Genomic DNA, 57,671 nt, shown 5'->3' on the forward strand with positions numbered 1-57,671 from the left:
ACAACCCCTGTCCCGACCAGTTTCGTTGTAAGCGGTGTAAACTTAATGATTAAGTTTGCAATGATACAAAGGATGAGCCCGTACTGCAAAAAGAACATCCAATAGCTGCCGAGCACCGAAAGTGGCGTTAACAGTGGATGAAGCTTTCCTATAAAATAACCGTATGATATGAGAAACAGCACTGTCCAATAAACAATCGGCCAGCGAAACTGCTGAATCGACAACAGCCATGCTCTAAAATTCCATCCAAGATAAAATGTAAGACCACTATATATCGCTAATGCTGCTATGCCTAAAAGTATACGCATTGTAATGTCGCTCCTAACTTATTTTGTCAACTGCAATGTTGCTATTTTACTATATTTTGTGTATATGGCGTTAGTCAATAAGCTTTTTAAATGTGGGGAGAGGGGCTTCGTTTGCCGTTTTCTAATAAAATCGTTTTTTTCTAATATGGCGTTCACTTGTTCTAATATAAACGGGACCTTCTAATATTCTCGCCCGTTTTTCTAATATGTAGGTGAACTTTTCAAATAATCGTTCGGAATCTTCAAATACCGCACCTACTTCTTCTAATAAAAACCTTTTTCTTCTAATAATCCCCGCCTGACACTCACGCGCCACCAAAACAAAAAACTACAGCAAGGCACACTCCCCCTCGCTGTAGTTTACTCATTAATTATCTATTGGAATACTAACCGTCACTTTAAACAGATCCCCATCAACTGCGATTTCCAATTGGCCGTCATGCAAATCAACAATTGACTGCGCAATCGCTAGCCCTAGCCCTGAGCCTTCTGTATGACGTGATGTATCAGCACGTTTGAAACGCTCTATTAATTGGGATGCTTCCTCGTTCAGCTCGTATTTCGCTACATTTTTTACAGTCAATTCCGCATTGCCTTCATGCGACTTCAAATTGACGTAAACACGTGTGCCTTCCAATGAATATTTCCGTGCGTTAATAATTAAGTTATCAATTACACGCCACCACTTTTGCCCGTCCACCCTAGCATAAATCGGCTGATCCGCAATATTGATACGTAAATCCAAATTGGCTGCTGCAAAGTCTTCTCCATGCTCACCGACCGCCTGCTGCAACAGTTGTGCTAAGTCGATGCGCTGTTTCGTAATTTCTACATTGCCGCTTGCCATTTTCGATACTTCAAATAAATCTTCAATTAATGTTTTTAAACGATTCGATTTCGCATCTAAAATTTCGATATATTTTTTTCGCTCTTCCTCTGTGATCGATGGATTTTTCAATAAATCCGTATACGTAATAATCGATGTGAGCGGTGTACGCAAATCATGGCTGACATTCGTAATCAGCTCTGTTTTCATCTGTTCACTTTTTGCCTGTTCATTCATGCTATTGCGAACACCTTCACGAAGCCCATTTAAATTTTCGGCATGTCTCGCTAACGGAGATTTCCCCTTCACTTTTAAATCCTTTGTAAGACGGCCATGCGCCATGTTCTCAGTATGCTGCATAATACGGTTCAGGTAGCCCATACGACGCATAAAAATGTAAAGTACCGGAATGAAGAACACTACAAATAAAAACATATAAAACAGGAAAACACCGAAACTGCCTGCTGTCATAACAACGGCAAATCCAAAGCCCCCAAGGAAAACAACAAAAAGCAATATTAGTGACTGCATCCCGATTGAACGATTTTCAAACATTGAGATGGCACCATCTACAAACTTCGCCGTAAATGTCTCCGGCCAGATTTTCTCCACATCACGTTGCCCTTTTAAACTTACCCATATCGAAACAACCATAAAGACGATTGCAACAATAAGCGCAAAACTGATAACGCCTGTCACGATAAAATCCGTAAGAAAACCCGAACGATTATCCGTATAGTGATAAATTAGCGTCTGGATGGATCTTGTAAAAGAACCATTAAATAAAAATACAAAGTATGTTGCAATAAGAGTTGCTACGATTCGAATATCAATAGGGAAACGTTCAAATAGTTCACGTAGCTGAAACTTACGATTGAATTGCTCAAGCGTTGGTTTTAAAGAAGTCATCAATAAAACGAAACTGATTATCCCCCCAAGAATAATGCCGTAATATACATATTTCGTAATGATAAACGCACTTTTTTCATTGCTTATATGAGTGTTTGCGATCCAACTAACCGGCACTGTTACAACACCCGAAATATCCGATAAATCCTGCTCAAGTGTATAGCTATCTTGCAGAACCCCCATGTTATCATACTCATAATAATTAAGCGGATAGATACCTGAGAGGTTTTTTCCTACATTGTTAACTGTTTTTTTAAAGACACTCTTTTCACTAATATCGCCATTACGGTAAACTTCTCCGGTTTTTTCATCTTTAAATTCATAAGCAAAGTGATTGTATTTGCTCAAAACTTCTTTCTTTTCTCTTTCAATTTCTTTTAGCTTCTGCTGAATTGCTTTTTCCTTAATTACTAGTATTTTTTCTTTTACATACTCATCATCTTCAAAGTTTTTCTTAATGTCGGCAATTTTGGCATCACGTTCTTGTTCAATTGCCTCGATTACTTCCTGATCTTGTGTTGCATTTATTTCGCTTGAATACTGCTCTTTAATATTTTGAATTTGCTCAGCAAGGGAGCCGTAATATGTACGGTAACCGTCCATTTCCTCATCCGATACTGTTAAAGCCCCTTTAAATTCCTCTTCCGTCGGCGTGTTAAACACATATTGCGAGAACTCGTATACTAAGTTCTCTGCCTCGTTGTTATAGTTTTGCGAATCATAAAAAGTTTTTCCTAAATAACGACCGCCATTAGTAAAAATTAAACTGACTGCAGTTGCTACCATAAATATAAGAAAAAGCTGGAGGTATAATTTATTATTTTTCATTTTTCTTCCTCCTCACTTAATTATAAAAAATATAGAAATTGCTTTACTAAAGGTACAAAACGCCCTGTCAAATAGTCGATAAAATATGTCCCGAGAAAATAAAAACCGAATGCCGCGCCGAGTGCTCCAACCCAAGAGAGAATTTTACTTTTCAATTTTATAACCCAATCCCCAAACTACTTTTAAATAACGGGGATTTTTCGGATCTGCTTCAATTTTTTCTCGGATTTTACGAATATGCACGGCAACAATATTTTCGGCATTATAAGCGGGTTCATTCCATACGAGTTCATAAATATCGCTGATCGAATAGACGCGCCCCGCATTCTTTAATAGAAGTTCGGTTATTTTATACTCAGTCGGTGTCAGTTTGACAGGCTCTCCGTCCACACGGATTTCCCGTGCCGCAGCATCAAGCTCAAGTCCTTCAACAAGCGGAGCGGATTCCCCTACCGTGCCGAGGTTCACATAGCGTCTTAGCTGTGACTTTACGCGTGCCATCAGTTCAAGCGGGTGGAACGGCTTTGTAATATAATCGTCCGCCCCTACTGAAAGCCCGTGGATCTTATCGGTTTGTTCCGCCTTTGCACTGAGCATAATGATCGGGATATTGCGTTCTGCACGAATTTTGAATGTGGCGGTAATCCCGTCCATATTCGGCATCATAATGTCTAAAATAATGCAGTGTACTTCGTTTTGTTCAAGCAGTTTGATTGCCTCAAGCCCGTCTGCTGCTTTTAACACCCGGTAGCCTTCGTTTTTCAAATAAATTTCTATGCCGTCCCGGATGTCCTGATCGTCATCTGTTACGAGCACCGTCAGCTGATTCATCTTGCTCACCTCACAACTTTTTCTTATAAGTTTATAATAAAGCCCATTTCTTAACATCTCACTACTGTAAATCTGAAGAAATTCTTAAGATTTCTTTTTTAAATTAAAAGAAATTCCACTTTATATACGATTTTTTCTACTTTCCCTGCGTTAGATTCTACTTTTCATTTAAAAAGTTCAACTTCTCACACAGAACTTTCAACTTTATGGACAGTTTGTTCCACTTTCACCGTGTACTTATGCCAATAAAAAAACTGCCTCCTATGAAGCAGCTTTCTTTGTGCCGAATGTTAGCACAACTATTCCACCTAATAGTAAACTAACACCGAGCCATGCAACAAATGTTAAATGTTCTCCTACTAAAAACACTCCGAGTAATGCCGCTGTTAAAGGTTCGGCTAAGCTCAATGTCACTGCGGCTGACGAACTGATTTTCTTTAAGCCGCCTAAAAATAATATGTATGCCAAACTTGTAGCGGCAAGTGCCATAAAAAGAATCGGCCAAATATTTACGCCTTCTGTCAGCCACCCAAAACCATCTTTTGCTGCGAGCGGCAGCAAAAACAATGCGCAGATGGAAAAGGTCATTGCTACAGCAGGCAATGTTTCTTCCCTTTTCATCAACTGCTTACTCACATTCGTATAAAGCGCAAACATGGAACCTGCAGCCAATGCTAGCCCAATACCGAGCGGGTTAATCGCCGTCTCACCTTGATTCATAAACAACAGCAGGCAGCCGACAATGGCGAGCACTGTCGCTATTAACCATACGAGGGTTGGCCGGACTTTCCAAAAGATCCACTCTATGAATCCCGCAAATACTGGCGCACTTCCTATTGTCACAACCGTCCCTACAGCAACTCCTGTAAAGCGGACAGATGTGAAAAACAGACTTTGGAATAAAGCAATTGCGATTGCCGCTAAAATGGTCCACTTCCATGACCAGTTACGGAATGAAATTTTCCGCATTAAAAGAACTGCCAGCAGCAACACCCCGCCGCCAATACCCGACCTTACACCCGCTACCGCAAAAGAAGAAATCCCTTCCGATAAAAAGGTTTGTGTTGTTCCAACCGTCCCCCAAAGCATTGCGGCCAGCAGCACAAACAGATACGGTAAAATATTCACATCCCACACCCCATTTAATTATATTAATTATGCTATCATACGTTGTAAGTCTATTCGAGATGAAGTTTTATTAAAATCGTTTTATAATAAGGTTAACTAAAACTAAAAAGGAGGCATCATGATGTATAAAACGGTAGAACAAACTGCAGCAGATATAGGCATGCCTGAACATCAGGTTTTACAGTACATTTATGCTGGTCGCATTAAAGCAGTGCATGATGGTGAACACTTTTTAATTAATAGTGCGCAATTTGATACGTACCATCAGCAACTCGAACGAATTAAAGAAGAGATCGAAATCTGGAAGAACACACCGATTCCCGAAGATGTCGATATAAAGGATGAAGACTAAAAGAAAAGAAGCGAATTCGTTCATCGAGTTCGCTTCTTTTTTAATCTCTTCTTATTATATAGTGACTGTAAATCCCGCACGTTTACCGATAATTTCAGCGTAATCCTCTACCATTACACTTGCAGTCGGATACATCCCCGCTCCAGGCCCAATTACTGATAAAGTTCCGATGTAGTTTGTCTCCATCGTCACTGCATTGAACACATCGTCTACCGGATAAAGCGGATGTTCATTGTTCACTAGTAGTGGTGCCACTTTTGCCTGAATTGTACCGTCTTCGAGTTTTTCCACTTCCGCCACATGACGATAGCGAAGACCTTGTGCTGTTGCTTCCGCTACTTGCTCTGATGAGATTGTATCGATGCCGATCACTTCAACATCTGCCCAATTTGGCTGTTCTCCAAATGCAAGGCTCGATAAAATCATAAGCTTTTTAAATGCGTCCTGACCCGATACATCATTAAATGGATCTGCTTCAGCATAGCCTAATTGCTGCGCTTCTTTTAACGCTTGTTCAAAGCTCCAGCCTTCCGCACGCATCTTTGTTAAAATATAGTTTGTCGTTCCATTTAAAATTCCTTGAACACAGCTTACTTCGTTGACAAGGAGAATATTTTTCATTGTTTTAATAATCGGCACGCCACCTGCTACCGTTGCCTCGAAGCCTACGAAAACACCATTTACTTTAGCCAATGCTTCGAGCTCCTCGCCACGTTTTGCAAGCATTACTTTATTCGCTGTTATGACATGGCATTTTGCCTCAATAGCGCGCTTTAAGTAAGTGAATGCCGGCTCTTCATTTACAATCGCTTCAAATACAACTTGCAGATTACTTTCCGCCAGTACGTCATCAATTGATTCCGTCATTAAATGTTTTGTGCCCGGTACACGCTCACGGCTTGCATCGGTTACTAAAATCTTCGCGACCTCCAGTTCAACACCTAGCTTTTCGCGAAGCTCCTGCCTCTTTTCATTTAAAATATGGTAAATTCCCTGACCTACTGTGCCAAATCCTAAGATCGCTGCCTTGATTGTTGCCATTGCCTTTCTCCTCCAAATTCTTAACACACATATATTAACGAATAATTCAAAAAATTTATCTTAAAGAAAATTCTATCCTATATAATACATGAAAACAAGGGAAATCTCGCCTAGAAGGACATTTGTTTACTGTAAACGGTCAATATTCATCCAAATTTTATTTTTTAAGAGCTAATTTAGGGACCGTGGCTTAAATATTTCCAGTCACTTCTTGTTTTTTGGGGTTATTTAGTGAGAGAGTTTTGTTATTTTCTAATATATTCGGAAATCATCTAATATATTTTAAAATGTTCTAATAAAATTGCGATCTTCTAATATAACCGTTCAATGTTCTAAAATGGGGCCGGAATGTGCTAATATCTTGGCTCAATTTTCTAATATCACTTACACTTCTTCTAATATTACACATCATTGTTCTAATAAAAACGTCAACACCAGTTTCGCACACGTTTCTTGCTTGAAAAGAATCGTACCCAAACCCTAAGTTCACCCAAATTCTAATAACATCACCATTTCTTCTAATATCCCCAAAACTTGCTCTAATAACCGTCTTCATTCTTTTCTAATAAAACGCCATACTCCGTACAAGAAGTCGTCAAAAAATAAAAAAACACTAGCAAGGGGGCTCGCTAGTGTTCCGGAATTATTTTATACTGCCACGCTAATATCATTATATGTCCGTAAACGATAGGCAGTTAAAATCTTGGTCATGACGATTTCCTCTTTTGCGGAGTAGTCAGGGATCGCATATGGGCGCTCCACTAACTGAAATTCACCATATTTTAAGAACCACTCTCTGGCTGGCGATAAAATATGGGCTGTACCATGAATCTTGTATTCCTCGGCAACTTCTTTTACAACATAACCCGCTGTGGCAAGATCGTGAGCTTGTTCTGAGAAAGCACTGTGTCCAAAAACATACTGCCACATAGTATTTACATCTGCCAAAATTCGCTGGATAGCGCAAGCGTTCACAAATTCCTTTACGTCATTTAGTTCATAAATAATATAGGCTGCAACGTTCTGTGCACTGTATACTTTCCCCATGTTGAACAACTCCTTTTCTTCCAATGATGCTGCAACATCACTTCTAAATTTTTCCGGTTGGTAATTTTATTATCCCAATTGTATTACTTGGTATTTAATTTGTCAATAAAACTTATAAAAATAGTAGGGATTAATTTTCTGAAAATTGCTTAGCTTCTCGAATGGGAAAAGCTAAGCCTTTTTTATAGTTTTTTATGCGTTCGTTTCTACGCCTACTTCAGCCGCAACTTTCGCTAATGCCTGTTCTAAATCCGCGATAATATCTTCTGCTGCTTCTAACCCGATCGATAAGCGAATGAGCTCTTCCGATACGCCGGCAGTTTTTAATTCTTCAGCAGATAACTGTTGGTGCGTTGTGCTCGCAGGATGGATAATCAATGAACGGGCATCCCCAACGTTGGCTACATGCGAGAATAATTCCACGTTATCAATTACTTGGCGCCCTGCTTCACGTCCCCCTTTAATACCGAACGTAATGATTGATCCGAAGCCGTTTTTCAAATATTTTTTCGCTAAATCATGTGTCTCAAAATCTTCAAAGCCGTTGTAATTTACGTATTCCACAAATGGGTGGTTTCTTAAATACTCGGCAACTTTTTGTGTGTTTTCATTGTGACGGACAATACGCAAATGAAGCGTTTCAAGTCCTTGCAGGAAGTTAAATGCAGCGTCAGCAGATAATGTTGGACCAAAATCTCGCAATAGTTGAACACGAAGCTTTGTCGCAAATGCAGCGCCTGCTGTGTCAATTCCGTAGCGTAGACCATGGTAAGAAGTATCCGGTTCCGTAAATCCTGGATGTCTTCCTTGTGTCCAGTCGAACTTCCCGGCATCAACGACAATCCCGCCGATTGTCGTTCCATGACCGCCAATCCACTTTGTTGCAGAATGAATGACAACATCCGCGCCGAATTCAATCGGATTACTTCCGTATGGGGAAGCAAATGTGCTGTCTATTAATAAAGGAAGACCATTGTCATGAGCGATGTTCGCTACCGCTTCAATATCGAGTACTTTCAAGCTTGGATTTCCGATTATTTCTGCGAAGATCGCCTTCGTTTTATCAGTGATTGCCGCTTGGAAGTTTGCAGGATCTGATTCATCCACAAACTTTACTGTAATGCCGTAGCGAGGCAATGTAGTTGCGAATAAATTGTATGTCCCTCCGTAAAGAGAACCTGCCGCAACAATCTCATCTCCTGCACCGGCAACGTTTAAAATAGAAAATGCTACTGCTGCTGCGCCAGATGAAAGCCCTACTGCAGCAGTACCCCCTTCTAATAAAGCAACCCGTTCTTCAAATGCCCCGACTGTCGGGTTCATAATACGAGAATAAATATTGCCTGTTTCCTGTAATGCAAAAAGACGTTGCGCATGAGCTGTGTCGTTAAATGCATAGGCCGTTGTACGGTAAACCGGGACTGCGATTGCTCCTGTTTCCGGGTCTGGCTTTTGACCCCCGTGTAATAATAGTGTTTCAGGTCTTAAATTTGTCATTTTATTACCCCCAAAAATTTAATCGATGGTGAAATCGGTGTTTTTTGAGGAGGATTTTTTAAATGAAAAAAACCCTCTTCAGTTAAGAAGAGGGTTGCGCATGAGCAAGTTTGCCTCCTCTTATCTTTCAAAATGATTGTCCATTTTGTAGGATTTAGCACCTTAGTCAGTTCATCACTTACTGGTTGCCGGGCATCTCAGGGCCTATTCCCTCCGCCGCTCTTGATAAGAGTTATGTGATTTGTGTTCCATCGTTGAGTCTCAGTATAAAACATACTAATCCGATATGTCAACACAAAAAAATTAAAATTTTCAGATTTATATTCTGATTACTCTTATCTGTATATAACGATATGCAAAAATCCCCTTCCTATGAATTTGAACAGACGCTAATAATCGACTTCAAGTAAAATATTGGCTAAAATAAGTTTGAAGGATAAACAATTAAGTTTTTATTACATAAAAGGGAGATGTTCACGTGAATACTAAAGAATTATTACGCAGTCATACATCTGTTCGTAAATATACAGGTGAGGAAATTTCAAAAGAAACTGTCATCGATTTAATCGAAACAGCACAAATGGCGGCAAGTTCGCATTTTGTTCAGGCATACAGTGTCATTTGGGTAACGGATGAAGAAAAGAAATCGAAGCTTGGTGAACTGTCTAAAAACGAATTTCAGTTTAAAACAGCGGGTGCCTCTTTCTTGTTTTGCGTAGATTTTAAACGTTTGCTGGTAGCTGGTCAAAAGCACGGGGTTGATATTTCTGCTGACACAGCTGAAAACGTGCTTGTAGGGGTAGCAGATGTTGCGTTATTTGCCCAAAACTTCGTTATTGCAGCTGAATCAATGGGTTACGGCATTTGCTATATCGGTGGTGCCCGTACAAATCCTAAGGAAATCAGCGAGCTGTTTAATTTACCGGAGTACGTTTTCCCGTTATTTGCCATGACAATTGGTACACCGACAAAACGCAATGAAACAAAACCACGTTTACCGGTAGCTGCAGTATTGCATGAAAATGGTTATGACGTTGATAAATACGAGACGCTTCTAGATGAGTACGATGGAATTATGGAAGACTATTACAGCAGCCGTTCTTCGAATCAGAAGACTGCAACATGGACGAAACAAATGGCTGATTACTTGGTTGAACAAAACCGTCCGCATATTAAAGACTTCCTCGCTTCACAGGGCTTTACTTGGAAGTAAGGTAATAAACCAAAAAAGCTATTTTTCTCTGTGAGAAAAATAGCTTTTTTTGCTGTGCGGTAAAAATTGATTTCCATTCCGGGACGCTTTCCGCGGGCACGGCCTGAGCCTGTAGTCTCAGGCGTCGTGCTTTTCCCGCTGGAGTCGCCCTACATTCCAATCAATTTTACAAAGTATCCGTTTCTTAATAAGGGTTTGCCTCTTATCCAACGGTACTTCTACTTCTGCCCAAATTTCTTTATTTGTTTATTTCAATCCTTCAATCTGCAATGCTTTTACAGGCTGGAAATCTTCTCCTGTTTTCGCATACGTAATCGTCGCCTGGTCACCTTCCTGCAAGTAGATCGCAAACGGTGCAACTTCTGTAGAAACGATAAAGTTTTCACCTGTGTTCGCAAGGAATGAAACGATTGTGAAATCACCTACACGCTCTTTATAAACACGCACTACTTTTACCGTCGCCTTAGCCTCTTCGGCATTCGAAGTACCGTCTACTGTACTTCCGCCACGGCTTAGCGCTGTTTTATAAAGCCTTAGCGCTTCATTTGGTGTTGTACCAAATGCCGAAATTTCGGGGTTTGCTGCAGACACGATGAAGTAATTTTGCAGGAATCCGTTCGCATCAAGCACAGCCGACAGCCAACTCGCTTCACCATAGAAGTTGTATAGGATCGGCATTTCGCCTTCCCATTCTTTTTCAATGAATTTTTTCTCGATAATTTCAAGAGCCCCTTGCGAATCCATATAAGACTCTTCCAGATTTCCGGTATAGTACGTTGCTTCACCAGTACGTGCATGTGTTAATGCATAACCAAGCATCGAGTCAACGCCCTCTTTTGGACTTGTAAAATCAGTGAAATAATACATTTCCCCGTCTTCCATAAAGATCGGGCTTACATTTGCTTCCGTCCCTTCATCACTCGGCAACTTAACATCCTTTTTGCCGACAAGACTATTCCAGAAACCGTGTACATAGTTACCGTAATAACTGTTTTGCAGACTTACTGCTTCCGGTGATACAGCACCGTCAATAAATGCCGGTACATCTGCAATCGCAATTTTCTCTGTTGCACCTGTCTCCGCGTCTACAAGCACAACCCCTTTTACATCAAAGCCGTTACGTGCCGAAATAAATTCACCGTAAGAACGGATGTAATATGGCTTTCCGTCTTCATCAATTTCCAGCTGTGGATCTCCATAGAAAATTAATGATGGATTTTGAAGACGAATATGACGCTCCAGATTTTTATTTAAATAAGCAGATGGAACATAGCTCATTTCAGCTTTTACAAACTTCGGATTATCGCTAGAGTCTGTCGCACTCATCGTGAAATAACCAGGTGTTGTTTTTCCGTTAAACCACTTAAAGAATCCTGAAAACTCTACAGGTGCAATGTAAACATACTGATCATTTACTTTTTGTATTTGCAGGTTTCCTAATTCATAGTAGCTCGTGTTGGGCACCTGTCCAAACGCTTTTTTCATTTTATTTTTAGCGAATTTAGGCGGTACACTTGCCGGTGTTTTCGTCTCATCGAACGGCGAAATTTCCGTCTTTTCCTTCATCTCTGAAGACTTGTATTTTTCATCTGCATTTAAAAATGGCGCACTTACTAAATAACCGATTCCAATAATGCTTACAAGCACAATGGCCGATTTAATTTTTTGCTCCTTGCCAACAGCAAATATTGCCCCAATAATCGCTACAACAGGTATTACGTATAAGAAAATCGTCCAGCTTAGATCGATTTTAGAAATATATACAGTTAAAAATACAGAAATAAAACTTACTATAAATGTTGTAATAAATAAGCTTGTAAATGTTTTTGATGAAAGCTCCTTATTGCGAACCTTTTTTGATAACGGCATTAATAATAATGTGATCAAAAGTGATCCAATTGCCGTTATTAGCAATAATTGTCCCATAACAATCACCCTCTCTTACTTACTATGTACGAATAACCTTTCAAAAAGATTCATAAACAAGTAAAACTGCATAATTTCTGGCATAATAGAGCATATATTGCATTTTTATAAAATCATAGTTTGGTTATTTGGTAATTATATATAAACATTTTTACTTAGGGGGTTAATAGATGGCACGTAAAGTTCTGATTTTACTGTTCTTCGGGCTGGGTTTGTACTATGTATTCTTTTTTGAAACGATCGATAGTTCGTTAAAAATGGTCTTTAAACTTTTGCCAATGATTTTGCTTATAGCACTTGCATTTTTATCGAAAGTACATGTGAAATCTCCGTATTATTGGCTTATCTCCATTGGTTTAATTTTCTGTGCGGTTGGCGACTATACATTGCAGTGGTTCATCGTTGGACTGATCTTTTTCCTGATCGGTCATATTTTCTATATTTTTGCTTTCCGTTCAACAAATCAGCAGAATACACCACTGTATGTAAAAATTATTTTAGCTTTATACGGTACGCTTATGATGTTCTGGATTGCGGGAAGCCTGCAGCAAAAAGGAGACACTGTACTTGCTATTGCAGTGACCGCTTATATTTTCGTTATTTTAACGATGGGATGGACATCTTTCCGAACAGGCAGTAAGTTTGCTGTAATCGGCGCCATCCTCTTTATCATGTCGGATTCGGTATTGGCTATTAACCGCTTTATGTTTGATGTTCCCTATTCCCATATCCTGATCATGTTCACGTATTACGGCGCACAGTTTTTCCTCATGCTGAGTATATTTGATTATGACAAAATTAGTTCAAAAACCGAAATAAAAAGTGTAGAATAAAAGCAATAAGTATTAGGAGGTCTTTTTCGTATGAAAGAGAAAGTAATTGAACGTTTAGTACGCTATGCAAAAATTGATACACAATCAGATTTCAACTCTGACACAACCCCTTCAACAATGAAGCAATTCGATTTATTACATGTATTAAAAGATGAATTGGCAGAAATCGGTTTAACAGATATTACGCTGGACGAAAACGGCTACCTTTTTGCAACAATTGAATCAAATACAGACAAAGACGTACCGACACTTGGCTTTTTGGCGCATGTTGATACGACATCTGATTACACAGGAACAAATGTACAGCCTCAGCGTATCGATAACTATGACGGTGAAGCGATTACATTAAAAAATGGTTTAGTAATGGCTCCGGATTACTTCCCGAACTTAAAAAACTATGTTGGCCAAACGTTAATTACGACAGACGGCAATACATTGCTTGGTGCGGATGATAAAGCCGGCATCGCTGAAATTATGACGGCGATGGAATACTTAGTTAACAATCCGGAAATCAAGCACGGAAAAATCCGTGTAGCATTTACACCGGACGAAGAAATCGGGCGCGGTCCGCACAAGTTTGATGTCGAGAAATTCGGTGCGGATTATGCGTACACAATGGATGGCGGTCCGCTTGGCGAGTTACAATTTGAAAGCTTTAATGCAGCTGGCGTAAAAGTAACGACACGCGGCACGAACATCCACCCGGGTTCTGCAAAAAATAAAATGGTGAACTCGATTACAATGGCAATTGAATTCCAAAACGAAATGCCTAAAGAAGCGGTTCCTGAAAAAACGGACGGCTATGAAGGCTTTATTCACTTAATGCATTTCAACGGTGGAATTGAAGAAACAACAATGTCATACATTATTCGTGACCATGACCGCGCTAAATTCGAAGAGAAAAAAGCGTATATGGCAAAGGTCGGCAAAGAGTTACAGGCAAAATACGGTGAAGAAGCAATTACTGTAGCGATCGAGGATCAATATTACAATATGGGCGAAAAAATCGAGCCTGTTATGGAAATCGTCGATATCGTAAAAGAAGCGTTTGCCAAGTTTAACATTACACCGATTGTAGAGCCAATCCGCGGCGGTACTGACGGTTCCCAGCTTTCATATATGGGCTTGCCGACACCGAATATTTTTGCGGGCGGCGAAAATATGCATGGTAAATATGAATTTGTATCAGCTGAAACGATGGAAAAAGCGACGGAAGTCATTATCGAAATGGTTCAGTTGTTTGAAAAACGTTAATACAAAACGGAAAATTTTGAATGGGGCGATTACTTTCGCTCCATTTTTTTGTATACTTAATAGACAGAAAATTCAATACAATCAAGTGAGGTGTGTGATGAAGGAAATACTGATTGGCATTTTAGCGGCCTTATTTTTTGCGGTTACATTTGTATTGAACCATTCAATGGAATTGGAAGGCGGCAGCTGGCTATGGAGTTCTTCCCTCCGCTACTTCTTTATGCTCCCCTTTCTCATTGCCATTGTCGCCATTCGAGGAAAAGGCGGATTTCGTATTTTAACGAATGAAATGAAAGATCATCCAGGTGCATGGCTCGTTTGGAGCTTTGTCGGGTTCGTATTATTTTATGCGCCGCTTACATTTGCTGCGGCATTCGGTCCAGGCTGGCTCGTATCAGGTACATGGCAGTTTACAATTGTAGCAGGTGTTTTGTTAGCTCCGCTATTTATTACGACTGTCTCTGGAAAAGACATCAGGGCAAAAATCCCGCTTATTTCACTTGGTATCTCGGGCATTATCTTATTCGGGATTTTGCTTATTCAAATCCCGCAGGCACAGTCAGTTTCTATGAAAAGCCTGCTTTTCGGCATACTGCCAGTGATCATTGCGGCATTTGCCTACCCGCTCGGCAATCGGAAAATGATGGAATTATGCAAGGGAAGGGTCGACCCGTTTCAACGTGTTCTAGGCATGACAATCGCTTCCTTGCCGGCATGGATCTTACTCGCAACCTATGCAATGTTTACTGTCGGCCTGCCGTCTGCGAGCCAAGTGTACCAATCACTGCTTGTTGCTGTTTCTTCCGGTGTCATTGCGACAATACTTTTCTTTATCGCAACAGACCGTGTGCGCCATGATCAAGGAAAGCTGGCAGCCGTTGAAGCAACACAATCTACAGAAGTTCTTTTTGCGATGGTCGGTGAAATGATTTTACTAAGTGTACCGCTCCCGCAGCCGATCGCTTTAATCGGACTGACGGTCATTATTATCGGCATGCTGCTACATAGCTATCACACAGTACTAATGAATAAAAGATTACAAGCAGCAAATGAAAAAGGGTAGCGACATTTTGTCACTACCCTTTTTGCTACATTCCCCACTGCCAAATGCCAGTCGGATCTTTATACATTTTAAACACATATTCACCTACAGCTTCACGGTCATACTGGTAGCGTATTTCCACTTCTGTATCGGATAAATACGTAACATTTCGGTAAGACGCTTCCAAAAACAGCTCGCCTAAACGGTTCGAATGTGTAAATGGAATATCACTTGCTGATAATCTTTCACTAATTGACCCATCTCCAAAAATTTGATCATACAAATAAAGATCAAAATATTGTTCTGGTGTATAGTCATTTTCTAAATCAAAGTAAATTGATGCTGTTGTACTTTGCTCTGCCAATGCTACGACTTCCCCGTAAATTTTATGCACAGCGGTAATTGTACCTGCCTGCATTGTATTTTCTGCCGGGAAATGATTCACCAAAAAGTATTCACGCGCATTTAATAACTGATCGTAGCCTCCTGCAATCGTATTGCCTTTTTCCTCATACAATTCCTTTAAATCCGATCTTACAGGCTTCCCATTTACCGTTAGCTTGCCGTCCTGCAAAACGACACGGTCTCCCGGTACTGCGACTACTTCATAATAGGCGTTTTCGTATATTGGTAAATGACTGCTCGTATTAGTCATCGTTCGTACTACATCGCCAGTTTCGTAAACGGCTTCATCAAATAAATTTTCCTGACGTTCTATCACTGTATGGTAAAGTCCCTTTTTCCCTGCAAGTGTAAAGGTTTCTTTATCTACATATTGTAAATCCGATAACTGTTCCAGCACTGGTAGCTGTGCAAAGGAATCATAATCGATTGCTGATAATTGCTTCTTTTTTTGAAGAGTAGCAATTTCCGCTAAATCATCAAGCGGATCATAAGGGGCACCCCGCCCTTCATTTCCCGAAATTTGCGTAAAAGGAACGGCTGTCATAATTAGAAATACCGCAACTGCTGCAACAGCTGCCGTCACTAATTGAACATGCCATGAACGTTTCTGTTTTCGGGGGGGCGGAGTCAATTCGGATTTCACACGCTGCTTAATACGACTTTCCTGCAAGCTTGTATCACCCATCATTTCATCCAGTTGTTTTTTAAATGGATCCATGCGTCATTCCTCCAATCCCTCTTCGCTAAAAAACTCTTTCAATTGTTGCTTTGCTCGACGCAAACGTGTTTTCACCGTATTTTCATTCAGCTGTAAATACAGTGCAATATCGGCAATGGATTGTTCGTCATAATAAAATAAAATGAGCGGCTCACGATATTTCAGTGGTAGCTGGAATAACTTCTGTTCAAGTGATGCAAGCTGCTCTTTTTGTATAACTTCTTCGTCCGTACCTTTTGTTTGAGCAAAGATCGTTTCAAAAACGACATCCTTTTTATGCTTCCATGAGCGTAAATAATCTTTTGCGCGATTGGCAGTCATTTTTGTTAAATACGTTTTCAATGACGACTCATTGCGAAACTGGTCGCTCTTTTGAAAGTATGTTACAAACACTTCCTGTACGATGTCCTCGGCGGTAGCCCAATTTTTAACGTACAAATAAGCGATGCGTACTAAATAACGCGTGTGCTCATCAACAATTGCATCAAATTCTCTCATGTAACGATTAACACCTTCTTATATCCTTAAGACCAGTCCACCCCCTTTACAAAGGACGTGAACTGTTCAAATGTTTTATTTTCCGTCATGCCGAAACGATTGACCTCATAATTTGATTGCTGCATATTAGCATAGCCTTCATTAGTCGTAAAACCGATTAACAGTCCTACTTCCTTCATCGCTGCAATCATATCTTCGTCGTAATGACCAAATGGATACGCTAAAGAAGTGGCATTTGACAGCATATTAACATTTTGCTGCAAATCCATCGCAATATCAGCAGACGACAGTTCTAATGCGATTCCTGCCCCATTGCTGAACTGATGCAAGTTATGTGTATGCGCTTCGTATTGAAACACATCCGTCACTTGCTGCATCTCTTCGGCTGTGAAAAATTGAAGCGGTCCTTTGGCATCAAAAACTTGTTGACCTTCAGAACGTCCTGTACGAGAAGATATAATATGCTGTACCGCAGAAAATCCATGTTCCTTTAAAATAGGGTAGGCATAGACCTTTGTAGATAACAGACCATCATCAAATGTAATGAGTATTGAATTAACCGGTAAAATTTGGCGACCTTCCAAATAATCATATAGCTGTGTTGTCGAAATTGTTGTAAATTGCTCTTCAGCCAAAAAGGCCATTTGCTGTTCAAATGATTTTACAGAAACCGTACTCGCATTTGTCACCATTTCTTCTTTCGGCAAAATATGATGATACACTAAAACTGGAATTCCTTCATCTATTTCAACTGATGTTTTATGTATATAGCCGGCACGTTCTCCAACTTTGATTACAAACCACTCATCAATTTCCCCCACTATCGGGTAACGAAACCCTTTTGAAAGCTGCAGCAACACACTGCTTGTAAGATCCTTTTCTTCATATACATTTATTTGTTCTGTCGTTTTGATTGAATTCGTTATTTCTGTATTTACTAACGTCTCAAGCGGACGTTTTTCTACAGTGGCACTTCCCTTTTTAATAAAAGCCGAGATTTTCCCGAATCGCAATTCATAATAAAGTTCATCTTCTCCTACGATCGCAAAAGAAGTATTCGGATGTACAGCACCAATCTCCGTGAGTGCATTTCCTTTTATATAAATCGGCTGTTCGTCATTCAGGACTATAACCTTTTCAAATAGATGTGTAGCTTGTTCTATTTGGGTTCCATTTTCTATACCCCCCATATCCTTTTCATTTGCAACTGCACGTTCAATCTTTTCACTTGAACCTCTATATTCAATTGTCAGGAATAGTACGCATACAGCGATAAACCCTACAGCAATTAACTTTTTCATCATTTCCTCCGCCTACATTTTCTATTGAAGCAACGTACAGACGGAGAAATTCAAAATAAGTTTCAAAAAAGTTTTGTAAATTTTTTGCACACAAAAATACCCGTATCTGTAAGCGACACGGGCAATGGGTCTCCCAACAAAGGAAGAAAAACTAGAAGAAAAATATAAAGGGTGAAAAACTCAGTGTCTGACACACAGTCAAACTTACATTCTAAATGAGGGGGTTTAGAACGCTATGGCTGAGCTAACAAACTCCTGGAGAAAAGTTGTTAGCTCAGACTTATTTGTACTGTATTACAAATAAGCTCTTGCTACAGTTATAATGATAATGATTATCACTATCATTGTCAACCTATTTCCAATAATCTTTTTAAGTATTTTTTAATGAACGACGATATTGGTACTGTTTGTATTGGAATACCATAAAGCAGCCGATGCAAAAGCCTAAAATTGCTACAAATGATGCGACCGCCACCATAACCGTAAAGCCGTATGCAACGACCGGCCAATTAAATGCAAAACCTACTATTCCACCTGCCAGACAAAAACTCGCAATCGCAGAATTGAATTTTTGCTGTCCAATATCTTCAGGAATATACGATTTGATGTCTTTCGTTAAAAATATTTTCGCAAAACGCATAATTGGATTAAACCCGGTGAAAATCCCAAGTAAATTTGCTATTAACGGTATCGCTAAAATCCAGTACTGTCCTGTCACCCATGTGATAACGACTGATAAAAATATAACCCACTGATTTACACGAACTAATGGTCTTGGTACAGAAATCGGTTTCGTCATTAAAACCAACCTTTCTTATATGTTTTATTCATTTTAGCCTTTTTCACCTCGTTTGGGAAGAGAGATGGTATAGTTAATATAAATATTTTTTTAGAAAAGGTGATACGTATGCCTGCACTTTCTTATGATCAAGTACGACAATTAAATTCCTACAGCATTTTCACCGAAGAACCTGACCGTCCATTATTTACATTGGCGAATCTACATAAAGACTTCTATTTGACGGATTTCCGCAATTTGATGATGGGCATCACGAATGCTGCTACGGAAGCTGCGGCCATCTCCCACTTCGGACGTCGATACGGCATGTTTGTCGCAATGCAGTTTTATATGCTGACTACGTATGATGAGGTTTGGGACGGCAAGCCCGAAGATTTGCGGTTCGCTATTGTTCAGGAGTTCGGCATTCATACACTCGGGATGTATATAAACCCAAATGATTTCCGCTATGTGGAGGATGATGAGCGCGAACGAGTGATGGCGGATATTTTATACAAAACATCTGTTGTTATTGGCCAGCTACGGAAAACAACGTCCATTTCGCCGCTGACTTTATGGGAAAATATTTTCGGATACATGCTTTGGCACTTCCATACATTACTCGAAAATCCGGCATTGGCGGACCGCGCTTTCGAGGATTTGGACATGCTCGAAGATAAAAATGTTTGGCGTTACTTCTCGGACAAATCGCTGTTTTTAAATTATACAGGCGGAAAAAACCCTTCCGCTCTCATCAATCAGCCTGTTCGCAAAAGCTGCTGTTTTTCTAAAGACATTCCCGGCTTAATGGCTTGCGGATTTTGTCCGATGAAATAATGTTTTGTTTTAAGTGCCGTTTAATAGCGGCACTTTTTTATTTTGCAGGATTTGCTTGGAGGCACGTTTTCTAATATCCGGCCTGCTTTTTCTAATATACCTTGTAAAGTTCTAATAAGTTCCTGATTTTCTAATAAAGTAATCCGATGTTCTAATAAAGGTCGGAGATGTTCAAATATAGATATCCGATCTTCTAATAAATATCACCGTTTTTCTAATATCCGGTTCAACTTTTCTAATATCGCTGCAACCACTCGACGCAAAAAAAACGATGCTACAAACTTCATAGCATCGCCTTATCATCTTATTTCATTGCACTGTTTTTCAATGTTGTTGCCACTACTTTGGCGCCATCGAGCAATGCCTTTGCATCAAAGGTCATTTTCGGATGATGGAGTCCCGGGCCAAGATCTGCGCCAATGCCGATCATCGTCGCCTTCAATTCTGCATTTTTAATTGTATAGAAGTGGAAATCATCGCTCCCCGGTGTCATTACTGCCGGTGCCAGGCTTTTCTCTCCAAGTGCTTCTACAATCGAGCGTTCTGCAATTGCAGCAGCTTCTGATGATACTTCCGCGCCTGGTGTAACATCCATCCAATCCCATGCAACCCCAATATCGAACATCGCTGCAATTTGTTTCAATCCTTTATCAACATCATGTTGTACTTGCGCCAATACTTCATTTTTCTGTGCACGCACATCGATCGAGAATGTCGCATTACCCGGAATAATATTGACGCTTCCGCCATCTGCTACAATTTTCGTTAACTTCGCTGAGTATACTTCAAATGGATCGACATGGATATTTTTCAGCATTTGCTGAATCGCTACAACGACATCAATTGCATTTTTCCCCTGGTGCGGACGAGCGCCATGTGCATCAATGCCGGTAATTGTCCCAGTTAAGAATGCTGCAGCACCATGATAGATTGCGGGTGATACTTTCCCTAATGGCAGCTCTTCCATCGGACGTAAATGAACACCGAATAAATGGGTAACATCCTCCATTACACCGCGGTCAATCATCGCCAGTGCCCCGCCACCTGTTTCCTCAGCCGGTTGGAAAATAAAACGGATTTTCTTATTCAAAGGTTCATTTTTTAATGCATAAAGCGCACCTAAAACAATTGATATGTTTGCATCATGTCCACAAGAGTGATTTGCCTGCATGACGCCATCCACTTCCTGCCATAGTGCATCAATATCAGCGCGAACCGCAATTGTTTCTTCACCTTTTCCGATTTCCGCGACAAGGCCAGTCACATCATCAAATTTTTTATAGCTGACGCCCATATCATCTAAGATTTCTGCTAATTTTGCTGTTGTTTTTATCTCTTTCCAGCTTACTTCAGGGTTTGCATGGAAATATTGAAACCAATCAAAAATCATTTGTTCTGTAGAATTAACCGCTAACATGAAACGCACCTCGAATATTATTTAGTACTTCTATTATACAGTACAATTTTTGCATACTACATTATTAGTGCCTAAAAAAACGACATCTATCCAGACAGTTTCGTTGGATAGACGCCGTAATATTTTTAAATTCATTTAAAAAACTCCTTTATAAGCTTGAGAAGAATCCTTGCGGATATTGAGTGCGTTCTTCACTTTCCGTCACCTCTTGCTGCTCGGCTAACTCAAATTCCACCTCTTCGTCAAATAAGTATGTTTCAAACGTCGACTTTAAAAGTGTTGACATATCATTTCTCCCCTTTAAATTATTTGAATTTTTAATTAATTTAAATAATATAATGGTTTTTCAAGAAAATCAACAAATAAATGCGTTTAATGCATAAAAAGTATTAAATCTATCTACTTTCGAGATAAGTATAAAAGCGCCTGAAATAATTTCAGACGCTTCACCTTTTATGAGATTGCTATTTTTGAACTTTTCACTTTGTTTTTTGTCATCCATTGAATCACAAACATAATTGCAAATACAATGAGTCCGATTGTATCAGAAAGAGACTCCGGATAAATCATCGCAACACCTGCAGCAATTAGAATAATTCGTTCAATCCAGTTAATCGGGCGATACCAATAACCGATGACCCCTGCACCAATCGCAATCATTCCCATCATCGCTGTAAATACAACCCATATGATTTCCCAAACTGTTACGTCAATCATAAGCAATGCCGGTGAAAAGATAATCATATACGGTATAATGAATGCCGCAATGGCCAGCTTGGCAGAATGGATACCTGTTTTAATCGGATCTCCACCTGAAATTGCAGCTGCCGAAAATGCGGCGAGTGCTACAGGAGGTGTGATGTCTGCAATAATCCCGAAATAGAATACAAAGAAGTGTGCAGATAATACAACGATAATCGGTGCGGCACTTGCCGGTACATCCGGAGCAAGCAAGGCAATGATTGCCGGCGCTGCGATCGTTGATGTAATAACATAATTGGCCGTAGTTGGTGCGCCCATTCCTAAGATTAACGAAGCAATCATTACAAAGAATAGGGTGATTAAAATACTGCCACCCGCAAGTTTAACCAAACTGTTTGCCAATGATAAACCAAGTCCAGTTTTTACAACCACCCCTACAATAATACCGGCACATGCCGTAGCAGCTGCCACAGGTACTGCAGTACGTGCTCCGTCTACTAATGCATCAATGATTTCCTTAAAACCAAACTTTACATCCGGGTTTATAAATCCGACAATAACACAAGCCAATATACCATAAAGTGCAGAGTGAATAACTGGAATTCCAGCCATCATTATTACAATAATTAATGCAATTGGAATTAATAAATATAACTTCTTGAATATTTCTTTACGATTCGGCATTTCCTCATCAGTTAAGCCTCGTAAACCTAAACGTTTTGCTTCAAAGTGAGTCATAATCCAAATACCAGCAAAGTAAAGAACCGCCGGAATCGCTGCTGCTTTTGCAATATCCCAATATGAAACACCGCGTCCGATAAATTCAACCATTAAAAACGCTGCGGCACCCATAATAGGAGGCATCAATTGGCCCCCAGTAGAGGAAGACGCCTCAACCGCTCCCGCAAAGTTTTTCTCATAACCTAAACGTTTCATCAAAGGAATCGTATAGGCACCTGAAGTAACTACATTGGCTACGGAACTCCCTGAAATTGTTCCTTGCAGTGCAGATGAGAAAATCGCAACTTTTGCTGGACCCCCTACTAACTTTCCTGCAACGGAAATCGCCAAGTCGTTAAAGTATTCCCCTACACCTGTCTTTACTAAAAAGGCGCCAAATAACAGGAATGCAAAAATATATGTTGCCGAAACGGCAAGCGGCGTACCTAATATACCATCTGTTGAGTAAAACATCAGATTTACAAGGCTCTCTAAATTTTGCCCACGGTGTGCCATAAAGTCCGGCATATACGGTCCATAAAATGCGTATGCCAAAAATAGACCTGCAATAATAGCGATTGGCAGACCAACTGCCCGACGTGAAGCTTCCAGCACTAGGAGGACTGCAAATAAACCGATCCAGAAGTCTATCGTCTCCAGCTTCCCTAAACTTCTCACTAATCGGTCGTAATTCATCACCCAATAGCTACCAACAATAACTGACAGAATAGCTAAAATATAATCATAAAAAGGAATAGATCTTTTTGAAAATTTACGGCGCAGCGGAAAGAGCAGAAAGACAAAAGTTAATGCGAACCCTAAGTGAACAGTACGCTGAATTTGGGCCGGAAACTGACCGTATATCGCTGTATAGAGTTGAAATAGTGAAAATGCAAGTAACCCAACATAAATGACATATTTCATAAAGTTTTGCGGGTTTCGCTGATTGGATTCGATATCAAACTTTTCCAATAACTCTTGCTGTTGCTCTAATGACAATGCTTCTATTTGTTGTGGTTCAGTTGTTTCTTTTTTATTTTTGCTCATTTAACTCGACTCCTTTCATTTTTTCATACAAGGACAGTTTTTGAATTTGCACGTCATAAGATTTTCCACGAGTTAAAAATTTTTTCAGTTCCACTGTTTCATTGTTATGCTGCAAATCCAATCGAAAATCGACATTTCCGATATGTAGTACAAAGTTGGTTAATTTCGCATCGTCGTATTGAAGTTTGTATATTCCGTTTTCGTAAAGCAACGTTTGCCCTTCCTCCGCATAACCCGGCATTCCGATTGCTACATCCGAATATTCCATCGAAAGCATTTGGATTGCATTTGAAGGTAGCGCTACATAGCTTTCATAAACATCTGTTAAATGAATCGAATGTGTATAAATAATTTTAAACTCGTCAACATCTTCCAGTTCTTTATAATAGGTAGTCGGATTTTCTGAACGAGTTTCCATAAATATGATTGAACGCTCATACGGAATCATACAAAGTACAAAGCTAGCACAGATTATAATAAATACAACTATAGTTAGTTTTTTCATAAACATCCTACTAAAATTAATTTCTATTTAACTTAGCAGCATACCTGGAAAGAAAACAAGAGACTGCCTAGAAGTAAATTACACTCTAGACAGCCTCGCGCTAATTACTTTACCTCATCAAAGTATCGTTGTGCACCTGGGTGGACATCAATACCAATTCCATCTAAGCCAGATTCAGCTTTAATGAATGTGCCTTTTGCGTGGCTGATTTTGTCTGTGTTGTCATAGATTGCTTTTGTCATTGCATACACTAGATCTTCAGGTAATTCCTTTTTAACAGCTAACATTGCACCAACCGATACAGCTGGAATGTCAGATTCTAAACCGTATGTGCCAGTTGGAATGTTATCCACTGCATAGTAAGGATATTTTGCAATAAGCTCTTCTGCTTTATCTGCTTCAACCGGAATAATATATACGCCATTTGTTGCATTTAATGCTTCAACAGCACCAGTTGGGTAACCAGCTGTAATAAACGCTGCATCAATTTGACCTGATTGAATACCATCTGTCGATTCACCGAAGTCTAAGTTTTGTGCTTCGATATCGTCCATTGTTAAACCATGGATTTCCAATAATTGCTCAGCATTTGCGAATGTTCCCGATCCTGGAGCCCCTACAGAAACTTTTTTACCTTTTAAGTCTGCAAATGTTTTAATCCCTGAATCCGCCAATGTTACTAATTGAACCGTTTCTGGATATAGAGCACCTAAAGCTACTACAGAATCAATTGCTTCACCTTCAAACATTAGTGTACCGTTCGTTGCATAGTAGGCGATATCCGTTTGTACGAATGCTACCTCTGCATCTCCGTTTGCCAGGGAAGTCATATTCGCTGCAGACGCCTGTGAAACTTCAGCAGTTGCTTTTACCCCAGTGTCTGTAGTAATTAAATCAGCAAATGTACCGCCTAATGGATAATAAGTCCCTTGTGTACCACCAGTTAAAATACTTACAAACTTTGTACCTTCAAAATCCAGCTCTTCTTCTGTTGCAGCTTCCCCAGAGCTCGTCTCATTATCTGTTTCAGTTTTAGATGAACCTTCATCATCAGAACCACAAGCAGCCAGTATGAGTACAAATGCACTTAATAACATCAGAAAAAGTAGGTTTTTAGATTTAAACATAAGCAGTTTCCCCCTTTATAGTAAAATATAAATTCATATTACATACATAATTATACAAAAGTCAACGTTATTTTAAAAATTCCAAATTTACTGTTAATATTTTATTATCTATATTTTGTCCGATTAATACTCGAACAGTTCTTTAAATATTCGTAAATACTGTATTATAAGAGTTATCAATTCAGTTCATTTATACAAATTACATAAATAAGATTATTTTAAAATAATTGTTACCCCTCAATTTATATTTCCCATATAGTAACAGATAAAATTTTACACAAAAAAATACTATGCTAAAAGAATTTCACTTTTAGCATAGTATTTTCACTTGACTACACCACAAACAATTCGCGCACCCGAATTTCCTGACGGATCTGTTTTATAATCGTCTGCTTTTTCATGAATGACAACAGACGTGCCATCTGCATCGAACAGCGAATTTTCTTTTCCTTTTTCAAGTGTAAAATCAGCTGTCACAAAATTCAACTCCACTTCACCCGCTTCATCCGCAGTAATATTCGGTAAGTCCCCTAAATGCGGGCCTGCCGGATTATCCACGCCATGCTGCTTTTTCATAGGATTGAAATGAGCTCCTGCCGATTCAAAGCTAGGGGGTTCACACTTCCCTACTTCATGCAGATGAATTCCGTGGTCACCCGGCGGTAAACTATTTAATACAGCGGTCAATTCGACCCCTTTTGAAGATTCTTCAAATAAAATTTCACCCACTAAGTTGTTTTTTGTATCGTACATCTGCGCCTTTGCAGATAATGTTTCTGGTGCACTTACCGGAACGGTTTCCTTTTGAAACATACTGCATCCGCTTAATAATAGTACACATACGAATAAGCTAATTTTTCGCATACTATCCCCTCCTTACAACTAGTATTTCAATAAAGAGGGCTGAATATACAAAAAGCCACCCAAAATTGAGTGGCTTCTTTTCGTATTAGTCTAAAATTTTTATTTGTACTGTACGGCGGCCCCATTCGTAGGCATTACCTAGGTCTGGAATAAATACATCAATTTTATTCCCTTTAATTGCCCCGCCTGTGTCAGCTGCAACTGCTTCTCCATATCCTTCAACCCAAACTTTTGTTCCTAACGGAATGACACGCGGGTCTACTGCAATTACTTTTAAATCTGGATTGGCGCGTAAATTCGTACCGTTTGCCGTTGTTCCAGAACATCCTTCACAGTAGGCTGTATACGCTGTCGCTTCAACAGTCAAGGTTCTTCCCGTATCAGGAGCTGAACTTGTTGAAGTTTTTGCCTCTGTACCGCCTGACGCACTTTTCACTTCACTCTTGGCATATTCCTGTTGAGGCCCGGATACTGTAATGGAGTCACCCGGATATATTAAGTCTGAATTGATATTGTTCCATTTCTGTAGCTGGTCAACTGTTGCATCATGGGCCAATGCAATATGGAACAGCGTATCACCTGGTGCAATAGTATATACTTTCTCGTCATGACCGCCAATTTTTAATGTATCCCCAACAAAAATTGTATTGCTCGTTAAATTGTTTAGTTCCTTTATCTCTTCAACTGATGTCTGAAATTGCTTACTTATTTTATAAAGTGTATCTTCTGGTTGGATTGTATAAGTATCTGCAGAAGCTTGAGATGCAAACAGCCCCCCTGTAGCGAATACTCCTGCCAATAGAACTGCCATTAATTTTTTCTTTGTCAAATTTCTGTCCCTCCATATTTCCAAATAAATTTAAGTTGTTTTTACTCTCCTATAACCTTACAGCAAATACATTGCAACACGATGACGCGGATATGAACCCTGCATTACAAGCACATTGCAGGGCTTTTGGATAATTATTACTAAATTTGAAGCGATTTATACATAGATTTACCATTTTTTTGCGAAGTGACAGGAAAAGAAGGAAAAATAAATGGGAATTTGTTTTCAGACTTATTACAAACCAGCTTGTTTCTTTAATCTTTCTGTCTATTTTGACGATATAAAGTGAAACTTCAAACAATGAGATTTTTCTCAATCCCACTGGGTTTAAATTACTACCCGTTAATGCGGGATAATTGAAAAGGAGGATTACTATGGAATTAAACGCCATTATGTCAGCACAGTTAGCATCACTGCAGCAAACTGTGCAGATGAGTATTTTAGACAAGGCAATGAATACCGGCGCGGCAACTGCTGTCCAAATGATTGAAGCAATGCCTCAACCGCAAGCAACTCCAGCACCCCACCCTTATAAAGGACAAATGATTGACGTCCAGGTTTAGTTATAAAAACAGAAAGGACGCTCACGCAGATGGTGAGCGTCCTTTCTGTTTTAAATTCGGTATTACGGGCATCAGACAGAGAATATTAGAACATTTTTTTATTTATTAGAAATTAGGCGCCTGCTATTGGCACTTCGGAATCACATATTCGAAAAGCGAGGAGACATTTTAGAAATTCTACATACTATATTAGATAATCCAACTTTTATTAGACAATCGATCAATTTTTATGAAGTTTTTTCATTTTATTAGAAATCTTTATGCCAAATGTAAACGCTGCGTTAAATTTCGGTTAAACACTTTTAAAAAAACATTTTCCGGGTATAACTAATAGTACACTGTTGCTATAAAGGAAAAGGAGTGATTATTATAGGTATCCATACGTTTTTTACAAGTTTAAATGATTTAGAGCGCATCATCCGCTGTCCGGGTCGCTTTAAATTCGAAGAACATAATGTGGCAGCACACTCATGGAAGGTTTCCCAGTATGCGATGTTTTTCGCAACATTGGAGGAACGTGCAGGTAGTCAAATTGATTGGAAATCGTTATACGAAAAAACGATTAATCATGACTTTGCCGAAGTTTTTATTGGGGATATTAAAACGCCTGTCAAACATGCAAGTGTCGAACTTAAGCAGATGCTTTCACATGTCGAAGAGAAAATGATGGAGAAATTTATCCGTGAAGAAATTCCAATTGATTTACAGGATGTATTTATTGACCGTATGAAAGAAGGCAAAGATGAGACAATTGAAGGACGACTTCTTGAGTTTGCAGACAAGCTGGATCAGTTTTACGAGTCATTCGCAGAGCTGAAGCGCGGGAATACAGACAAAGAGTTTGTTCATATGTATGAAACAGCACTAAGCAAGTTACTGTTGATAGATCTTCCGGTATCCGTAGATTATTTCCGCAACGAAATTTTATCTGATGTTGTTACAGAAAAAACGGTCATCGATATAGCACTTTTAACGGAAAATATTTTACAACAGCATATTGAATAATAACAGAAGGCTTCCGATTAATAAGGAAGGCTTTTTTATTTTAAATAAATCCTCCTTTTTATTTTTGAAAATCTTCACTAAATCCATTCAAATTATTTGACTTTTTTTTAAAACATACTTTATTGCAATCCGATTTAACTTACTATAAGATAGCAATAAGGCTACGTTGTACGTACGAATATTAAGTTTTAACCTTTATACTTATACAGGGAGTTTTACATCGATGTTGGAATGGCGTGCCTGGACTCTTTTGACTTCAGGATAGACAGGATAGCATTTGCGAACACCCACTTTGAGGAGTGGTGGTTTAAAACTTTCTATAATAACTACGGCAATGTGGCTGCTTACATAGCAATATAGCCATAAAATTTACAGACACTTACACGACTTTACGTGTAGGTGTTTTTTTTTTGCTTTTTTTGGTATCATTCAATATACAACCTATAACCTTGAAGGGACTGAACTATGCGCAGATGGCAATATTTTTTATCTAACTGATTAAAAATATTGGAGGTAAAAATATTGATAAAAGAATTGAATACCAAAAGATTGCATTTAAGAAGAATGGAAATTTCAGACTCCCAAAGCTTGTTTAAAATATGGTCTGATCCACATGTAACTGAATTCATGAATATAACGAGCTTTATACATGAAGCTCAGGCGAAAGAAATGATTGAGCTACTTGAGGAATTGGCCCAGGCTGGTAAAGCTGTTCGATTCAGTATGATTGAGCGAAATTCAAAAGAAATAATAGGTACGTGTGGATTCAATTCTATAGATTTCGATAATGCGAAAGCGGAAATCGGTTATGACATCGCTAAAGCCTATTGGGGCATGGGGTTTGCGCCAGAAGGTATCCGTGCGTTAATGGACTATGCTTTCGGAACTTTGAAACTGAATAGAATCGAAGCAAAGGTTGAACCTGCAAATGTTAATTCAATCAAGGTTCTACAAAAACTTAATTTCAAATTCGAAGGAACTCTTAGACAATTCGAAATTTCTAAAGGGAACTTTATTGATGTCAATATGTACTCAAGTTTAAAAACAGATTGATTTAGCTCCCTCCCTGCCTATATCTCGAATGAGATATAGGCCTTTATTTTTAATATAAAAAATTTCCCAAAACGAAAAACCTCATTAAATAACCATTCGTTATTTAATGAGGAAAAAGATGTTATCACTATCCTATTCCTTATAGTACAATGACTCTTTTTCAAGCAGAATCGGGCCAGTACTCGTTCTTAATATAAATGAATCGTGCTTTAAATAATCGGCTAAAACAACTGCCCCAACACCTAAAATCTCCACTTGGACATCAACACGGCGAGCACTTTTCTGCAGCTGAGAGAGCTTGGATTTCAATTCGTCCAGCTCCTGTAGTTTTTCACAGTATAAAATAATGTCCATATCACTGTTTTCATGACAGACGTTGATTCCCGTTGCCATCGAAAAACCAACACTTCCGCCAATCCCCCATTTAAAGTCATCCAATACCTTTTCAATATAAGTAAGTGATTGGACATGCGTCTCAGGATATGAATTTACCAGAACATCAAACGGCCGAATTACACGTTTAATATTAGAAATAGCTGTAATCGCTGCAAATCGTTTCGACCGATTATTCCCTCGAAAGCCTATCGCAACTTTCCCATCCTCTACTTTCATACGTCTCACAACAGCAATGCCTTGAGCCATTTCATCTTCATTCATCCAATCAGGAAAATCACCGAAGTACTCAATTCGATCCATGGACTTCAAATACACTAAATCATGTACAGTTAGTTCCATTGTTGCGTGATTTTTTCACGTACAGCAATCGATGCCTTACGACCATTTTCAACCGCTACTTTTGATTGAATTCGATTTGCTAACGATCTATCTCCCGACTGAATAATATCTTCTTTTGCCGATGCAATAGAATGAAGTACTTTTTGAACTTGTTCATTGGATGGTTCGTCTGCGTTAATACCGTCGATCAACTCATGTACTGCGCCAAGCGTTTGGAACGAATGGACATCATACGCCATCGATGGAACAGATTTTGCGAATTCATCCAGCTCTTCAACAGTACGCATTGTAACAAGCGCTGCTGACTTTTTGGACATTACATGTACTTGCACTTCTGAATCATCAAGTGAAATAATACGGTTCCCTTGCATACCATGTGCCAAAAATGCTCCTGAAATTGCTTTTCCTACAACACATGTAACGATTGGATGTCCGCTTTGACGCGCTGACGCATACGCTTCAACACTTGCTGCACAAGCTAAGTAAATGCCGAATAATTCTTCGTGATAGCCAAATGCCTGACCCGGAACATCGACAATAGGAACGATTAGTCTTTTATCCGCTGAATCCTTATCTTCTTCAATTGCCTGACGAACATATTTGGCAACGGTCCACGCTTCCTGCAAACCAAACTCCCCATTGCGGGCACGGTAAAATTTACTTTCACTGTTTGGCACTACAGCAATAAAACGGGCTTTTTCTCCATTTAAATGGGCATCTGCCACTAAAACAGATGGTGTCTCCGAGATCGATGGTGCATTATTTGTAAATGCATTAAACCATGTACGGCCTCTGCTCGAATTTCCCCCATCTGCCACGGTTGCTTCAGCAATTGCCAATTCAGATCGGTTACTTAAAATTTCCTGTGCTTCATCAGTACCGATTTTTTCCTCAAACTGCAAATGATTCAGCATATTTAAAAATGTATCGTACTCCGTTGTTCTTTGTTTGAAGCTGTTTTTTCCCCATAAGTCTTCCAGCGTATCCAAGTAGTTTACTACATCATCTTCAATGATAGCGTCCACTAAGTTTGAATTGTAGCGCATTGATCCACCAATCATTTTCCAAATAAAAGGTTTTTGTTTTGCATTTAGCTCTTGAATACCTGCCTCCTGCTGAACTACTTCAGGTCCATTCATGCCAAGCCGCCCTTCTCGTGTCATGATTAAAGCGGAACAAAGACCAGCTGTTAGCGACATCCCTCCGAAAGAACCGACTTTCCCCGGAATAATGCCGATTACAGGTACATATTTTTTTAAAGCAACAATCGCAGAACTTATTTCAGCAATCGAAAGAAGTCCATAGTTCGCTTCTTGCAGACGGACGCCACCAGTATCGTAAATGATGACTGGATAAGTCAGTTCTCCTGCTTCACATGACGCAAATGCACGCTCTAAAGCACCTGCAAATTTTGCGCCGGAAACTTCACCGATTCCCCCGCCTTGGAAACTTCCCTCTATTGAAATAACTAATGAACGACGACCTCGAATTGTCCCTTGCATTATGATCATTCCGTCATCACTTTGCGGCACGATATTTTGCGCCTCTAAATGAGGTGATTCAAAAAAGTCGAATGGACCTAATATTTCATGTGCTGTTCCTTCATCTAATAGTAAAAGTGCACGTTCTCTAGCCATACTTTCTACTATACTCACAGGTAATTTAATAGAATTATTCACCGAAAACCACCTCCGCTGCCTGTGCAAGTCGTATCGATACGACACCTGGTGTTGCACCGAAATCATTAATCTTAATCGAAGCCAAAATATCCTGCTGAGAAACAAAACGCTCCACTACTTTTTGCCAAGTTTCAGCATAACCCGTAATTCCTGTACGAACTTCTACTTTTGTTTCCGAGCCTTCGATTGGCTGGATCAGTATTTCTAAATCCCCCGACCCTACAACCCCGATATGTGCTTGCTTAGTAACCGGACGATTTGCCTGAAATGTGTAATTCAACTTTTCCATGCTGTGCACCCCTTTTCAGTTTATCTGACATATTAATTACGAATAATGTGGCCGCCAACAAATCAGCCGATCCGCCTGGAGATAACCAATGTGTAATATACAACTCATCAAGTTTCTTCATATTAGAGATTGAAAAGTTTGTTAACAGTTTCTTCGCTTCCTGTTTCGCAAACTCCAATCCTTCAAGACCGCCTCGATGAAGTAAACAGGTGTCGTTTAAATTTGCGATCAATACTAGTAATGTAGTAAGTTTCGCGTCTCTTAGCGACATCTTCTGAGCCGCCTGTAAAAATGTTGGCAAACTATACTTTTGAATATGGGGAAATGCCTGCTGCGCTTCTTCTCTGGCACCCGGAATTCCATAATTCTCTTTTACTTTGATCCCGTTCGTTTTGGACATTGGAATATATTGATCCGGAAGATTGGCCAGTTCCGCAGCATCGTTAAATACTTGCGGAAAGAGTACCTTGCCCTGTCTTCTCGCAATTGCGGAGCAGAGTAAACCAATCGACCAGATCGCCCCTTTATGCGTATTACTATTTTCAGTAACCGCAAACATTTCCTTTTCGCCATTCCGTCCAATTGCGCCAAATTGTTCCCTAATTTCTAATGTTGGCTGTCTGTTGAAACTCAGCATTGCCATTTGATAAAACGTATTGTGCAATGAATGTGCTGAATTCTGCATTTTGATTAAAGATAAATCATTGTGTGCACCATTGTTTTCTGTATCTACTAAACCTGGCTTTGGTGTTAACTGAACTTCTTCGATTAATGCTGCAACAGCCTCATCAGCAATCCGTTTACAAATTACATGCTGTTTCATCCCTTCAGCTCCTTACCAACTTTTGAATTTTGAAGGCGGCTCATATAATCCGCCAGACCATTGAACAAGCTCATCAATATTTTTTGCTGCCAACAATGAACGATTTGCTTCACCGCGTAAAATATTTAAGTCTTCCGGCATTGCTACTAAACCGCGCTCGCGAAGTGATTTTGTACGCTTCACATCATTTTCCATCCCTAAAGGTGTCACACCTGCAATTGAAGCAATCATTTCTCTTCGTTCTGCCGGACTATCTGTTTTATATAGGTAGGCAATCCCTTCTTCTGTCACAACATGTGTAACATCTTCCGCATAAATCATGACCGGGGCAACTGCCAAATTCGCCTGTTTCTTTACATCAATCGCGTCTAAACGTTCAACAAAGACTGGTGTGTTGGCATCCTGGAATGTTTCAGCTACTTGCACAACAAGCTTTTTCCCGCGTGCCAATTCATCCTGACTCGTCATCATGTTATACCAAGCTTCCGTTGAGTGACGGCGTCCACCCGGATCATGTCCCATATTCGGTGCACCACCATAACCTGCAACGCGCCCTTTTGTTACCGTCGAAGAATTTCCGTATGCATCCATTTGCAATGTCGATCCGATAAATAAATCAACCGCATACTGACCTGCAAGCTGTGCCAACGTACGATTCGAACGAAGACTGCCATCTTTACCTGTGAAGAAAATATCGCGACGTGCCTGCACATATTTTTCCATTCCTAATTCACCGCCAAAACAGTGAACACTTTCTACCCAGCCTGTTTCAATCGCCGGAATCAGTGTCGGGTGCGGATTAAGAACCCAGTTTTTGCATATTTTCCCCTTCAAGCCTAATTGCTCACCATAAGAAGGTAATAGCAGCTCGATTGCAGCCGTATTAAAACCAATACCATGATTTAAAGATTGAACGCCGTGTTTTTCGTAAATACCGCGAATACACATCATCGCCTGTAAAATCTGAATATCTGTAATATGGCGCGGGTCACGTGTAAATAACGGCTCGAGCTCATACGGTTCATCCGCTTCAACGATGAAATCGACCCAAGAACCCGGAATATCGACACGCGGCAATTCATCCACAATTTCATTTACTTGAGCAATGACAATTCCATCACGGAAAGCTGCTGCTTCAACAATCGTTGGTGTTTCTTCCGTATTTGGTCCCGTATATAAGTTTCCGAAACGGTCCGCTTTATCAGCTGCAACTAACGCCACATTCGGAATTAAGTCGATAAACAATCTTCCATAAAGCTCTACATATGTGTGCAGATCCCCTAAAATTAATCGGCCATCTTCAATCATCTGTGCGATACGTAAACTTTGAGGTCCGGCAAAACTTAAATCGATTTTCTTGGCGATACCTTCCTCAAAAATATCTAAATGTTCCGGACGCGACACACTGGACATAATCATATGTAAATCATGTACACGGTCTGGATCGACCTTTACAAGAGCTTGAGATAAAAAAGATGCCTGCTTTTGATTGTTACCTTCAAGAACAACCCGATCCCCCGGTTTAATAAGCAACTCAAGTACATCTACAATTTTCTCAGTAGGAATTGTTAAACCGTTTACTAGATGCGCCACTTCCGCCAATCTCTTTTTCTTTCCTTCCAATCTTGTTGACCAAGAACGCTGCTGTTGAATTAATACCATATTTACACCCCTTCATTTTTTGCTAAATACAGACAATCATTAAAACCGTCCTTTTCCACACTGTAGCTATCCGCCTCTGGAAACGCATTTTTGGCAAGTTTTTTTAATACATCCCCTGGCGACATTTCAATAAACCGACGAACACCATTTTCATACAATATCGATGTTGCATCATGCCATCTGACAGGCAATGCAATGCTTTCAGCCAGATCCTGAACAATACTGGAGGGTTGGCGAAGTATCCGTGCATTTCGATTTGAAATCAACGGAAATTTTGGCCTTTGGAGCGTTATGAGCTCCATCTCCTTTGCCAATCTTTCCTGAACCGGTAAAAACAATGGACAATGGGATGGTGTAGAAACCTTCAGCATCTTTGCTGAGCTTGCCCCTTTTCCCGACACATAGTCCAGTACATTTTGCATCGCTTCCTTATGACCTGATAAAGTCAGCTGCTGCGGTGCGTTGCGATTTGATACATAGACCGGTTTTTGATCCGTATGGAATTTTTGTGTAATTTCTATAAGAGTTGATTCGGGTAAGCCTACAACAACTGCCATTCCATACGCTTCGTCCTGCAAAGATTCCATCAGTTCCCCACGAAGCGAAACTAAATGCAGGGCATCTTTAAATGTAAGTACCTCACTCGTCACCGCAGCGGCAAATGCACCTACCGAGTGGCCTGCCAAATAGTCCGGTTTTGCGCCTTCATTAAGAAAGGCGCGTGCTGTTGCAACACCGGCCGTCAGCATTGTAATCTGTACGTTTTTTGTGCTCTTTAATTTTTCAGCTGTTGCAAGCAGCTTAATATCTGTTTTTAAAACATCCGAAACTTCATCCAAAGTTTCTTTAATAGTAGGGTGTGTAGGAAGCGACTCTAAAAAACCGCCATATTGCGAACCTTGCCCTGGAAAAAGCCATGCCTGTTTCATCGTTGACTTCCCCTCCCTTTGCTTTATAACTGCTTATTTCGGACACTGAATATTACATCCTCTGTATGCTTTCTTAAAATGGATTTCAGCTGATCCAAGTCATCATTCTTCAAGCATTCGTAAATACTTGTATGCTCTATAATCGATTTCTCAATAATTTCCTTATTGGAAAAATGGATTACTTGAATTCGAAGTAATGGCAGCGCAATTTTACTGTACATATCATTCAGCACGGGGCTGTTGCTTAACTTGAATATAAGAAAGTGAAATTGATAGTTTAAGTGCGTATATTCTGTATAGCTTTTCGTTTTCGTCATTTTAGTTAAGACAGCTTTCATTTCTTTCAGTGTGCCTTTTTCTTTACTTGGATTTTCTAAACGTTCTGCTGCCAGCATTTCCAAATGATTTCGCACATCCAATAAATCTTTCATATCATCCAATGTGTAGCCCTTAATGAATGCCCCTTTTCTTGGAACACGCTCAATAATTCCTTCTGTAGCCAATAAATAAATTGCTTCTCTTACAGGAGAACGGCTCGTTTCATATTGTTCTGCGTATATGGATTCCACGACTTGATCTCCCGGTCTTAACTCTCCATTTAACACTTGTTCCAACAAATTATTGGCAATTCTAATCGATAAGGCATTGTCCAATGCTCTTTCAAAATAATTCAACTAAACCTTCTCCTTCTACCTGAACATAGTCGACTGTATACAATACATAATATATCTTTAAAACGTAAATTTCAATCGTATATACTTTAATTCTCTAAAAAAAATAATATTTTCCTTGATTATGTATATGTTATTGTTTATTCTATATTCAGAATACAGTCGACTGTTCTAAACAATAAAAGGGGTGTAGTTATGGTTATATATGGTGTTGCCATTTTAGCTGGGTGTTTCTTATTTGGGATGTTTTGTGGTGAATTAATCGGCGCTTTAATGGGGATTGATTCGAATGTGGGTGGCGTAGGTATTGCGATGTTACTATTAATCGTAGTCGTTGATAAATTGCAGAAGAACGGGAAAATCAGTAAACCTGCAGAAAGTGGCTTAGCTTTCTGGAATGCGATGTATATCCCGATCGTTATCGCAATGGCAGCGAGTCAAAATGTATTAGGTGCATTAACTGGGGGTCCTCTAGCGATCATCGCAGGAATTGCAGTTGTTCTTATCAGTTGGTTAGTTGTTCCATTGTTGAGTGGGAAAAAAGCGAAGGAATCTGCCATCGAGTTTAATAAAAATCACCCAGTAACAGGGGAGGCAAACTAATATGTGGGAAGCACTCAAAACAGCATTAGAATCTAATGGTTTAATCACAGGATTTGTCATTGTCGGTATTACAATGTATGTCGCATACTTGATTTCAAATAAATTAACGAAGGGGCTTATTCATGGCTCGGCTATTGCAATCGTTCTCGGATTAGTACTGGCTTATTTCGGCGGTGTTTACAGTGAAGGTACTAAAGGTTTAGCTGATATCTCGTTATTTGCAGGAATCGGTCTTTTAGGTGGCAGTATGCTTCGTGACTTTGCAATTGTTGCTACATCATTCGGAGCAAATTTTGATGAAATTAAAAAAGCAGGAATTCGCGGGATTTCTTCATTGTTTATCGGTGTTGGATTATCATTTATAGTTGGTGTTATTTTTGCACTTATTTTCGGTTACACAGATGCCGTAAGTATTGCTACAATCGGTGCCGGCACGGTTACTTATATTGTTGGTCCAGTAACAGGTGCTGCATTAGGTGCAAGTTCGGAAGTTATTGCAATCAGTATTGCAGCCGGGTTAGTAAAGTCGGTTTTAGTAATGGTAGGCACACCATTTATTGCACGATTCATTGGTTTAAACAACCCATTAACAGCAATGGTTTACGGTGGTTTAATGGGAACTACTTCCGGTGTTACGGGAGGATTAGCTGCAACGGATGTACGATTGGTCCCGTATGGCGCCGTTACAGCTACTTTCTACACAGGATTAGGCTGCTTACTTTGCCCTACCCTGTTATTCATCTTAACAGATATGATTTGGTAAGTTAATAATTCATTCTCCATATATAAGGTGCAGTTTCATATTTTCAAAAAGGTGTCACATTTTTCTTAATAACATTCCCCCAGAATTTTATAAGATAAATCCACCTTCTGAAAATTGATATTGTAATTAATGATTAATAGATAAAACGTGGGTACAATTTCGTAACTCACGTTTTTTGTTGTACCTTTTTATAAACTCATAGGGTAAATATTTTTAATTCCAGTAATTTTATGCCAATATTTAGTGAAACACATATATTTGGAGGAAACGGCTATGAAAAAAATTCTTTGTATTGGAGAATTGCTCATCGATTTTTTTACAACTCATACGGAAGTATCCATTATAGAAGCGAAAACGTTTGAAAAACAGGCAGGCGGTGCTCCGGCAAATGTAGCAGCAACTATCGCGATGCTTGGAGGACAGGCTCATTTTTGCGGAAAAGTGGGCGAAGATGCATTTGGTCACTTTTTGAAACAAACGATGGAGCAAGCAGGTGTTCATACAGATCAATTAATAATGGATTCGTCTGCACCGACTACTTTGGCCTTTGTTTCAAGACAGAAAGATGGTGAGCGGGATTTTATCTTTAATCGTGGTGCCGACGAGTTGCTCAGTGTTGAAGATTTGGACCTGCAACAGCTCATGTTGCTGGATATGATTCATTTCGGCTCTGCCACTGCCCTTTTAAGCGAACCTTTCAGTAAAACGTACGAACAGCTAATGCAAACTTTGCACCTGCAAAACTATTTTATTTCATTTGATCCAAACTACCGCGCAGACTTATGGAAGGGTGATTCCGACTTATTCATTCATAAATGCGAACCTTTCATTGAAGCAGCAGATTTCATTAAGATGAGCGAAGAGGAACTGTTATTATTCGCAAGGACAGAAAACTTCGAACAGGCAATCGAATGGCTCACACAGTTTAATGAAAAGACAATTGCCATTACACAAGGCGCTTCTGGTACAATGCTTATCCAAAACGGGCAAATTACAACCGTTCCGGCATTTCCCGTAAACTCCATCGATACAACCGGTGCAGGTGATGCTTTTGTCGGTGCCGCTTTGTATCAGTTAAGTAAATATGAAGACACAAATCTCACGTTCAATGAATGGGTATCCGTTATCGAATTCGCCAACCGTGCGGCATCAAAGGTATGCGAGAAAGTCGGTGCAATCGAAGCCCTATCTTCATTGAAAGAACTTCAGTAATAAAAAATGGCGCATTAAAAGTTTCACTCCACTTTTAACGCGCCTTCCTTCTATCTATTTATGGACATTTAAAACAACTGTCACTTTAGTTCCCTTCCCAAGCTCGCTTTCAATAATAAACTGTCCCGCGTGCCGGCTAACGATTTCTGTTACAATCGCCAAACCTAACCCGCTGCTTTGACTAGAGCGCGAAGGATCCACTCGGTAAAATCGTTCCTTCACCTTTTCAAGTGCTTCTTCAGGAATACCGATCCCGTTATCTTTTATCGTTACAAAAATCTGATTGTCCTTTTTACTGCATGTTACAATAATTTTCCCTTTTTCCTCGCTGTAGCGAATGGCATTTGACAGCAAATTGTCCCAAACTTGCTCCATTAACTGCTCATCTGCAAAAACTTCAACCTGTTCCAGCTCGTATACAAGTTCCATCTGCTTGTCGTCCAGTTTCCACCGCTTTGAAAATAGCCGTTCTTTCAATTGTTTATCTAACGAATAAGTCTTTTTTTCAACCGGTAAATTCTTTTGGTCAAGCGAGCTTAGTAAAAGCAATTGCTTTGTTAATGCGGAAAGACGCTTCGTTTCCTGCTCAATAATTCCCAAATACTGCACACGTTCTTCTTCTGTATTTTCCGCGTCCTTCAATACATTCGCATAGCCTTGAATGTTGAGCAACGGAGATTGAAAGTCGTGCGATACATTATTGATGAAGTCTTTCTTAATCTGATCATTTTCCGCGAGGCGATTGGCCATCTTTTGAAACTGTGTTGCAAGCTGCCCGAGCTCGTCATTACGATCAATCGTCAATTGGATATCATAATTTTCAAGAGCGATTTGATTTGTCGCCTGCTGCAATTGTTTTAATGGTCTTACAAGCTGACGGGCAAGCAAAATCATCGTCAATAAAATAACGACAGCGGTAATAATAATGAAGCTAACAATCAATAAATGCATTTCAGAAAAGAGTGTGGCATTTTCCTGACGAATAAAAAATGCATAACTCTCATCATTTATTTGACACGACACACCAATTGTATTTTGAATATCATTCGCGAAATGATTCATAAAGTAGGAAGAACCATTATAATCACGAATACCGTGATACACTTCATCTTTGCCGACAATGCTTAACATTTCAGGAGTGAAATTTGTTTTTTTAAACGCACTTCCGTAGAATTCTAAATTTCCATCAGGATAGATGACTCCTATCTGATAACCAAGTTTTGCAATTGACTGAAAGTAGGCATCCGTACTTTCTTTCGGCATTGTTTTTAAAATTTTCTGTACTTCCTCGGCTACCTCATAGTTTTTGGCATCTGTATCAGGCCGTATTTGCGTCTTATAAATTTGTCCGATTAACAGCATCGACATTGTAATGCTTATAATGATTACAGCCAACGTCACGACAATATATTGCCTGTATAATGTTTTCATTTTAATTCCTCTATTTTATAGCCGATTCCGCGCACGGTTTGAATTTTCACTTGTGCATTCACTTCTTCCAACCGGCTGCGCAGACGCTTAATATGTGTTGTCAGTGTAAAATCGTCTCCGTCATAATCATAACCCCATACTTGTTCCATCAGCTGGTCTCGTGTAAATACGACTTCCGGTCTTGAACATAAAATGCCTAATAGCTCAAATTCTTTTAAAGGCAGTAATGATACTTGCTCCCCTACTTTTACTTCGTACGTTTGCCGATCAATAAGCATATTGGCAATCTTTATCTGACTGCGTTCAATTTTTTGAAAGCGTCGTAAAATTGCGCGCACTCTAAACAGCAGTTCTTTAGTTTCGAATGGCTTCACCATATAGTCATCCGCCCCTGCCAAAAATCCTTTTTCCTTATCATCGAGTGTTGTTTTGGCAGTTAGCATCAATACAGGTACACCGATTTCAGCGAGATTTTTCGTTAAGCTTATACCATCCATTTTCGGCATCATTACATCGACAATTGCCAAATCGACCGGCTCCTGCTGCAATAAATTTAGCGCTTCCATGCCATCACTCGCAAACAGCGCTTCGAATCCTTCTTTTTTCAAATGGATGCCGATTAATTTCCGTATAAATGCATCATCATCTACAACTAATATCCGCATTGAAATCACCACCTTTTATATTTTAAGAAACTCATATCTGCAAATACTGTTACTTATTATATCCATAAAAAGAGACATCGAATTACTCGATGTCCCTTCATCTAACCATTACTTCTTGTCTTTTTCAAATGTTAATATCAGCATCGGTAATAACATACCACGTACTAGGAATGTATCAATAAGAATACCTACTGCGACGATAAAGCCGAATACGAATAGATCGGCAATTGGCATTGTCATTAATGCCGCGAAAGTTGCTGCGAGTATTATACCTGCTGACGAAATAACGCCGCCTGTATTACGGATAGCAATTTCCAGCGCCTGTTTCACTGTTGTACGTTTCCGCTCTTCAAGGAATCGGGACACTAAAATAATGTTGTAGTCAATACCTAGCGCAACCAGGAATATAAATGCATAGACAGGCACACGTGTACTGATTGCATCGTAGCCAAACAACACATCAACTAAGAATAATCCTAATCCCAATGCCGATAAATACGACACTAAAATTGTTGCCATCATGTAAATCGGCATTTTCCAAGACTTCGTAAGGAAAAATAATAACACTAAAATTAAAATCGTTTCCAACACTACAATTTTAATAATGTCGTCATTGTTAACATTGCGCTCATCCAGCAATTTTGCTGTTGTTCCCGCAAAGTGCAGCTCACCGTCAATTCCGGCTGCCGCTAAATAATCTGCGCTGTTTTCACGCATTTCTTCGATCTTATCGATTGCTTTCGGATCATATGGGTTTAAATCAAACGCCATTGATAGTTTCAGTTTTGTTTCGTCTTCTGAAACGGCTGATGGGCGAACAGACGCAATTTCATCTTCGGTTAATAATGCTTCCGTTAAATCTTGTTTTTGCTGTTCCGTTAATGTCTGCTCACTTTCGACTAATAGTGAAGTCGGTGCAAGTTCCCCTTTATCAAAGCGTGACTCGACGATTTCATAGCCTACGCGTGACGGCAATTCTTCAGGGAAAGATTTTACCGTATCAAATTCATAATCTAGATTGAACACATTTAATGAAGTAATAATCATGAAAATCAGGACTAATCCGCCTGATAAATAAGGTTTGTTTACTACAAACTTGGCAATTGCTCCCCAAATTCCATGCTTTACTTCCTTTGTCTCACCGAATTTCGGTACTTTCGGCCAGAATGCTTTACGGCCAAATAAGGCGAATAGCGCCGGAACTAATGTAATTGAACCTAGCATAATAACAAATACTGCTGTACCAAAGATTGGTGCGAAGTTTTGGTAGTCACGGAAATCTGCGAAGAATAGCACAAGCATTGCCGCCAAAACTGTTCCGCCCGCAAAGAATACCGGTTCTCCAGTTGCACGCATCGCATATTTCATTGCTTCATATTTGTTTTCGTAATGGTTCAGTTCTTCACGGTAGCGCGAAAACACGAATAATGAGTAGTCGATTACTGCAGCAAATAACAAGATACTCATAATCGATGTTGTAGAATTATTAATTTCTAAACCAGCTGCCCCCATTAAAGCAACTGACTGATTTACTACTTGATAAACAATAACCGTTGCCAGTAATGGAATAATCGCTAAAAGTGGAGAACGGTAAATAATGATTAATAATACTAAAATAATCCCGATTGTCGCGAATAATAACTGTAAGTCTGCTTGTTCAAACAGTTTTACTGTATCGCCGGCAATCCCTGCTGGTCCAGTAATATAGAACTGTGTGTCTCCTGTTTTTTCTGCAGCTTCATTTCCGATTCCAGATGCAAAATCATTAATTTCCGCATATTCCGAATTTCCAAGACCTTGCTCCAGCGTCATTGGCACGATCATAGTCGTTTTATCTTCCGATGTGAATCCTGCTAAAGCTTGTGGCGGCAAGTTCGAAATGTCAACTATTTGGTCAACACCTTCAATGTTTTCCGTAATCATTGCGTTTAAAATTTCTTTTACGCTGTCGACGTTAATTTCCCCGTTTTCATTATGGAAAACCAATATACCTGGTGTTCCTTCATCATTCGGGAAGTATTCGCTTAATTTATTTTCAGCGATAATTGATTGTGCATCATCCGGCAGTGACTGGAAGTTTGTCACTTTATATTCACTTAGCATTGGACCGGCGCTTAAGCCGATCATCAATACTAGCCAGACAATGAGTGTGATCCAGGCACCGCGTTTTGTTGATACCCAGTCTGTAATTGGATTTAGAAACTTGTTCATCGATATCCTCCTTTTTAACACCTCTGCATTATAAAGAAGCTATATGAACTTCATATAAACTTTCCGGTAAATCAATTCAATATAAAAGACCAAAATGTCCATTTTCAACATTTTGGTCCTTTAACTATCAAGCACATATTTACTATTCCGTTATTAATACACAATTCATTAGCTGCTTTTTATCAATTTTACCGACAACGGTTTTAGGAAGTTCCTCAAGAAAGTAAATTTGCTTCGGTACTTTGTAATTGGCGAGGTGTTCTTTACAGTACTTTAAAAGCTCCGATTGAAGTTGTTCGGAGGGATGTTCAGAAATAACAAACGCTACAACACATTCGCCCCATTTGTCATTTGGAATACCAATAACGGATACTTCCTGCACCACTTCATGGGTGATTAAACATTGTTCGACTTCTTGCGGATACACATTTTCTCCGCCCGTTATAATCATTTCTTTTTTCCGACCGACAATGTAATAATCGCCGTCTTCATCAAATTTCGCCAAGTCGCCTGTCCTTAACCAGCCATCCTCAAATGTTTCGATCGTTGCCTCTTCATTTTTCCAGTAATATGAAAAAACATGGCTGCCTTTTAAGCAAATTTCGCCAACTTCTCCTTCTGAACATCGCTGACCTTCTTTATTAATAATTTTTACTTCATTGAATAGCATACTTTTTCCGATAGCACCTTTTTTATTCATTGCTACTTCTGCGTCGATGGAAAAGTTATTCGGACCTGCTTCAGTTAACCCGTACCCTTCTTTAAAAAACAGCCCTCTTTTTTGAAAACATTCATATATAGGCTTCGGACATGGTGCGCCTCCCGATAAAAATACCTTCACTGTCGGGAAACTGGACTGTTTAAAATACTCAGTTTCAATAATCGACTGATACATTGTCGGTACAAACAACGAAACTGTCGTGTTAAATTCATTAATGGCCCGAACTGCTCTTTCCGGATCAAATTTCCGGCCGATTACTACTGTCCCTCCTGCCATTAGAATCGGCAATGCTAGAGCATTAATTCCTCCTGTATGAAAAAGGGGCATATAATTCAGTGTGCAGTCTTTATCGTTTAACCCCCAGCTAATGGCGGTATTCATCGCATTCGTAGTGACAGCTTCATATGATAGGACAACACCTTTTGGTTTACCGGTCGTCCCCCCGGTGTAAATAATCATCCACGGAAGCTGAGGTTCATCACGCCACTTATATGTAGTAGGCTCAACTAACTCAGAGCTGCCGCATGTTAAAATTTTGGCTGGCGATAGCTGCATTGCGCGTACACAATGCGTATCATCCGTAATTAATAAAGCGGGTGTGCAATCGGATAAAACCACCTGTAATTCGGATATAGATAATTTTGTATTCAACGGAACATAGATCAATTCGTTTAAGCGACAAGCAATTAAAATGGCAAAGCTTTCAATTGAATTTTCCATCAACGTTACGACACGATCTCCCCGCTGTAACTGCTGTTTGGAAAAAGTGCTGCTCCACCCATTCGCATGCTGCATCAGCTCTTTATATGTCCACGTCTCACCTGTTTCTATTTGAATTAAAGCCGTTTTATCCGGTGTTTGGCCCGCTCGTTTCGCAATCCAAAAGTCCAGCTGTTGCATTAGCCATCCCACCTTTTACATCATAATGCCGCCATCAACTTGCAGAACATGACCTGTAATATAACTCGCTTCATCCGATGCTAAAAATAAATAAGCATTTGCGATATCTTGCGGTTTCCCTAATCGTTGCAAACTTGTAATGCCTTCCATTTGCTGGAGCACTTTCTCCGGCATTTTTTCGACCATTGGTGTTGCGGTAAATCCAGGAGCAACAGCATTTACATTGATTCCTTTACGTCCGAGCTCCTTTGCCCAAGTTTTTGTCATCCCGATGATCGCCGCTTTTGTTGCGGCATAGTTTGTTTGACCAAAATTTCCATATACACCACTTACAGATGAAGTACTGATAATTTTCCCTGATCCTTGTGCGATCATATGAGGAGCTACTGCTTGTGTGCAGTAGTAGACACCATTCAAGTTAATTTGAATGACCTTTTCAAAATCCTCCTCACTCATTTTTACAAGCGTTGCATCACGGGTAATCCCTGCGTTATTTATTAAAATATCGATTTTGCCGAACCGATCTACAACCTGTTCAACCATTTCCTTTACGTCACCGAGTTTCGATACATCAACTGCAAAGAAAGCGACATTCTCCCCCAGTTCTGCTTCAATTTTTTCGCCTTGTTGTTTGTCATAGTCTACGATGGCTACTTTTGCGCCTTCTTTCAAAAAACGCTTTACCGCTGCAAGGCCAATACCGCCCGCACCACCTGTAATGATTGCTACTTTATTTTCTAAACGCATATAGCTCCGACCCCTTTTAAGATAAGATAAATGCCTCGATTGCCTCTTTTGTTTCATCCAAACAATCGACTAGCGGTGAGTGTCCGCAGTTTGTCAATTTCATTATTTGGGCACGGCCTCCAAAATCCTCGATAATTTCGGTTGTCATCGCCCCGTTCACTACAAAATCGCGGTCGCCGTATAAAACAAATGTTGGAATGTGAATATCTTTTACTTGATTCGTTCCATTTGCCGCTTCATTATCTACTGCACTTATATTGAATGTGTTTAGTGCATGGTACACATCCGCCAAATTACGCTGTGTCAGCATGTCGTCCACATATTGTTCATAGCGTGCCTCGTCCGGCTGTTTCTGCGTATAAATAGCACTGTTCCATATAAACTTCAGCCCATCACGGTTTTTCGTGTCATAAATTTGCTGCATCGGGATCGTTTTGACAGGATCCTGCTCAATTTGCTCGATTGTCACCAAACGCTTTGTAAGATCCGGTGTACCGTCCGTATTTGAACTATAAAATGGATAACCGCGTGTTGAACCGGAAGCAAATAATACGAGCTTTTTACTGTAGCCCGGGTAATCTGCACAAAACTGCATCGCCACATTACCACCCGTCGACCAGCCAACGATCGTAAAGTCCCTCAACTCAAGCGCATCAACAAAAAGCTTAATATCATCGCTGAAATCTTTGATCGATGTAATCCGTTTATTGTACGTTGATTCGCCAAAGCCGCGCATATCCACCGCATAAATTGTGAATCGTTCATCCATTGATTCCATCAGTAAATCCCAATGCTTCGAACTTGTCATATTGCCATGAACTAATAGAACAAGTTCATCGCCGCCTTCTCGCTTCCGATATGACAAAGTTTCACCATTTGTTAATTCCACTTTTGCTAAAACGTCCACCTTATTCATATTAAGCCCCCCACTTTACTGTAATAGCACCCCATGCGTAGCCTATACCTGCACTCACTAACGAAACAATTTGCCCTTCCTGCAGTTTCCCTTTCTTACGTGCAAGGCAAAGAGATAAAATCTGGTCGATTTGCCCGATATGCCCGTAATGCGATAAATAAATCGAATTCTCTTCTGATAAGCCGAGCTCTTTTAATACATAGTCATGTGCAGACTTTTTCATATGGAGCATCGCAACATAATGTAAATTATTTTCGCTATATCCACTTTTCTGCAGCGATTGGCGAATCACCTTTAAAAAATTGCTTAATGATTTCTGCTCCAAACGAAGCTTCATGCCTTCAGGATCGAGAACATCCAATATATAGCGGCCTTCCTGAATATGGTCAACCGTTAACGGTTCCTTTGTACCCCCTACCGGAACAACGACATCTTCGGAAAATGAACCGTCTGTAATGAGCGAGGCTTCCAGCAATTCGTGTCCCCCCGCATTTTTCTGTAAAATCATCGCACCTGCACCTGCGCCTAAATTGAACATAAAACGTGTCCGCTCATTTTCATAATCGATAAAATCATGGTTGCGGTATCCTCCAGCCAGTAGAACGGTCTTGACGGTATCATCCGCAAGCATTAAGCTTTTCGCTACTTTCATCGCCATAATTGCCGTACTGCATCGAAGCTGAACATCAAACGCCCAGGCGTTCACCGCCCCGATTTCTTCCTGAATTTTGATGGCAGCCGTCCATAACGGGTATTCTTTATGCTCTTCACCGATATAAATCACGATATCAATATCTTTTGCATCCACTTGCGCTTCGGAAATGGCTTCTTTTGCCGCTTTCACACTCATTTCAACAGGGTGGTCATTTGGACCGGCAACCACTTTTTCAATAATGCCCATTTTTGTTTCAACGACTGCCGTTGGAATATTTGCCCTTTCCGCAATTTGGGCACCGGTCAATCTTCCTTCAGGTAAATACATCCCTAATCCCGTTATTCCGATCATCGCTGTATCTCCTTTTCACGGAGCTTTACAGAAGCCTTAGTTTTTTGCCCTTTTTTCAGTTTCCATTCATGGTAGCGCATTGAAACTGTACCTACGATGCCTCGCGGGAAGAATATAACAGCTAAAATATACAGGATACCGAAGAAAATGATCCATCGTTCAAAAATAGGATAGTCTCTTGCAAGACCTGATAAATAATGCTGGGCAAATTCAATGACACCTGCCCCGATGATCGGCCCGATTAGCGTTCCAACTCCGCCGATGATTGTCATCATCAGTGCATCGAGTGTAATGTCCATCGTCAGAACACTCGTATTGACAAAGCGTAACGATATCGCGTAAAGCGAACCTGCCAAACTTGCTACAGCACCTGCAATAACAGAAGCGATGATTTTATAGCCTAACGTTTTAAACCCGAGCGATCGTGTACGTTGCTCGTTTTCACGAATTGCAACAAGCACTTTTCCGAATGGTGATGCAACAATTCGTTTCAGTAAAATGAAAATGACAACGAGGCAAATGAGCACTAAAAAATAAAAATACAGTCGTTCACGAAACAGTTCCGGTGCACGGAAAGTAAACCCGTCATTCCCTTTCGTAACCGTACGCCACTTTTCCGCCAACACTAAAAACAATCCTGAAATCGCTAACGTAAACATTGCATAAAAGTGACTTTTCAAACGAAGTGTCAATGCGCCGCTTATTACACTAATAATTGCTGATAACACAATTCCGACTACAATTGAAGCGGCAAATATACCGATTGACGGACCGAAATCGCTCAGCATAATCGCGGTCGTATACGCACCAATTCCGAAAAACATTGCATGACCGAATGAAATAATACCCGTGTAACCTAGTAAAATATCGTAACTCATCGCGAGTATCGCAAAAATACAAAACTGCGTTAATAAAATGGTCATCGTTCTGGAATCCAGTATAGACGGTAATACGGCCATGATTCCTACTACGACTGCATACACTAAATTCACTTTTGATATAATTAATGGCTGTTTTAACATAGAATCACCCCTTCGCTACTGTGAATAAGCCTTGCGGACGGAAAATCAGGACGCTTGCCATTAAAATCATATTGACTGCAACGGATAGAAACGGCACATAATACGCCATAAAGCTTCCGGCAAGCCCTACTAAAATCGCTGCCATCAATGAACCTTGGAAACTTCCCATTCCACCGATCACTACAACGATAAATCCTAAAATCGCGTATTCCATTCCCATTTCCGCATACACAACCCCTGAATACGGAGCCATCAGCATTCCGCCCAACGCCGCCAATGCCGCACCGCTCATAAAGACAATCAAAAATACGCGCTTAATGTTGATACCTAATGCCTGTGTCATTTCCCGGTTCATAACTCCAGCCCGAACAACCAATCCGATTTTCGTACGATTTAAAATGAAATACAGAACACCGAATAATGCAAAGCCTACAACGATAATGAAAATCCGGTATTTAATAATCGTTAAATCGCCAATTTGCCAGCTGCCTGCCAAGTAAGAAGGAACTTTAACAGGTACACCGTTTGGACCGAAAACTACTTTAATCATTTCCTGCAGCACGAGCATGAATCCGAGCGTAATTAAAATCTGCTGTACGTGATTTCCGTAAACTGGCTTAATAATAAGCTTTTCCGTAATAAATCCTAGAACAAGACCTGTGAGAATCGCGACAACGATTCCGACTATAAAACTGTTGCTCCATAAATAGGTGAACACCCCTGTATAGGCACCCCATACGAACAGTCCGCCGTGCGCAAAGTTCAGTACGTCCATTAACCCGAATATAAGCGTCAATCCGGCTGCCAGTAAGAAAATAAGCATTCCAGTCGCTAGTCCATTTATCGTTAAACTGATTATTAGTTCCATTCGCTTCCCCTCCTTATCCGATCCCTAAATATTTACGCTTAAGCTGTTCGTCTTCAATTAAACCTTGCATTTCCCCTGATTGCACAGTCCGCCCGTCATCAATCAATGTGAACGTATCACCGATTTTACTCGCCATCATAAAGTTCTGTTCGACAAGTACGATCGAAGTATGCTTTTTCATTTCAGTAATAGCTTCCATTACTTTCTCGATAACAATTGGCGCAAGACCTTTGGATGGTTCATCGATCAAAAGCAGCTTGCTGTCATTGACAAAAGCCCTTGCCATCGCAAGCATTTGCTTCTGACCACCTGATAAATTGCCGCCTTGCTTTTTCCAGAACTTTTTCAAATCCGGGAATAACTCTAAAATGTACGCCTGTTTTTGCATTGTCGCATTCGTTTCTTTTCGGATCGCCACTTTCATGTTTTCTTCTACTGTCAGCTGTCCGAAAATGCCCTGATCTTCCGGCACATAGCCAATACCACTATTCGCAATATCATAAGGTGTCATTTTCGTAATATCTTTCCCTTCGAAATGAATCGTCCCTTTTGATGCAGGTGCTAATCCCATAATTGTGCGAAGTGTCGTCGTTTTCCCTGCACCGTTTCGTCCCAGTAAAACCGATACTTCTCCCGCTTTTGCTTCAAAATTGATGCCTTGCAAAATATGATATTGTGAAATGAATGTCTCCACACGCTCCAGTGTTAAAATATTACTCATATGCAAGGCCTCCTAAATACGCTTGTTGTACCGTTTCATTGTTCATAATTTCCTCAGGTGAACCGTCAGCCAACAGCGCACCGTTGAACAGCACCATAATCGAGTCGGACAAGTCGATAATCATATCCATTTTGTGCTCGATCAATAATATCGTTTTATCGCCGCGCTCCTTAATCGAACGAATCACATCCAATATTGCAGGTACTTCCTCCAATGACATACCGGCTGTCGGCTCATCCAACAGTAAAATTTCAGTATCAAGTGCCAGTAACATTCCGATTTCCAGTTTTCTTTTTTCACCGTGTGAAAGCTGATTCGCCACCTGATGCATTTTTTCGGTTAATAACACTTGTTCCAAAATCTCAACCGCTTCATTCGTAATCTCTTTGTATTTCAAAAAGTGATTGAGCATATGGAAGCGCACTTTTCGTTTCGATTGCACAGCAAGGCGCACATTTTCCAACACCGTTAAATTCGGGAACACATTTGTAATCTGAAATGACCTTCCAATTCCTAATCGCGTCCGATCCACCGATGACTTTTTTTTAAGCGATTGTCCTTTAAAGAACACATCGCCTTCAGTCGGCTCCAGCTCGCCGCTAATTAAATTGAAGAATGTTGTTTTTCCCGCACCGTTTGGCCCAATAATGGATTTAAATTGCTTTGCTGTCATTTCAAAATTAATGCTGTCCACCGCTTTATGCTCGCCGAATTTAATCGATAAATTGTTCGTTTTTAAAATCGGTTCCATCATCTCACCCTCTCGTTGTTCATTTTCATTTCCGTCTGATTTCATAGAAGCCTTATAACAAAAGGCTGTCTTAAAGCTCAACACTTTTTAGACAGCCTCACTTATTTACTAGTTTAAAATAGGAGGTTCCGTTTCTTCCGGAAGTAATTCACGTAATAATACTGGTACCGGGTAATCAAATTCCGCTACTTTTTCAAGGCGGATTGCGTACATTGTCTGTAATGCCTGGTGGTCTTCTTCACGGAATGTCATCGTTCCTTTAGGTGTTTCAAATGACATACCTTCCATTAAAGGAATTAACGTATTTCCGTCCGCATCTCCACCTGATTTTTTCAGTGCTTCTACAATCGCAACTGCCGCTGTAAAGCCACCCGGTGTAAATAGATCTGGCACTTCCCCATTGAAACGTGCTTTATGTTCCTCTACTAACCAATCATTCACTTCATTTTTCGGTAGTGTATGGTGGTAAACAGAGAATCCTTCCATGCCTACTAATGGCTCCATAAATTGAAGTGCAATAATGTCCGGTGCACCAGTCGAAATTTTAATCCCTTTTTCCTGCAGTTTTAAATCCGCAATCTGATTCCAAGGAGAGTTCGCCCCTGCCCATACAACAAATAAGAAGTCCGGTTTCGCATCAATAATTTTTTGCAAGTTTGACGTAAAGTCTGTTGCCGCCGGATCTGCAAATTCTTCTAGGACAATTTCAGCACCCAATCCTTCAGCTGCTGCTTTAAATGCCGCTACACCATCCCAGCCGAATGAATAGTCCGGTGCAAACGTTGCAATTTTCACCCCTTCTCCAGCGATTGCCGCTGCCGCTGCATATGCATCCTGTGAAGAGTTACGCGCTGTTCTGAAAATGTACGGATTAAATTCCGAACCTGTAATACTGTCCGCTACTGCTGGTTCTACAATCATAATTTTCTCGTATTCTTCTGCTAGTGGAAGTACTGCCAATGTGTCACCTGAACTTGATGAACCAACTAAAAAATCAACCGCATCATCCTCTAGTAGCTTCGTTGCCTTTTGAACGGCTACTTCCGGTTTCGTTTCTGTATCTTCCCAAACGACTTCGATTTTACGGCCTTCCACTTCCATCGTGCCGTCTGTCGCATATTCAAGACCTAATTCGAATCCGTTTTTCGTCTGCTTACCATATGATTCAAGAGCTCCCGTTAACGATGCAAGTACACCGACTTTAATCGGAGTTGTGGATGCAGCTGTTTCCGTTGTTCCGCTCTCATCTTGCTCAGCTGAATTTGTAGTTGATGAATCATCGCCGTCTGTTGAATCACTGTTACATGCAACCAATAAGAAAATCGATAATACCGCAAAAATTAACCATAAACGTTTTTTCATTCAATGTCCCTCCTAGCCAAATTTTCAGCATAGCTATCTGCTTAACCGTAATGTAACATCGCTAAGTTACAAATGAGTTACATTTGATGAGTGGAACTCCGATAAGTGCGAAATGCTGAAGATTTGTTCTAATAAAAGCTGATTTTTTCTAATAAATAATATTTTGTTCTAATATAATTGCGATTTTCTAATATATCGTGCGGTAGTTCTAATATCACTTCGAAATGTTCTAATATCGGTTCTCAATCTGCTAATATCCCACCTTCTTGTTCTAATAAGCTGTTCAATTGTTCTAATAAAACTACGGCAAGACTTTTTTCCATCCCAATTACATGCAATCCAGGCTTCATTTCAATTCGATTGCAAACATCTTCTAATATGTGCTCCATTTTTTCTAATAGCGCTCTAACTTCTTCTAATAACCCGCTCGAATGTTCTAATAAAATGGCAATAAAAAAAGCCATGTTGAATGGCATCTTCAACATAGCTCTATCAATCTATTCACATTTTCAACACAAGCTCATACAGTCGCTCGGTCGGTTCCATCGGCGCGATTTTATATTGGTCGTCCAGTACATCTACACAGCGCTCATAATATCTGATCGCGTCCCGGCGGTTCCCTAAATAGTAATGGGCAAGCATGAGCAGCCGGTAGCCTTCTTCATGACCGTCATCAAGAGCAATAATCCGGTCTGCCCATCTGATCACTTTCTCGAACTGCTGGAGACGAACATAATTTTGTGCCACACGCTCTAGAATGAGCAGTATTTGTTCATTATAATGCGCCTGAAAAGGTTCCAGCCATTCCCGTTCCATTTCAGAACAAAACGGTCCATCCACAAGCCGCATCGCCAGTTTCAGCCATTCATTTGAAAGCTTGGCGGTCTTTTCTTCCAATCCGCGCTGCACATAATACATAAAATGGGCAACATCACTATGAATCCAGCGATCTTCCAATTTATATAAATGCTGATGGCGCTTGATAAAATTGCTTTCTTCACGCGCTGATCTTGTCGGCTCCAACGTTTTTAACATTGCGTTAAAAACAACTTTGAAATCCCTTTGCATCGCTTCTTCATCCTGCTGCCAGATGGCATCGCAAATTTGCTGGCGTGATACAAACTGCTCGCGGTGAATATATAAATACAAAAACAGTTCCTTCGCTTTCAACCGCTTCCACTCTTTATCATGAATCATTTCATTCTCACGGTAAATTTGCACAGGACCAAATAACGTCAACGAAAGCTCCGTACTTGGTGCTGCATTTAAATTTAACTGGCTATATAAGGAGGTCTCCTGCTGCAGCTCTTTCGCTAGTTGAACAAATATGATCAAATAGCGCGGTCCGAAAAGGGTTTTCTTCTCCATGAAAAAAGGATAGTCATTCACACATAAATCCCAAAAGCGACGATGATATGTTAACGCATGTTCTTGATCATTTAATTTTGCAAAACAATACGCCAGCCAAAAGGAGCAGATTGTCTGACCGTACGTATCCTCACTGCGCTCATAATAGGACAATGCCTGTTTTGCTGTATCAATCGCTTCTTCAAAACGGCTGTTTTCTGCCAGTACTTTCGTCAATGCCGTCAACAGCAGTGCCGACATCCAGAAATCCTGTACTTTATTCGTTTCCCTCAGTCCGATTTGTGCATGGCGCTTCGCCTCAAAGATATTGTCTCGGTGATACAAAATAAGCCCCATATAACACTCGGCAGTAATACGTTTTACATGAATGAGATTGAGAAGCTCAAGCGTCTCATCAAAACAGCCTTTCGCACGTTCGAAATCTTTCATCTCCATATTTAGCAGCGCCAGCCCTTTACGCAGCTTTGTCAGGGCAAGTGTATACGGCATATCAACGAGCGCTTCTTTTCCGCCTTCAATAATTCGGCTATAGGCTTGCGTATTCTCACCCATTAATACATCGATCAGAACGAGCAGTAAATCGGTTGTGCGATGTGCTTCTTCCCATTGGAACGGCTTTGACACACGCGCATTCAGCAACTCTTTCGCTTTGTCCAGCTGACCGTGTCGCAAATAAAGACGTGCATCAATATTATTAATGTTTAGCTGCAGGTTTTGCGACTGGCTCCAGCGCAGCGCCTCCCCCGCTTTCCCCAAATTAATCAGGTTTTCGGTATATAAACTATTAATAAGATGACGTTCTGTATCACTTACGTCTACTTCATTCAATAAGCTAATCGCCTGCTGTAAATGGTGTTCGGCAAAAACCGGCTGAAGGGTATCCAAATAAATGTTGGCCAGCCCAAACTGCGAACGCATTAAAAATAGCCGGTCCTGCTGCAACTGCGCTTTTATAAAGCATTCATTGTACGCATTTTTTGCCCGTTCATATTGCGCACGGTAACGCTGGCATTCCCCTTCATAATAAAGAAGCTGATAAGGTTTTTCTTCAATTGCAAATTCTTTCAGCCGTTCCAGTAAGAATTCAAACTGCCCTGCTTCAATAAACTGTGGTGCAAATTGCATCAGTAACTCCATATAGTACCGGTTGTTTTTCAGCTGGGTTGCATGTGTGACAGCTAGTACACCTAATTTTTGATTGGCATAGTAACGGGCTGCCTGTTCATGGAATTCCTCATGCAAATCCGGATAGTATTCGCTCAGCCTTTGCTGCAAAAACTGTTGGAACAGCGCATGGAACCGGTATTTTGTTCCTCCTGCCAATGGTGTTATAAACGCAAGCTCATCCAACTTCGGCTTCACTTGCTGTATCCATTCGACCCCGTACAGCTCTGTAATGACATCAAGGGAAATTACTTGATGAATGCCAAGCTTTAAAAGCTGAAGCTGAAGTTGCTCGTCCAGCTTATCGAATACTTCCGCAGAAAGGTAAGCAAAGAAATTCCCCACCGATCCTTCCGCAATATCGATGAGCTGTTCCTGACTATATTTCGCTTTATAGCCAAGCAGCATGATCGCCATCGCCCAGCCTTCAGTCATTTGCATAATAAATTCGCTTTGTTCGTCCGTTATTTGCCTGTCAAAAAAAGCTTCAAATAAATATTGAACATCTTCTTCTGAAAAAGTAAATTCCGGCTCAAAACATTCTATCAGTTGATTATTCATACGAAGCGTCAACAAACAGCTCCATTCAGGCATCTTCCTCGTCGCGACAATAATATGGAGGTTGGCAGGCAAAAATTGGAGCAGCTGATTCATAATGTAATTAATTGGAAATACGTGTGACACATGGTGATAATCGTCCAATACAATTGAAAATGGGTCTTTTATATGGTGCAGCTCATTCGCAATTTGTTTTGAAAGCTGCAGTAACTCTTCCATATTATGAAACTTTAATGTCTCATCCCAGCCTTTTAGTTTTTCACCAAACGACGGAAAATGCTGCTGAATACTATAGATAAAATGACGTAAAAACGGAAATATTGAGTCATCATCCGGCGTAATCTGATACCAGGAGGATTTTGTTTTTTGATCGTTTAAAAACTGACTAATAAGCGATGTTTTACCGTAACCTGCACTACTATGTAAAATGGTACACTTTGCATGCGGCCAATCCGAAAGCTTTTTCATTAACTTTGCTCTTCTTAAATAGTTATTAACTGGTGTCGGAGGTATAAGTTTCGAGACAAAAATATGTTGCTCCAATGCTTCCCACCCCATCTGTAATTAATTACAAACATATTAACATAAAGCAGAAAATTATTCTCTAAAATACAGAATTTATATAAAAGACGATTAATATATAATATATTAATCTTTCATGTTGAATATTATAACTATTTAAGAAAAGAAAAAATCCCCTAGGTTACACTAGAGAATTTTGTCCAGAAGTATTAATAGAATTATTAAAACAACAGCGATTGCCATAAAACCGAAGAAAAAATAGCCAATCATTAGAATAGGCTTGGGCATTTGTTTCATATTATAAGATGTTGGTGTACCCACATGCTTTTGATAATGCTTATCGGCATCGTTAAACGGTTTTTTCTCCATCAAAATCACTCCTTCTCCTTTTTATATGTAATATTCTTCGGTACAGAAAGATTCAAAAAATGTATTTAGCTAAGAAATCTATAACAAAGCTGCTAAGCCATTTGTGTATGAAAACCTGTATGAAAACTACTTAAATAAATAGTGAAATTTGAGAAATGAAAGCGAAACCAACACCTATAAATATAGATTTCACGGCTTTCTTCGCCCCTTTGCAAAGTTGATGTTCTTCAAAAAATACTTTACTTAATTTTCTGAATATTTTATAATTATGAAAAGGAGCTGATACACATGCCAAACTATACTTACATTGCCTCTGACGAAAATGACGTATCTTACCTATACGAAGATAACAGTGATTGCTACGATCTGGATTGCTTTGACGACAATGATATTTAAAGGAGTATTCATACGACATGGACGGGATTAAATCGATAAAGGATGTGGCGGATAACTGATTATCGCCACATCCTTTATTATTTTACATATTGAATAAGCCAGTCCGACCCATCCGCTCTCATCGATATACCGATAAAGCCTGATATCAGAAGCTGCTGCTGTGCCTCTGTATTTTCCATCGGGACAAATTGTTCTTCAGTCCACTCATATCCTTTATAGGGAAATGACTTCATAAATACATAGCGCAGTTTCCCCCCATACTTCAGTTTTAACGCTGCAATATGCATATTTTGCGAAAACTTGTCCTTCAAACTAGCGATATTGCCCGGCATGACCGTTGCACAAACAGTATTAAACTTCGCTTCATCAACTTGCTGCATAATGATATTCGCCATCGTACGCTGCAAACGAAAACCACGATAGTCCGGATGAACATTTGAAATTTCCTGATACAGCACTTTTCGCAGTTCTTCCTCTGTTTTCAAGCCAATATCATAGCCTAAATGTTCTTCATCAATCATTGGTTTCAGCAATGCTCTAAATGCGATTAATTTCCCTTCAACGAATACCCCGATCATAAGACCATTTCCGCTTAAAATAAAGCTTAGCTCTTCAATATCAAGGGGCTGCAAAATAGCTTTGTCCGGCAGTGCATCGACTACTTCCTGCTGCAAAGTAATCAATTCAGGAATATGTGTTTCATCCAATAAGTACACTTCATAACGTTCATTTCCTAAAATTCCTGACGCAATCATTTACTGCACCACACTGTGATCACGTGTTAATTCCGCTAAAACCGCTTCGTCAACATCGACCCCTAAACCTGCACGTTCATTCAACTGAATATAAGGGACATTATATTGAAGGTTTCCGATATCTTTTGAAAATTTTAACGGTCCTGTTAATTCCACACTCGTAAATACTTTGTTTGAAAAGGCCACATGGAAACCTGCCGCCGAACCGACCGAAGACTCGACCATTGAACCGATTTGGCATTCAATTCCCGCCATTTCCGCCATATGTGCAAGCTTCATCGCCGGATACATTCCTCCGCATTTCATCAATTTAATATTTACTTTGTCCGCTGCACGCTTTGCAATAATTTCGCGCATTTCACGTACACCACGTAAACCTTCGTCAATCATGACAGGAATCGATGTTTTAGATTTAATTTCAACCATGCCATCAATATCATCCGCACGT

The 57,671-nt window shown here is 40.0% G+C and carries 54 protein-coding genes, 1 other RNA gene, 1 pseudogene and 1 riboswitch (1 of these 57 running past the window's edge); of the genes and pseudogenes, 13 read left to right on the top strand and 43 right to left on the bottom strand.

The annotated features are described in order from the left end of the window. The 4 genes and pseudogenes from ABS917_RS05975 to ABS917_RS05990 form a co-directional block, all read right to left on the bottom strand. A pseudogene (locus ABS917_RS05975) lies at nucleotides 1–308 on the bottom strand (metallophosphoesterase); the annotation flags it as partial. Between the two features lie 367 nt (nucleotides 309–675). Further along, nucleotides 676–2,871 (bottom strand): sensor histidine kinase, encoded by a 2,196-nt coding sequence (locus tag ABS917_RS05980; RefSeq protein ID WP_350478146.1) that lies wholly within the window; start codon nucleotides 2,869–2,871, stop codon nucleotides 676–678. 144 nt (nucleotides 2,872–3,015) lie between these two features. Further along, the gene (locus tag ABS917_RS05985; protein ID WP_350478147.1) at nucleotides 3,016–3,702 is read right to left on the bottom strand and encodes a response regulator transcription factor; all 687 of its coding nucleotides are present in this window, start codon (nucleotides 3,700–3,702) and stop codon (nucleotides 3,016–3,018) included. A 261-nt stretch (nucleotides 3,703–3,963) separates the two neighbouring features. Continuing rightward, nucleotides 3,964–4,830, bottom strand: coding sequence for a DMT family transporter (locus tag ABS917_RS05990; RefSeq protein WP_350478148.1), 867 nt, complete (start codon nucleotides 4,828–4,830; stop codon nucleotides 3,964–3,966). A gap of 121 nt (nucleotides 4,831–4,951) precedes the next feature. On the opposite strand from ABS917_RS05990, the gene ABS917_RS05995 reads away from it, so the two are divergent. Next, entirely contained in the window at nucleotides 4,952–5,182 is a 231-nt protein-coding gene (locus ABS917_RS05995) for a MerR family transcriptional regulator (protein ID WP_350478149.1), read from the top strand. A 54-nt stretch (nucleotides 5,183–5,236) separates the two neighbouring features. Here ABS917_RS05995 and ABS917_RS06000 read toward each other — a convergent pair whose 3' ends face one another. The 3 genes from ABS917_RS06000 to ABS917_RS06010 all read right to left on the bottom strand — a co-directional run bounded on the left by ABS917_RS06000 (nucleotide 5,237) and on the right by ABS917_RS06010 (nucleotide 8,767). Then, nucleotides 5,237–6,223, bottom strand: a complete 987-nt coding sequence (locus tag ABS917_RS06000) for a homoserine dehydrogenase (protein WP_350478150.1) — start codon at nucleotides 6,221–6,223, stop codon at nucleotides 5,237–5,239. A gap of 648 nt (nucleotides 6,224–6,871) precedes the next feature. Continuing rightward, nucleotides 6,872–7,270, bottom strand: a complete 399-nt coding sequence (locus ABS917_RS06005) for a hypothetical protein (protein ID WP_350478271.1) — start codon at nucleotides 7,268–7,270, stop codon at nucleotides 6,872–6,874. 192 nt (nucleotides 7,271–7,462) lie between these two features. Continuing rightward, entirely contained in the window at nucleotides 7,463–8,767 is a 1,305-nt protein-coding gene (locus ABS917_RS06010; protein ID WP_350478151.1) for an O-acetylhomoserine aminocarboxypropyltransferase/cysteine synthase family protein, read from the bottom strand. A 117-nt stretch (nucleotides 8,768–8,884) separates the two neighbouring features. Then, nucleotides 8,885–8,999: riboswitch (SAM riboswitch) on the bottom strand. A gap of 246 nt (nucleotides 9,000–9,245) precedes the next feature. Between ABS917_RS06010 and nfsA the strand changes: the two genes are divergently transcribed. After that, a complete protein-coding gene (gene nfsA, locus ABS917_RS06015) occupies nucleotides 9,246–9,980 on the top strand; it encodes an oxygen-insensitive NADPH nitroreductase (protein WP_350478152.1) in 735 nt (244 codons plus the stop codon). A gap of 246 nt (nucleotides 9,981–10,226) precedes the next feature. Here nfsA and ABS917_RS06020 read toward each other — a convergent pair whose 3' ends face one another. Continuing rightward, on the bottom strand, nucleotides 10,227–11,906 hold the full coding sequence (locus tag ABS917_RS06020; RefSeq protein WP_350478153.1) for a hypothetical protein: 1,680 nt from the start codon (nucleotides 11,904–11,906) through the stop codon (nucleotides 10,227–10,229). 170 nt (nucleotides 11,907–12,076) lie between these two features. Between ABS917_RS06020 and ABS917_RS06025 the strand changes: the two genes are divergently transcribed. From ABS917_RS06025 to ABS917_RS06035, 3 genes are all read left to right on the top strand, one after another. Beyond that, on the top strand, nucleotides 12,077–12,739 hold the full coding sequence (locus tag ABS917_RS06025) for a lysoplasmalogenase (RefSeq protein WP_350478154.1): 663 nt from the start codon (nucleotides 12,077–12,079) through the stop codon (nucleotides 12,737–12,739). Nucleotides 12,740–12,769: 30 nt separating this feature from the next. After that, a complete protein-coding gene (gene pepT, locus ABS917_RS06030) occupies nucleotides 12,770–13,993 on the top strand; it encodes a peptidase T (RefSeq protein WP_350478155.1) in 1,224 nt (407 codons plus the stop codon). 97 nt (nucleotides 13,994–14,090) lie between these two features. Next, entirely contained in the window at nucleotides 14,091–15,056 is a 966-nt protein-coding gene (locus ABS917_RS06035) for a DMT family transporter (RefSeq protein ID WP_350478156.1), read from the top strand. Nucleotides 15,057–15,081: 25 nt separating this feature from the next. Here ABS917_RS06035 and ABS917_RS06040 read toward each other — a convergent pair whose 3' ends face one another. From ABS917_RS06040 to ABS917_RS06055, 4 genes are all read right to left on the bottom strand, one after another. Continuing rightward, on the bottom strand, nucleotides 15,082–16,158 hold the full coding sequence (locus ABS917_RS06040; protein WP_350478157.1) for a S26 family signal peptidase: 1,077 nt from the start codon (nucleotides 16,156–16,158) through the stop codon (nucleotides 15,082–15,084). A 3-nt stretch (nucleotides 16,159–16,161) separates the two neighbouring features. Further along, on the bottom strand, nucleotides 16,162–16,656 hold the full coding sequence (locus ABS917_RS06045; protein WP_350478158.1) for a sigma-70 family RNA polymerase sigma factor: 495 nt from the start codon (nucleotides 16,654–16,656) through the stop codon (nucleotides 16,162–16,164). A gap of 26 nt (nucleotides 16,657–16,682) precedes the next feature. Continuing rightward, nucleotides 16,683–17,957 (bottom strand): polysaccharide deacetylase family protein, encoded by a 1,275-nt coding sequence (locus ABS917_RS06050; RefSeq protein WP_350478159.1) that lies wholly within the window; start codon nucleotides 17,955–17,957, stop codon nucleotides 16,683–16,685. A gap of 370 nt (nucleotides 17,958–18,327) precedes the next feature. After that, nucleotides 18,328–18,756 carry a DUF4395 domain-containing protein gene (locus ABS917_RS06055; RefSeq protein WP_350478160.1) on the bottom strand — a complete coding sequence of 143 codons (429 nt, stop codon included), beginning with the start codon at nucleotides 18,754–18,756 and terminating at the stop codon, nucleotides 18,328–18,330. Between the two features lie 108 nt (nucleotides 18,757–18,864). Here ABS917_RS06055 and ABS917_RS06060 point away from each other — a divergent pair, with 108 nt between their 5' ends. Continuing rightward, nucleotides 18,865–19,572, top strand: coding sequence for a Fe-S oxidoreductase (locus ABS917_RS06060; RefSeq protein ID WP_350478161.1), 708 nt, complete (start codon nucleotides 18,865–18,867; stop codon nucleotides 19,570–19,572). Between the two features lie 304 nt (nucleotides 19,573–19,876). Here ABS917_RS06060 and ABS917_RS06065 read toward each other — a convergent pair whose 3' ends face one another. The 7 genes from ABS917_RS06065 to ABS917_RS06095 all read right to left on the bottom strand — a co-directional run bounded on the left by ABS917_RS06065 (nucleotide 19,877) and on the right by ABS917_RS06095 (nucleotide 26,783). Then, nucleotides 19,877–20,989, bottom strand: a complete 1,113-nt coding sequence (locus ABS917_RS06065; protein ID WP_350478162.1) for an amidohydrolase — start codon at nucleotides 20,987–20,989, stop codon at nucleotides 19,877–19,879. A 148-nt stretch (nucleotides 20,990–21,137) separates the two neighbouring features. Further along, nucleotides 21,138–21,275: a hypothetical protein gene (locus tag ABS917_RS06070; RefSeq protein WP_014824892.1), complete on the bottom strand. Its 138-nt coding sequence runs from the start codon at nucleotides 21,273–21,275 to the stop codon at nucleotides 21,138–21,140. A 167-nt stretch (nucleotides 21,276–21,442) separates the two neighbouring features. After that, complete coding sequence (locus tag ABS917_RS06075; protein ID WP_350478163.1) at nucleotides 21,443–23,458, bottom strand: TRAP transporter permease; 2,016 nt, start codon at nucleotides 23,456–23,458, stop codon at nucleotides 21,443–21,445. Beyond that, entirely contained in the window at nucleotides 23,445–23,963 is a 519-nt protein-coding gene (locus ABS917_RS06080; protein ID WP_350478164.1) for a DUF1850 domain-containing protein, read from the bottom strand. Before ABS917_RS06080 ends, ABS917_RS06075 begins: the two co-directional genes overlap by 14 nt. Nucleotides 23,964–24,067: 104 nt before the next feature. Beyond that, nucleotides 24,068–25,090, bottom strand: a complete 1,023-nt coding sequence (locus tag ABS917_RS06085; RefSeq protein WP_350478165.1) for a TAXI family TRAP transporter solute-binding subunit — start codon at nucleotides 25,088–25,090, stop codon at nucleotides 24,068–24,070. Nucleotides 25,091–25,414: 324 nt separating this feature from the next. After that, complete coding sequence (locus ABS917_RS06090) at nucleotides 25,415–25,954, bottom strand: superoxide dismutase family protein (RefSeq protein WP_350478166.1); 540 nt, start codon at nucleotides 25,952–25,954, stop codon at nucleotides 25,415–25,417. A gap of 85 nt (nucleotides 25,955–26,039) precedes the next feature. Next, entirely contained in the window at nucleotides 26,040–26,783 is a 744-nt protein-coding gene (locus tag ABS917_RS06095; RefSeq protein WP_350478167.1) for a LysM peptidoglycan-binding and 3D domain-containing protein, read from the bottom strand. Nucleotides 26,784–27,157: 374 nt separating this feature from the next. On the opposite strand from ABS917_RS06095, the gene ABS917_RS06100 reads away from it, so the two are divergent. The 4 genes from ABS917_RS06100 (at nucleotide 27,158) to ABS917_RS06115 (ending at nucleotide 29,404) form a co-directional block, all read left to right on the top strand. After that, nucleotides 27,158–27,346 (top strand): YjfB family protein, encoded by a 189-nt coding sequence (locus ABS917_RS06100; RefSeq protein ID WP_350478168.1) that lies wholly within the window; start codon nucleotides 27,158–27,160, stop codon nucleotides 27,344–27,346. A gap of 360 nt (nucleotides 27,347–27,706) precedes the next feature. After that, entirely contained in the window at nucleotides 27,707–28,351 is a 645-nt protein-coding gene (locus ABS917_RS06105; protein WP_483316049.1) for a YfbR-like 5'-deoxynucleotidase, read from the top strand. A gap of 155 nt (nucleotides 28,352–28,506) precedes the next feature. Then, nucleotides 28,507–28,698, top strand: a non-coding RNA gene (gene ssrS / locus ABS917_RS06110) — 6S RNA. 175 nt (nucleotides 28,699–28,873) lie between these two features. Next, on the top strand, nucleotides 28,874–29,404 hold the full coding sequence (locus tag ABS917_RS06115; protein WP_350478169.1) for a GNAT family N-acetyltransferase: 531 nt from the start codon (nucleotides 28,874–28,876) through the stop codon (nucleotides 29,402–29,404). Between the two features lie 132 nt (nucleotides 29,405–29,536). Here ABS917_RS06115 and ABS917_RS06120 read toward each other — a convergent pair whose 3' ends face one another. The 7 genes from ABS917_RS06120 to ABS917_RS06150 are packed head-to-tail and all read right to left on the bottom strand — an operon-like array spanning nucleotide 29,537 to nucleotide 36,195. Continuing rightward, complete coding sequence (locus ABS917_RS06120; protein ID WP_350478170.1) at nucleotides 29,537–30,139, bottom strand: malonate decarboxylase holo-ACP synthase; 603 nt, start codon at nucleotides 30,137–30,139, stop codon at nucleotides 29,537–29,539. Next, a complete protein-coding gene (locus ABS917_RS06125) occupies nucleotides 30,130–31,818 on the bottom strand; it encodes a biotin-independent malonate decarboxylase subunit beta (protein WP_350478171.1) in 1,689 nt (562 codons plus the stop codon). The genes ABS917_RS06120 and ABS917_RS06125 overlap by 10 nt, the downstream gene beginning before the upstream one ends. Then, the gene (locus ABS917_RS06130; RefSeq protein ID WP_079523867.1) at nucleotides 31,811–32,107 is read right to left on the bottom strand and encodes a malonate decarboxylase subunit delta; all 297 of its coding nucleotides are present in this window, start codon (nucleotides 32,105–32,107) and stop codon (nucleotides 31,811–31,813) included. The genes ABS917_RS06125 and ABS917_RS06130 overlap by 8 nt, the downstream gene beginning before the upstream one ends. Then, the gene (locus tag ABS917_RS06135) at nucleotides 32,061–32,930 is read right to left on the bottom strand and encodes a triphosphoribosyl-dephospho-CoA synthase (RefSeq protein WP_350478172.1); all 870 of its coding nucleotides are present in this window, start codon (nucleotides 32,928–32,930) and stop codon (nucleotides 32,061–32,063) included. Before ABS917_RS06135 ends, ABS917_RS06130 begins: the two co-directional genes overlap by 47 nt. A 12-nt stretch (nucleotides 32,931–32,942) precedes the next feature. After that, nucleotides 32,943–34,592 (bottom strand): malonate decarboxylase subunit alpha, encoded by a 1,650-nt coding sequence (gene mdcA, locus ABS917_RS06140; protein ID WP_350478173.1) that lies wholly within the window; start codon nucleotides 34,590–34,592, stop codon nucleotides 32,943–32,945. A gap of 2 nt (nucleotides 34,593–34,594) precedes the next feature. Further along, nucleotides 34,595–35,521 carry an ACP S-malonyltransferase gene (locus ABS917_RS06145; protein ID WP_350478174.1) on the bottom strand — a complete coding sequence of 309 codons (927 nt, stop codon included), beginning with the start codon at nucleotides 35,519–35,521 and terminating at the stop codon, nucleotides 34,595–34,597. A gap of 23 nt (nucleotides 35,522–35,544) precedes the next feature. Further along, nucleotides 35,545–36,195 (bottom strand): GntR family transcriptional regulator, encoded by a 651-nt coding sequence (locus tag ABS917_RS06150; protein WP_350478175.1) that lies wholly within the window; start codon nucleotides 36,193–36,195, stop codon nucleotides 35,545–35,547. Between the two features lie 192 nt (nucleotides 36,196–36,387). Here ABS917_RS06150 and madL point away from each other — a divergent pair, with 192 nt between their 5' ends. The 3 genes from madL (at nucleotide 36,388) to ABS917_RS06165 (ending at nucleotide 38,770) form a co-directional block, all read left to right on the top strand. Then, the gene (madL, locus tag ABS917_RS06155; protein ID WP_350478176.1) at nucleotides 36,388–36,795 is read left to right on the top strand and encodes a malonate transporter subunit MadL; all 408 of its coding nucleotides are present in this window, start codon (nucleotides 36,388–36,390) and stop codon (nucleotides 36,793–36,795) included. 1 nt (nucleotide 36,796) lies between these two features. After that, nucleotides 36,797–37,558, top strand: a complete 762-nt coding sequence (gene madM / locus ABS917_RS06160) for a malonate transporter subunit MadM (RefSeq protein WP_350478177.1) — start codon at nucleotides 36,797–36,799, stop codon at nucleotides 37,556–37,558. A 273-nt stretch (nucleotides 37,559–37,831) separates the two neighbouring features. Further along, nucleotides 37,832–38,770, top strand: a complete 939-nt coding sequence (locus tag ABS917_RS06165) for a carbohydrate kinase family protein (RefSeq protein WP_350478178.1) — start codon at nucleotides 37,832–37,834, stop codon at nucleotides 38,768–38,770. A 54-nt stretch (nucleotides 38,771–38,824) separates the two neighbouring features. Here ABS917_RS06165 and ABS917_RS06170 read toward each other — a convergent pair whose 3' ends face one another. From ABS917_RS06170 to ABS917_RS06250, 17 genes are all read right to left on the bottom strand, one after another. Further along, entirely contained in the window at nucleotides 38,825–40,201 is a 1,377-nt protein-coding gene (locus tag ABS917_RS06170; RefSeq protein WP_350478179.1) for a sensor histidine kinase, read from the bottom strand. Further along, nucleotides 40,198–40,866 carry a response regulator gene (locus tag ABS917_RS06175; protein ID WP_350478180.1) on the bottom strand — a complete coding sequence of 223 codons (669 nt, stop codon included), beginning with the start codon at nucleotides 40,864–40,866 and terminating at the stop codon, nucleotides 40,198–40,200. The genes ABS917_RS06170 and ABS917_RS06175 overlap by 4 nt, the downstream gene beginning before the upstream one ends. Before the next feature lie 108 nt (nucleotides 40,867–40,974). Then, the gene (locus ABS917_RS06180) at nucleotides 40,975–43,077 is read right to left on the bottom strand and encodes an MMPL family transporter (protein WP_350478181.1); all 2,103 of its coding nucleotides are present in this window, start codon (nucleotides 43,075–43,077) and stop codon (nucleotides 40,975–40,977) included. A 142-nt stretch (nucleotides 43,078–43,219) separates the two neighbouring features. Continuing rightward, the gene (locus tag ABS917_RS06185; RefSeq protein ID WP_350478182.1) at nucleotides 43,220–44,698 is read right to left on the bottom strand and encodes a class I adenylate-forming enzyme family protein; all 1,479 of its coding nucleotides are present in this window, start codon (nucleotides 44,696–44,698) and stop codon (nucleotides 43,220–43,222) included. A gap of 15 nt (nucleotides 44,699–44,713) precedes the next feature. After that, the gene (fabG, locus tag ABS917_RS06190; protein WP_350478183.1) at nucleotides 44,714–45,445 is read right to left on the bottom strand and encodes a 3-oxoacyl-ACP reductase FabG; all 732 of its coding nucleotides are present in this window, start codon (nucleotides 45,443–45,445) and stop codon (nucleotides 44,714–44,716) included. A 16-nt stretch (nucleotides 45,446–45,461) separates the two neighbouring features. Further along, a complete protein-coding gene (gene phaZ, locus ABS917_RS06195) occupies nucleotides 45,462–46,361 on the bottom strand; it encodes an intracellular short-chain-length polyhydroxyalkanoate depolymerase (protein WP_350478184.1) in 900 nt (299 codons plus the stop codon). Nucleotide 46,362: 1 nt separating this feature from the next. Next, a complete protein-coding gene (locus tag ABS917_RS06200) occupies nucleotides 46,363–47,367 on the bottom strand; it encodes a 3-oxoacyl-ACP synthase (protein WP_350478185.1) in 1,005 nt (334 codons plus the stop codon). Continuing rightward, nucleotides 47,364–48,389: a branched-chain amino acid ABC transporter permease gene (locus ABS917_RS06205; protein ID WP_350478186.1), complete on the bottom strand. Its 1,026-nt coding sequence runs from the start codon at nucleotides 48,387–48,389 to the stop codon at nucleotides 47,364–47,366. Before ABS917_RS06205 ends, ABS917_RS06200 begins: the two co-directional genes overlap by 4 nt. 4 nt (nucleotides 48,390–48,393) lie before the next feature. Next, nucleotides 48,394–49,257 (bottom strand): branched-chain amino acid ABC transporter permease, encoded by an 864-nt coding sequence (locus ABS917_RS06210; protein ID WP_350478187.1) that lies wholly within the window; start codon nucleotides 49,255–49,257, stop codon nucleotides 48,394–48,396. Nucleotides 49,258–49,270: 13 nt separating this feature from the next. After that, on the bottom strand, nucleotides 49,271–49,978 hold the full coding sequence (locus tag ABS917_RS06215) for an ABC transporter ATP-binding protein (RefSeq protein WP_350478188.1): 708 nt from the start codon (nucleotides 49,976–49,978) through the stop codon (nucleotides 49,271–49,273). Further along, on the bottom strand, nucleotides 49,971–50,729 hold the full coding sequence (locus ABS917_RS06220) for an ABC transporter ATP-binding protein (protein WP_350478273.1): 759 nt from the start codon (nucleotides 50,727–50,729) through the stop codon (nucleotides 49,971–49,973). The genes ABS917_RS06215 and ABS917_RS06220 overlap by 8 nt, the downstream gene beginning before the upstream one ends. Before the next feature lie 108 nt (nucleotides 50,730–50,837). Continuing rightward, nucleotides 50,838–52,091, bottom strand: coding sequence for a substrate-binding domain-containing protein (locus ABS917_RS06225; RefSeq protein WP_350478189.1), 1,254 nt, complete (start codon nucleotides 52,089–52,091; stop codon nucleotides 50,838–50,840). 242 nt (nucleotides 52,092–52,333) lie between these two features. Continuing rightward, on the bottom strand, nucleotides 52,334–52,555 hold the full coding sequence (locus tag ABS917_RS06230) for a hypothetical protein (protein WP_350478190.1): 222 nt from the start codon (nucleotides 52,553–52,555) through the stop codon (nucleotides 52,334–52,336). A 37-nt stretch (nucleotides 52,556–52,592) separates the two neighbouring features. Next, nucleotides 52,593–55,724: an AfsR/SARP family transcriptional regulator gene (locus tag ABS917_RS06235; protein ID WP_350478191.1), complete on the bottom strand. Its 3,132-nt coding sequence runs from the start codon at nucleotides 55,722–55,724 to the stop codon at nucleotides 52,593–52,595. A 165-nt stretch (nucleotides 55,725–55,889) separates the two neighbouring features. Beyond that, nucleotides 55,890–56,072, bottom strand: a complete 183-nt coding sequence (locus ABS917_RS06240) for an amino acid transporter (RefSeq protein ID WP_350478192.1) — start codon at nucleotides 56,070–56,072, stop codon at nucleotides 55,890–55,892. Between the two features lie 473 nt (nucleotides 56,073–56,545). After that, a complete protein-coding gene (locus tag ABS917_RS06245; protein WP_350478193.1) occupies nucleotides 56,546–57,223 on the bottom strand; it encodes a GNAT family N-acetyltransferase in 678 nt (225 codons plus the stop codon). Then, nucleotides 57,224–57,671, bottom strand: the end of a protein-coding gene (locus ABS917_RS06250; RefSeq protein ID WP_350478194.1) for a mandelate racemase/muconate lactonizing enzyme family protein. 662 nt of this gene lie beyond the right edge of the window; the window shows 448 of its 1,110 coding nt (coding positions 663–1,110); its start codon lies off the right edge, out of view — the gene reads right to left on this strand; it ends in the stop codon at nucleotides 57,224–57,226.

The sequence above is a fragment of the Solibacillus sp. genome (assembly GCF_040273735.1).
Lineage (GTDB): Bacteria > Bacillota > Bacilli > Bacillales_A > Planococcaceae > Solibacillus.

What these genes read in the sequence shown, in the direction of transcription:
- ABS917_RS05980 (WP_350478146.1), bottom strand. Translation starts at nt 2,871, where the DNA reads ATGAAAAATAATAAATTATACCTCCAGCTTTTTCTTATATTTATGGTA.
- ABS917_RS05985 (WP_350478147.1), bottom strand. Translation starts at nt 3,702, where the DNA reads ATGAATCAGCTGACGGTGCTCGTAACAGATGACGATCAGGACATCCGG.
- ABS917_RS05995 (WP_350478149.1), top strand. Translation starts at nt 4,952, where the DNA reads ATGTATAAAACGGTAGAACAAACTGCAGCAGATATAGGCATGCCTGAA.
- ABS917_RS06000 (WP_350478150.1), bottom strand. Translation starts at nt 6,223, where the DNA reads ATGGCAACAATCAAGGCAGCGATCTTAGGATTTGGCACAGTAGGTCAG.
- ABS917_RS06005 (WP_350478271.1), bottom strand. Translation starts at nt 7,270, where the DNA reads ATGGGGAAAGTATACAGTGCACAGAACGTTGCAGCCTATATTATTTAT.
- ABS917_RS06010 (WP_350478151.1), bottom strand. Translation starts at nt 8,767, where the DNA reads ATGACAAATTTAAGACCTGAAACACTATTATTACACGGGGGTCAAAAG.
- ABS917_RS06020 (WP_350478153.1), bottom strand. Translation starts at nt 11,906, where the DNA reads ATGGGACAATTATTGCTAATAACGGCAATTGGATCACTTTTGATCACA.
- ABS917_RS06025 (WP_350478154.1), top strand. Translation starts at nt 12,077, where the DNA reads ATGGCACGTAAAGTTCTGATTTTACTGTTCTTCGGGCTGGGTTTGTAC.
- pepT (WP_350478155.1), top strand. Translation starts at nt 12,770, where the DNA reads ATGAAAGAGAAAGTAATTGAACGTTTAGTACGCTATGCAAAAATTGAT.
- ABS917_RS06035 (WP_350478156.1), top strand. Translation starts at nt 14,091, where the DNA reads ATGAAGGAAATACTGATTGGCATTTTAGCGGCCTTATTTTTTGCGGTT.
- ABS917_RS06040 (WP_350478157.1), bottom strand. Translation starts at nt 16,158, where the DNA reads ATGGATCCATTTAAAAAACAACTGGATGAAATGATGGGTGATACAAGC.
- ABS917_RS06045 (WP_350478158.1), bottom strand. Translation starts at nt 16,656, where the DNA reads ATGAGAGAATTTGATGCAATTGTTGATGAGCACACGCGTTATTTAGTA.
- ABS917_RS06050 (WP_350478159.1), bottom strand. Translation starts at nt 17,957, where the DNA reads ATGAAAAAGTTAATTGCTGTAGGGTTTATCGCTGTATGCGTACTATTC.
- ABS917_RS06055 (WP_350478160.1), bottom strand. Translation starts at nt 18,756, where the DNA reads ATGACGAAACCGATTTCTGTACCAAGACCATTAGTTCGTGTAAATCAG.
- ABS917_RS06060 (WP_350478161.1), top strand. Translation starts at nt 18,865, where the DNA reads ATGCCTGCACTTTCTTATGATCAAGTACGACAATTAAATTCCTACAGC.
- ABS917_RS06065 (WP_350478162.1), bottom strand. Translation starts at nt 20,989, where the DNA reads ATGTTAGCGGTTAATTCTACAGAACAAATGATTTTTGATTGGTTTCAA.
- ABS917_RS06070 (WP_014824892.1), bottom strand. Translation starts at nt 21,275, where the DNA reads ATGTCAACACTTTTAAAGTCGACGTTTGAAACATACTTATTTGACGAA.
- ABS917_RS06075 (WP_350478163.1), bottom strand. Translation starts at nt 23,458, where the DNA reads ATGAGCAAAAATAAAAAAGAAACAACTGAACCACAACAAATAGAAGCA.
- ABS917_RS06080 (WP_350478164.1), bottom strand. Translation starts at nt 23,963, where the DNA reads ATGAAAAAACTAACTATAGTTGTATTTATTATAATCTGTGCTAGCTTT.
- ABS917_RS06085 (WP_350478165.1), bottom strand. Translation starts at nt 25,090, where the DNA reads ATGTTTAAATCTAAAAACCTACTTTTTCTGATGTTATTAAGTGCATTT.
- ABS917_RS06090 (WP_350478166.1), bottom strand. Translation starts at nt 25,954, where the DNA reads ATGCGAAAAATTAGCTTATTCGTATGTGTACTATTATTAAGCGGATGC.
- ABS917_RS06100 (WP_350478168.1), top strand. Translation starts at nt 27,158, where the DNA reads ATGGAATTAAACGCCATTATGTCAGCACAGTTAGCATCACTGCAGCAA.
- ABS917_RS06120 (WP_350478170.1), bottom strand. Translation starts at nt 30,139, where the DNA reads ATGGAACTAACTGTACATGATTTAGTGTATTTGAAGTCCATGGATCGA.
- ABS917_RS06130 (WP_079523867.1), bottom strand. Translation starts at nt 32,107, where the DNA reads ATGGAAAAGTTGAATTACACATTTCAGGCAAATCGTCCGGTTACTAAG.
- ABS917_RS06135 (WP_350478172.1), bottom strand. Translation starts at nt 32,930, where the DNA reads ATGAAACAGCATGTAATTTGTAAACGGATTGCTGATGAGGCTGTTGCA.
- mdcA (WP_350478173.1), bottom strand. Translation starts at nt 34,592, where the DNA reads ATGGTATTAATTCAACAGCAGCGTTCTTGGTCAACAAGATTGGAAGGA.
- ABS917_RS06145 (WP_350478174.1), bottom strand. Translation starts at nt 35,521, where the DNA reads ATGAAACAGGCATGGCTTTTTCCAGGGCAAGGTTCGCAATATGGCGGT.
- madL (WP_350478176.1), top strand. Translation starts at nt 36,388, where the DNA reads ATGGTTATATATGGTGTTGCCATTTTAGCTGGGTGTTTCTTATTTGGG.
- madM (WP_350478177.1), top strand. Translation starts at nt 36,797, where the DNA reads ATGTGGGAAGCACTCAAAACAGCATTAGAATCTAATGGTTTAATCACA.
- ABS917_RS06165 (WP_350478178.1), top strand. Translation starts at nt 37,832, where the DNA reads ATGAAAAAAATTCTTTGTATTGGAGAATTGCTCATCGATTTTTTTACA.
- ABS917_RS06170 (WP_350478179.1), bottom strand. Translation starts at nt 40,201, where the DNA reads ATGAAAACATTATACAGGCAATATATTGTCGTGACGTTGGCTGTAATC.
- ABS917_RS06175 (WP_350478180.1), bottom strand. Translation starts at nt 40,866, where the DNA reads ATGCGGATATTAGTTGTAGATGATGATGCATTTATACGGAAATTAATC.
- ABS917_RS06180 (WP_350478181.1), bottom strand. Translation starts at nt 43,077, where the DNA reads ATGAACAAGTTTCTAAATCCAATTACAGACTGGGTATCAACAAAACGC.
- ABS917_RS06185 (WP_350478182.1), bottom strand. Translation starts at nt 44,698, where the DNA reads ATGCAACAGCTGGACTTTTGGATTGCGAAACGAGCGGGCCAAACACCG.
- fabG (WP_350478183.1), bottom strand. Translation starts at nt 45,445, where the DNA reads ATGCGTTTAGAAAATAAAGTAGCAATCATTACAGGTGGTGCGGGCGGT.
- phaZ (WP_350478184.1), bottom strand. Translation starts at nt 46,361, where the DNA reads ATGAATAAGGTGGACGTTTTAGCAAAAGTGGAATTAACAAATGGTGAA.
- ABS917_RS06200 (WP_350478185.1), bottom strand. Translation starts at nt 47,367, where the DNA reads ATGATCGGAATAACGGGATTAGGGATGTATTTACCTGAAGGAAGATTG.
- ABS917_RS06205 (WP_350478186.1), bottom strand. Translation starts at nt 48,389, where the DNA reads ATGTTAAAACAGCCATTAATTATATCAAAAGTGAATTTAGTGTATGCA.
- ABS917_RS06210 (WP_350478187.1), bottom strand. Translation starts at nt 49,257, where the DNA reads ATGGAACTAATAATCAGTTTAACGATAAATGGACTAGCGACTGGAATG.
- ABS917_RS06215 (WP_350478188.1), bottom strand. Translation starts at nt 49,978, where the DNA reads ATGAGTAATATTTTAACACTGGAGCGTGTGGAGACATTCATTTCACAA.
- ABS917_RS06220 (WP_350478273.1), bottom strand. Translation starts at nt 50,729, where the DNA reads ATGGAACCGATTTTAAAAACGAACAATTTATCGATTAAATTCGGCGAG.
- ABS917_RS06225 (WP_350478189.1), bottom strand. Translation starts at nt 52,091, where the DNA reads ATGAAAAAACGTTTATGGTTAATTTTTGCGGTATTATCGATTTTCTTA.
- ABS917_RS06230 (WP_350478190.1), bottom strand. Translation starts at nt 52,555, where the DNA reads ATGGCTTTTTTTATTGCCATTTTATTAGAACATTCGAGCGGGTTATTA.
- ABS917_RS06240 (WP_350478192.1), bottom strand. Translation starts at nt 56,072, where the DNA reads ATGGAGAAAAAACCGTTTAACGATGCCGATAAGCATTATCAAAAGCAT.
- ABS917_RS06245 (WP_350478193.1), bottom strand. Translation starts at nt 57,223, where the DNA reads ATGATTGCGTCAGGAATTTTAGGAAATGAACGTTATGAAGTGTACTTA.